62 protein-coding genes and 1 pseudogene (1 of these 63 running past the window's edge) are annotated in these 57671 nt (G+C 33.1%); 1 reads left to right on the top strand and 62 read right to left on the bottom strand.

Annotated features, from left to right (window positions below; translation table 11 throughout):
- The 61 genes from CDO51_RS04225 to asnB all read right to left on the bottom strand — a co-directional run.
- Positions 1 to 82 carry the 5' end (the start) of a ribosome maturation factor RimP gene (locus tag CDO51_RS04225; protein ID WP_089023057.1) on the bottom strand. Its footprint begins 374 nt before the window's first position, so 82 of the gene's 456 nt are visible here — the first part of the coding sequence; its start codon is at positions 80 to 82; its stop codon lies beyond the left edge, outside the window.
- Between the two features lie 118 nt (positions 83 to 200).
- A complete protein-coding gene (locus CDO51_RS04220) occupies positions 201 to 3815 on the bottom strand; it encodes a PolC-type DNA polymerase III (protein WP_089023056.1) in 3615 nt (1204 codons plus the stop codon).
- Positions 3816 to 3839: 24 nt separating this feature from the next.
- Positions 3840 to 4472, bottom strand: coding sequence for a glycosyltransferase family 2 protein (locus CDO51_RS04215; RefSeq protein ID WP_089023055.1), 633 nt, complete (start codon positions 4470 to 4472; stop codon positions 3840 to 3842).
- Positions 4473 to 4508: 36 nt separating this feature from the next.
- Positions 4509 to 5573: a flavodoxin-dependent (E)-4-hydroxy-3-methylbut-2-enyl-diphosphate synthase gene (gene ispG / locus CDO51_RS04210; RefSeq protein WP_089023054.1), complete on the bottom strand. Its 1065-nt coding sequence runs from the start codon at positions 5571 to 5573 to the stop codon at positions 4509 to 4511.
- Between the two features lie 20 nt (positions 5574 to 5593).
- Positions 5594 to 6610 (bottom strand): RIP metalloprotease RseP, encoded by a 1017-nt coding sequence (rseP, locus tag CDO51_RS04205; protein ID WP_158212313.1) that lies wholly within the window; start codon positions 6608 to 6610, stop codon positions 5594 to 5596.
- Positions 6611 to 6612: 2 nt separating this feature from the next.
- Positions 6613 to 7788, bottom strand: coding sequence for a 1-deoxy-D-xylulose-5-phosphate reductoisomerase (locus CDO51_RS04200; protein WP_089023052.1), 1176 nt, complete (start codon positions 7786 to 7788; stop codon positions 6613 to 6615).
- 32 nt (positions 7789 to 7820) lie between these two features.
- Entirely contained in the window at positions 7821 to 8606 is a 786-nt protein-coding gene (locus CDO51_RS04195; protein ID WP_089023051.1) for a phosphatidate cytidylyltransferase, read from the bottom strand.
- 11 nt (positions 8607 to 8617) lie between these two features.
- Positions 8618 to 9358 (bottom strand): isoprenyl transferase, encoded by a 741-nt coding sequence (locus tag CDO51_RS04190; protein ID WP_240503482.1) that lies wholly within the window; start codon positions 9356 to 9358, stop codon positions 8618 to 8620.
- A gap of 64 nt (positions 9359 to 9422) precedes the next feature.
- Positions 9423 to 9590, bottom strand: a complete 168-nt coding sequence (locus CDO51_RS04185) for a DUF362 domain-containing protein (RefSeq protein ID WP_089023049.1) — start codon at positions 9588 to 9590, stop codon at positions 9423 to 9425.
- 43 nt (positions 9591 to 9633) lie between these two features.
- Entirely contained in the window at positions 9634 to 9861 is a 228-nt protein-coding gene (locus CDO51_RS04180; RefSeq protein ID WP_089023048.1) for a hypothetical protein, read from the bottom strand.
- Positions 9861 to 10415: a ribosome recycling factor gene (frr, locus tag CDO51_RS04175; protein ID WP_089023047.1), complete on the bottom strand. Its 555-nt coding sequence runs from the start codon at positions 10413 to 10415 to the stop codon at positions 9861 to 9863. Before frr ends, CDO51_RS04180 begins: the two co-directional genes overlap by 1 nt.
- A gap of 11 nt (positions 10416 to 10426) precedes the next feature.
- Complete coding sequence (pyrH, locus tag CDO51_RS04170; RefSeq protein ID WP_089023046.1) at positions 10427 to 11146, bottom strand: UMP kinase; 720 nt, start codon at positions 11144 to 11146, stop codon at positions 10427 to 10429.
- A 119-nt stretch (positions 11147 to 11265) separates the two neighbouring features.
- The gene (gene tsf / locus CDO51_RS04165) at positions 11266 to 11910 is read right to left on the bottom strand and encodes a translation elongation factor Ts (protein ID WP_089023045.1); all 645 of its coding nucleotides are present in this window, start codon (positions 11908 to 11910) and stop codon (positions 11266 to 11268) included.
- Between the two features lie 89 nt (positions 11911 to 11999).
- On the bottom strand, positions 12000 to 12698 hold the full coding sequence (gene rpsB / locus CDO51_RS04160) for a 30S ribosomal protein S2 (RefSeq protein ID WP_089023044.1): 699 nt from the start codon (positions 12696 to 12698) through the stop codon (positions 12000 to 12002).
- 167 nt (positions 12699 to 12865) lie between these two features.
- Positions 12866 to 13312, bottom strand: a complete 447-nt coding sequence (locus tag CDO51_RS04155; protein ID WP_089023043.1) for an MltG/YceG/YrrL family protein — start codon at positions 13310 to 13312, stop codon at positions 12866 to 12868.
- On the bottom strand, positions 13293 to 13889 hold the full coding sequence (locus CDO51_RS04150; protein WP_089023042.1) for a DUF6115 domain-containing protein: 597 nt from the start codon (positions 13887 to 13889) through the stop codon (positions 13293 to 13295). Before CDO51_RS04150 ends, CDO51_RS04155 begins: the two co-directional genes overlap by 20 nt.
- A gap of 21 nt (positions 13890 to 13910) precedes the next feature.
- Complete coding sequence (locus CDO51_RS04145) at positions 13911 to 14195, bottom strand: hypothetical protein (RefSeq protein WP_089023041.1); 285 nt, start codon at positions 14193 to 14195, stop codon at positions 13911 to 13913.
- Positions 14196 to 14207: 12 nt separating this feature from the next.
- A complete protein-coding gene (locus CDO51_RS04140; RefSeq protein ID WP_089023040.1) occupies positions 14208 to 16013 on the bottom strand; it encodes a FapA family protein in 1806 nt (601 codons plus the stop codon).
- A gap of 18 nt (positions 16014 to 16031) precedes the next feature.
- Positions 16032 to 16784 (bottom strand): FliA/WhiG family RNA polymerase sigma factor, encoded by a 753-nt coding sequence (locus CDO51_RS04135; protein WP_089023039.1) that lies wholly within the window; start codon positions 16782 to 16784, stop codon positions 16032 to 16034.
- Between the two features lie 2 nt (positions 16785 to 16786).
- Positions 16787 to 17266 (bottom strand): chemotaxis protein CheD, encoded by a 480-nt coding sequence (locus CDO51_RS04130; protein WP_089023038.1) that lies wholly within the window; start codon positions 17264 to 17266, stop codon positions 16787 to 16789.
- Positions 17253 to 17882 carry a chemotaxis protein CheC gene (locus CDO51_RS04125; RefSeq protein WP_089023037.1) on the bottom strand — a complete coding sequence of 210 codons (630 nt, stop codon included), beginning with the start codon at positions 17880 to 17882 and terminating at the stop codon, positions 17253 to 17255. Before CDO51_RS04125 ends, CDO51_RS04130 begins: the two co-directional genes overlap by 14 nt.
- A gap of 14 nt (positions 17883 to 17896) precedes the next feature.
- On the bottom strand, positions 17897 to 18385 hold the full coding sequence (locus CDO51_RS04120; RefSeq protein WP_240503481.1) for a chemotaxis protein CheW: 489 nt from the start codon (positions 18383 to 18385) through the stop codon (positions 17897 to 17899).
- Between the two features lie 17 nt (positions 18386 to 18402).
- On the bottom strand, positions 18403 to 20481 hold the full coding sequence (locus CDO51_RS04115) for a chemotaxis protein CheA (RefSeq protein ID WP_089023036.1): 2079 nt from the start codon (positions 20479 to 20481) through the stop codon (positions 18403 to 18405).
- Positions 20482 to 20496: 15 nt separating this feature from the next.
- Positions 20497 to 21585 carry a protein-glutamate methylesterase/protein-glutamine glutaminase gene (locus CDO51_RS04110; RefSeq protein ID WP_089023035.1) on the bottom strand — a complete coding sequence of 363 codons (1089 nt, stop codon included), beginning with the start codon at positions 21583 to 21585 and terminating at the stop codon, positions 20497 to 20499.
- The gene (locus CDO51_RS04105) at positions 21569 to 22243 is read right to left on the bottom strand and encodes a flagellar brake protein (protein ID WP_089023034.1); all 675 of its coding nucleotides are present in this window, start codon (positions 22241 to 22243) and stop codon (positions 21569 to 21571) included. The genes CDO51_RS04110 and CDO51_RS04105 overlap by 17 nt, the downstream gene beginning before the upstream one ends.
- Positions 22244 to 22280: 37 nt before the next feature.
- Positions 22281 to 23066, bottom strand: a complete 786-nt coding sequence (locus CDO51_RS04100; RefSeq protein ID WP_089023033.1) for a P-loop NTPase — start codon at positions 23064 to 23066, stop codon at positions 22281 to 22283.
- The gene (gene flhF / locus CDO51_RS04095; RefSeq protein WP_089023032.1) at positions 23059 to 24354 is read right to left on the bottom strand and encodes a flagellar biosynthesis GTPase FlhF; all 1296 of its coding nucleotides are present in this window, start codon (positions 24352 to 24354) and stop codon (positions 23059 to 23061) included. The genes CDO51_RS04100 and flhF overlap by 8 nt, the downstream gene beginning before the upstream one ends.
- Position 24355: 1 nt before the next feature.
- Positions 24356 to 26410: a flagellar biosynthesis protein FlhA gene (flhA, locus tag CDO51_RS04090; RefSeq protein WP_089023031.1), complete on the bottom strand. Its 2055-nt coding sequence runs from the start codon at positions 26408 to 26410 to the stop codon at positions 24356 to 24358.
- 18 nt (positions 26411 to 26428) lie between these two features.
- Positions 26429 to 27508, bottom strand: a complete 1080-nt coding sequence (gene flhB / locus CDO51_RS04085; protein ID WP_158212312.1) for a flagellar biosynthesis protein FlhB — start codon at positions 27506 to 27508, stop codon at positions 26429 to 26431.
- 31 nt (positions 27509 to 27539) lie between these two features.
- A complete protein-coding gene (gene fliR, locus CDO51_RS04080) occupies positions 27540 to 28313 on the bottom strand; it encodes a flagellar biosynthetic protein FliR (RefSeq protein ID WP_158212311.1) in 774 nt (257 codons plus the stop codon).
- 22 nt (positions 28314 to 28335) lie between these two features.
- On the bottom strand, positions 28336 to 28602 hold the full coding sequence (gene fliQ / locus CDO51_RS04075) for a flagellar biosynthesis protein FliQ (RefSeq protein ID WP_089023028.1): 267 nt from the start codon (positions 28600 to 28602) through the stop codon (positions 28336 to 28338).
- Between the two features lie 12 nt (positions 28603 to 28614).
- The gene (gene fliP / locus CDO51_RS04070; RefSeq protein WP_089023027.1) at positions 28615 to 29379 is read right to left on the bottom strand and encodes a flagellar type III secretion system pore protein FliP; all 765 of its coding nucleotides are present in this window, start codon (positions 29377 to 29379) and stop codon (positions 28615 to 28617) included.
- On the bottom strand, positions 29363 to 29896 hold the full coding sequence (locus CDO51_RS04065; RefSeq protein ID WP_089023026.1) for a FliO/MopB family protein: 534 nt from the start codon (positions 29894 to 29896) through the stop codon (positions 29363 to 29365). The genes fliP and CDO51_RS04065 overlap by 17 nt, the downstream gene beginning before the upstream one ends.
- Positions 29897 to 29920: 24 nt before the next feature.
- Entirely contained in the window at positions 29921 to 30283 is a 363-nt protein-coding gene (locus CDO51_RS04060; RefSeq protein WP_089023025.1) for a response regulator, read from the bottom strand.
- A gap of 30 nt (positions 30284 to 30313) precedes the next feature.
- Positions 30314 to 31507: a flagellar motor switch phosphatase FliY gene (gene fliY / locus CDO51_RS04055; protein WP_089023024.1), complete on the bottom strand. Its 1194-nt coding sequence runs from the start codon at positions 31505 to 31507 to the stop codon at positions 30314 to 30316.
- Positions 31497 to 32498 (bottom strand): flagellar motor switch protein FliM, encoded by a 1002-nt coding sequence (gene fliM / locus CDO51_RS04050; protein WP_089023023.1) that lies wholly within the window; start codon positions 32496 to 32498, stop codon positions 31497 to 31499. Before fliM ends, fliY begins: the two co-directional genes overlap by 11 nt.
- 34 nt (positions 32499 to 32532) lie before the next feature.
- Positions 32533 to 32988 (bottom strand): flagellar basal body-associated FliL family protein, encoded by a 456-nt coding sequence (locus tag CDO51_RS04045; protein WP_158212310.1) that lies wholly within the window; start codon positions 32986 to 32988, stop codon positions 32533 to 32535.
- Positions 32978 to 33784 (bottom strand): flagellar motor protein MotB, encoded by an 807-nt coding sequence (locus tag CDO51_RS04040; RefSeq protein ID WP_089023021.1) that lies wholly within the window; start codon positions 33782 to 33784, stop codon positions 32978 to 32980. Before CDO51_RS04040 ends, CDO51_RS04045 begins: the two co-directional genes overlap by 11 nt.
- Positions 33771 to 34577 (bottom strand): flagellar motor protein, encoded by an 807-nt coding sequence (locus CDO51_RS04035; RefSeq protein WP_089023020.1) that lies wholly within the window; start codon positions 34575 to 34577, stop codon positions 33771 to 33773. Before CDO51_RS04035 ends, CDO51_RS04040 begins: the two co-directional genes overlap by 14 nt.
- Positions 34578 to 34587: 10 nt before the next feature.
- On the bottom strand, positions 34588 to 34824 hold the full coding sequence (locus tag CDO51_RS04030; protein WP_089023019.1) for a flagellar FlbD family protein: 237 nt from the start codon (positions 34822 to 34824) through the stop codon (positions 34588 to 34590).
- Between the two features lie 36 nt (positions 34825 to 34860).
- Complete coding sequence (locus tag CDO51_RS04025) at positions 34861 to 36093, bottom strand: flagellar hook protein FlgE (protein ID WP_089023018.1); 1233 nt, start codon at positions 36091 to 36093, stop codon at positions 34861 to 34863.
- A gap of 102 nt (positions 36094 to 36195) precedes the next feature.
- Complete coding sequence (locus tag CDO51_RS04020; RefSeq protein WP_089023017.1) at positions 36196 to 36591, bottom strand: TIGR02530 family flagellar biosynthesis protein; 396 nt, start codon at positions 36589 to 36591, stop codon at positions 36196 to 36198.
- Between the two features lie 78 nt (positions 36592 to 36669).
- Complete coding sequence (locus CDO51_RS04015; protein ID WP_089023016.1) at positions 36670 to 37101, bottom strand: flagellar hook capping FlgD N-terminal domain-containing protein; 432 nt, start codon at positions 37099 to 37101, stop codon at positions 36670 to 36672.
- Positions 37102 to 37127: 26 nt separating this feature from the next.
- Entirely contained in the window at positions 37128 to 38624 is a 1497-nt protein-coding gene (locus CDO51_RS04010) for a flagellar hook-length control protein FliK (RefSeq protein WP_089023015.1), read from the bottom strand.
- A gap of 32 nt (positions 38625 to 38656) precedes the next feature.
- On the bottom strand, positions 38657 to 39295 hold the full coding sequence (locus CDO51_RS04005) for a MotE family protein (RefSeq protein ID WP_089023014.1): 639 nt from the start codon (positions 39293 to 39295) through the stop codon (positions 38657 to 38659).
- 19 nt (positions 39296 to 39314) lie between these two features.
- Positions 39315 to 39755: a flagellar export protein FliJ gene (gene fliJ, locus CDO51_RS04000; protein WP_276206987.1), complete on the bottom strand. Its 441-nt coding sequence runs from the start codon at positions 39753 to 39755 to the stop codon at positions 39315 to 39317.
- Positions 39756 to 39781: 26 nt separating this feature from the next.
- A complete protein-coding gene (gene fliI, locus CDO51_RS03995) occupies positions 39782 to 41098 on the bottom strand; it encodes a flagellar protein export ATPase FliI (RefSeq protein WP_205842100.1) in 1317 nt (438 codons plus the stop codon).
- The gene (locus CDO51_RS03990; RefSeq protein WP_089023012.1) at positions 41091 to 41837 is read right to left on the bottom strand and encodes a FliH/SctL family protein; all 747 of its coding nucleotides are present in this window, start codon (positions 41835 to 41837) and stop codon (positions 41091 to 41093) included. Before CDO51_RS03990 ends, fliI begins: the two co-directional genes overlap by 8 nt.
- Positions 41830 to 42840 carry a flagellar motor switch protein FliG gene (fliG, locus tag CDO51_RS03985; protein WP_089023011.1) on the bottom strand — a complete coding sequence of 337 codons (1011 nt, stop codon included), beginning with the start codon at positions 42838 to 42840 and terminating at the stop codon, positions 41830 to 41832. Before fliG ends, CDO51_RS03990 begins: the two co-directional genes overlap by 8 nt.
- Before the next feature lie 14 nt (positions 42841 to 42854).
- Positions 42855 to 44402: a flagellar basal-body MS-ring/collar protein FliF gene (gene fliF / locus CDO51_RS03980; RefSeq protein WP_240503483.1), complete on the bottom strand. Its 1548-nt coding sequence runs from the start codon at positions 44400 to 44402 to the stop codon at positions 42855 to 42857.
- A 76-nt stretch (positions 44403 to 44478) separates the two neighbouring features.
- A complete protein-coding gene (gene fliE / locus CDO51_RS03975) occupies positions 44479 to 44790 on the bottom strand; it encodes a flagellar hook-basal body complex protein FliE (protein WP_089023009.1) in 312 nt (103 codons plus the stop codon).
- Positions 44791 to 44808: 18 nt separating this feature from the next.
- On the bottom strand, positions 44809 to 45261 hold the full coding sequence (flgC, locus tag CDO51_RS03970; RefSeq protein WP_089023008.1) for a flagellar basal body rod protein FlgC: 453 nt from the start codon (positions 45259 to 45261) through the stop codon (positions 44809 to 44811).
- Positions 45262 to 45263: 2 nt separating this feature from the next.
- Positions 45264 to 45671, bottom strand: a complete 408-nt coding sequence (flgB, locus tag CDO51_RS03965) for a flagellar basal body rod protein FlgB (protein ID WP_089023007.1) — start codon at positions 45669 to 45671, stop codon at positions 45264 to 45266.
- A gap of 239 nt (positions 45672 to 45910) precedes the next feature.
- Positions 45911 to 46699, bottom strand: a complete 789-nt coding sequence (gene codY, locus CDO51_RS03960; RefSeq protein WP_089023006.1) for a GTP-sensing pleiotropic transcriptional regulator CodY — start codon at positions 46697 to 46699, stop codon at positions 45911 to 45913.
- A 70-nt stretch (positions 46700 to 46769) separates the two neighbouring features.
- On the bottom strand, positions 46770 to 48182 hold the full coding sequence (gene hslU / locus CDO51_RS03955; RefSeq protein WP_143824678.1) for an ATP-dependent protease ATPase subunit HslU: 1413 nt from the start codon (positions 48180 to 48182) through the stop codon (positions 46770 to 46772).
- A 38-nt stretch (positions 48183 to 48220) separates the two neighbouring features.
- The gene (hslV, locus tag CDO51_RS03950; protein WP_089023004.1) at positions 48221 to 48754 is read right to left on the bottom strand and encodes an ATP-dependent protease subunit HslV; all 534 of its coding nucleotides are present in this window, start codon (positions 48752 to 48754) and stop codon (positions 48221 to 48223) included.
- Positions 48755 to 48766: 12 nt separating this feature from the next.
- Positions 48767 to 49675: a tyrosine recombinase XerC gene (gene xerC, locus CDO51_RS03945; protein ID WP_205842099.1), complete on the bottom strand. Its 909-nt coding sequence runs from the start codon at positions 49673 to 49675 to the stop codon at positions 48767 to 48769.
- Positions 49676 to 49737: 62 nt separating this feature from the next.
- Positions 49738 to 51060 (bottom strand): methylenetetrahydrofolate--tRNA-(uracil(54)-C(5))-methyltransferase (FADH(2)-oxidizing) TrmFO, encoded by a 1323-nt coding sequence (trmFO, locus tag CDO51_RS03940; RefSeq protein WP_240503479.1) that lies wholly within the window; start codon positions 51058 to 51060, stop codon positions 49738 to 49740.
- A gap of 3 nt (positions 51061 to 51063) precedes the next feature.
- A complete protein-coding gene (gene topA, locus CDO51_RS03935; RefSeq protein WP_089023001.1) occupies positions 51064 to 53172 on the bottom strand; it encodes a type I DNA topoisomerase in 2109 nt (702 codons plus the stop codon).
- Positions 53173 to 53272: 100 nt separating this feature from the next.
- Positions 53273 to 54106: a DNA-processing protein DprA gene (gene dprA / locus CDO51_RS03930; protein ID WP_089023000.1), complete on the bottom strand. Its 834-nt coding sequence runs from the start codon at positions 54104 to 54106 to the stop codon at positions 53273 to 53275.
- A 141-nt stretch (positions 54107 to 54247) separates the two neighbouring features.
- The gene (gene asnB, locus CDO51_RS03925) at positions 54248 to 56104 is read right to left on the bottom strand and encodes an asparagine synthase (glutamine-hydrolyzing) (protein WP_158212309.1); all 1857 of its coding nucleotides are present in this window, start codon (positions 56102 to 56104) and stop codon (positions 54248 to 54250) included.
- Positions 56105 to 56223: 119 nt separating this feature from the next.
- On the opposite strand from asnB, the gene CDO51_RS03920 reads away from it, so the two are divergent.
- Positions 56224 to 57309 (top strand): FUSC family protein, encoded by a 1086-nt coding sequence (locus CDO51_RS03920; RefSeq protein WP_158212308.1) that lies wholly within the window; start codon positions 56224 to 56226, stop codon positions 57307 to 57309.
- 226 nt (positions 57310 to 57535) lie between these two features.
- On the opposite strand, the pseudogene CDO51_RS13445 reads toward CDO51_RS03920, so the two are convergent.
- Positions 57536 to 57671: pseudogene (locus tag CDO51_RS13445) on the bottom strand (IS256 family transposase); the annotation flags it as partial.

Here is a 57671-nt window from a genome sequence, read left to right as displayed (position 1 = left end):
TTAACTCAACATCAACTAATTCATACCCAAGCTCATTTACAGCTGGTTCAATTAAACTTTCAAGTTTATCACCTGAGACCATTTTTCTCCCTCCTAAAATTTATACATAACAGGAAAGAGTGGGTAACACCCCACTCTTTCTGGTTTGAGTTAAACTTTTGTCTTTAAATATTTTATCACAATATCAACACTAGTGCAACTTAGAATAGGGTTAACTGATCTGTTTCAGGAAGATCAACAAGACACCCATGATTTCTTAACACCTCAAGTACTGACTTTGACACTTTCCCTCGTTTACGTAAATCCTCTACTGAAGTGAATTCTCTTTCTTCTCTAGCTTTAACAATCTGTTTAGCAACTGATAATCCGAGTCCAGCTAATGTAACTAGAGGTGGTCTTAAATTACCTTTTTCATCTAATTTAAACTTCTTACTATCGGATTCATATATACAAACAGGTAAAACTTTAACGCCTCTATGAAACATTTCACGAGCAACTTCTAGTACTACTAATTCGGATTTTTCTTTTGGTGGTGCTGAAACTCCTTTTTCATTAATGCTCTCTATCTTATTATTAACAACTTCAAGGCCTTTTACTATCAAATCTGCATTAAAATCATCTGTTTTGACAGAAAAGAAAGTTGCATAAAAAGCAGAGGGATAAAAAACTTTATAGTAAGCAATTCTAAATGACATCATTGTATATGCTACAGCATGCGCTTTTGGAAAAAGATATTTAATTTTCAAACATGATTCTAAATACCACTCTGGTACTTCTGCATCCTTCATCTTTTGTTTTAGTTCATCTGATAATCCTTTACCTTTTCTTACTTTTTCCATGATAGTAAAAGCATCTTTTCTGTCTACACCTTTATACATTAGATAGACCATTATATCATCACGTGTTGAAATAACATCACTCAATTCAGCAGTACCTTCAGCTATCATATCTTGAGCATTATTCAACCAAACATCAGTTCCGTGACTTAGTCCAGATATTCTAACTAATTCAGAAAAAGTTGCAGGCTTTGTATCCTCTAACATCTGCCTAACAAATCTTGTCCCAAATTCTGGTATACCTAATGTCCCCACCTGACAATCAATATCATCTTCACTTACCCCTAGTGGTTTCGCTGATGAGAAAATCTTTACAGTATCAGGGTCATCTAAAGAAATCTCTAGAGGATCAACTCCTGTCATACTCTCTAGCATATGAATTATTGTGGGAACATCATGGCCTAAAATATCTAGTTTTAGTAATCTATCACTAATAGCATTATAATCAAAATGAGTAGTTCGAACCTCTGTATTTGTATCATCAGCAGGTCTTTGAACAGGACAAAATTCATGGATGTCTCTATCACTTGGTACTATCATTAAACCACCTGGATGCTGACCTGTTGTTCTTTTTACACCAGTGCAACCAGAAACTAGTCTATTAACTTCTGCTTGTCTATAATGTAAATCATTATCACTTAGATAGCCTTTTACAAAACCATAAGCAGTTTTATCGGCGATAGTACCTATCGTTCCAGCTTTAAAAACACAGTCGCTTCCAAATAGTTCTTCTGTATATTCATGAGCTATTGGTTGGTATTCCCCTGAAAAGTTCAAATCAATATCAGGAACTTTTTCGCCATGAAAACCCATAAAAACTGCGAACGGAATATCATGTCCATCTTTTTCAAGATTGGTGCCACATTCAGAGCAATTTTGATCGGGAAGATCAACCCCAGAACCTGCTGAACCATCTTGGATAAATTTATTATATTTACAAGAAGGACAACGATAATGTGGTGGTAAGGGGTTAACCTCTGTTATATCTGTCATTGTTGCGACTAATGAAGATCCAACAGATCCCCGCGAACCAACCAAATAACCATCGTCAAGAGATTTTTTTACAAGTTTATGACTAATTAGGTAAATTACTGCATATCCTTGATCAACAATACTTTTCAATTCAGATTCTAATCTAGACTCCACTATTTCTGGTAATTCTTCTCCGTAAAGCTTTCTTGCCTTTTCATATGCCATATTTGTAATCTGCTCTTCAGATCCTGGAATATTCGGTGTAAACAGATCTTGAGGGACTGGAACTAATTTTTCTTCAACTTGTGCTTCTACATGATTTGGATTATCTATAACGGCTTTTCTAGCATCTTCTTCTAAATACTCAAATTCTTGCAACATTTCTTCAGTTGTTTTCATGTATAATGGTGGCTGAGTTAGATCATCGAACCCTTGACCTGCCATAAGTATTTTACGATAATTTTTATCCCAGGGATGTAAAAAATGAACATCCCCAGTAGCACAAAAAGGTTTATCTAGTTCTTTGGCTATTTCTACAACTTGTTTCATTAAATTCTCTAAATCTTCTTCACATGAAAAAGTTTCGTTTCTAATTAAAAATTCATTGTTTCCTTTAGGCTGGATTTCTAGATAATCATAAAAACTAGCTATATCTTTTACCTCTGACTCAGATTTCCCTGTTAATATTGCCTGTATTACTTCTCCACGCTCACAGGCCGATCCAATAATTAAGTTATCTCTTACTTCTTCTAAATATTTTTTTGGGATTCTTGGTTGTCTATAGAAAAACTCTAAATGTGATTTTGTTATAAGCCTATAAAGATCCTGTAATCCCTGATAATTTTTCACTAAAATAATACAATGATATGATTTACCCTTGTAGTTTTCTTCGTCATCAACTAAATATGCCTCTACACCATATAAAACTTTTATATCCCTATCTTTTGCAGCTTCAAAAGCTTCTGGAAAAGATTGAACAACACCATGGTCTGTTATTGCAATTGCTTTATGTCCCCATTCATATGCTAGATCTACTAATTCAGAAGCTGAACAGGTAGCATCTAAAGTACTCATACGAGTGTGACTGTGCAATTCTATTCGTTTCTCTTCACAATCATCTCCTCTTACTAACGGGTCAGATGAAAGTGAGATGTCATTTGCAAAAACTGTTAACTCCTGAGTGAAATTATCAGTCTTTACAGGTCCCCTAATTTTCACCCATTTTCCTTTCTCTAACAAATCCGGTGTAGTCTGGTCTTCATTTAGAAACACTTTAATACCTATTGAATCGGTATAATCAGTTATATTAAAAATTACAAGAGTTCTACCACTTCTTAATTCTCTACATTGAAGATCAAAAACCTTCCCTCGTAATGTTATAGACTTTTCTTCATCGTCAACTTCTTCAATTTGACTTTCTTCAGTTTTAATTTCTTTTCCTAATATAACTTGTCCTACTTTAGGCTTATGGGAAGCTTTAGCAGTATCATTGTAATCATTAATATCAGTTATATACTTAATATTTTCATTGTCTTGTTTTTCGTTTTCCTCTTTTATATTTAAATCATTCAATTGAATTGTAACTTTATTACTGTAACCAATTGCAAAGTAATCTTTTACTAACTTTTGAAAATCTTTCTTCCTAGCAATTTCCATATTAGTTTTATTCCTAAAATTAATATTAACAATATCTTCATCACTTGAAAAATCTATATCATGTATACAACTATAAGCTGAAGGATAATACTTCGAAAGATAATTCTCTAATAATGGCTTATTTAAGTTGAAAAATTCATCAAAGCTCTGTTGTTTTGTAACAAAAATAAAAGAGACTTCTTTTAGAGAGTTAATACTTTCTAAAAGTGTCTCATGAAGTTTAGATAAAAAATCTTGAGTGATTTTTTCATTAGGATTTATTAATAATACCCATCTATTTTTAGGGGGATCTACAATGCATTTAACAACATATTCCTTTAAAATATTTGGTATTAGCTGTTCAGCTGCCATTTACCTCTCCCCTTCTAAATAACTCTAATTTTTAGCAAAATATTTTACTATTTCCCAGTACATCTTCATACGTGCAGCAAATCCTCGAAATACTCCAAGCTTTTCTTCCTTCATTACATGGCTCACATCATTTAAAATTACTTCTTTAACGCGAATATTATTTTCCTCTATATGACGATTTAAGGCAACTTCAACACCAAATCGCGACATATCTAAATCAGATATGTCTGACAATACTTTCCTATTTACAGCTCTTTGCCCAGAGAGATATGGGGCAACTTTTTGAGCTAAATCTGTAGCTATACGTCCTTTTTCAAATATACCAACGGTCATATCTGCTTCATCTTCTAGTACAGGAATTAATAGATCACTTATATGATCAGGGGTTAATCCTATTAAATCAGCATCTAAAAATACAATTATATTAGAAGTTATTTGATCAAGGCCTGCTTTCATCGCTCCACCCTTACCTACATTGTGTTTAAGTTCAACAACTTGAGCATTAAATTGCTTTGAGACTTCTACTGTATTATCAGTAGAACCATCACTTACAACAACGGTTTGACCAATTAAATCTGATTCATTTAATGCTGATAAGACATTGCCAATTGTACCTTCTTCGTTATAAGCAGGTATAATAGCTACAATCTCACTCACAACTAAAACCCCCACGTCGACACATATTTAAAACAATTATTTTAGTTGAGCAGCTTGCTCAATTTCAGTCATCAAAATATCCATAAGTTCGTCTCTTGGTACTTTCTTAACTATTTTTCCTTTTTTAAAAAGAACACCATAATCTTTAGCTCCGGCTACACCCAAATCCGCTTCTTTAGCTTCACCAGGCCCATTTACAGCACATCCCATAACTGCAACTTTAATTGGTACTTGATAATTACTTAAAAGCTTTTCAACTTCTAAAGCTAATTGTTCTACATCGATATCTGTCCTACCGCAAGTAGGACAAGAAATAATTTCTACTCCCTTAGATAAACCTAAAGAAGATAATAGAGTTTTAGCAACTTCTACCTCATCAACTGGTGAGCCTGACAATGACACCCTGATAGTATCACCAATACCTTGGGCTAATAAACTTCCAATGCCTGCAGCGCTTTTAATAGTCCCCTGTTTAATAGTTCCAGCTTCAGTTATTCCTAAATGCAATGGATTTGACAGACGCTTTGCAAACTCTTGGTTGGCTCTAATTGTTGTCATAACATCTGAAGCTTTAATTGAAACTATAACATTATGAAAGTTCATTTTTGATAACATCATCACATTATTAACTGCACTCTCAACAAGAGCCATATGGGTAGGGCCACCATATTTATCTAAAAGACTCTTTTCTAAAGATCCTGAATTAATACCAATCCTAATGGGGACTTTGAATTCTTTAGCAACCGAAACAATATCAGATACTTTGTCAACTGAACCTATATTGCCAGGGTTAATTCTAATTTTAGATACACCAGACTTAATAGCATCAATAGCCAATTGATAGTTGAAATGGATATCTGCGACGAGGGGTACCGGAGATTTTGCAACTAATAAAGGTAAAGTTTGAATTGCTTGTTTATCAGGCACTGCAACTCGTACTACTTGACATCCTGCATTATAAAGTTCATTTATTTGTGCAAGAGTATTTTCTAGTTCATGAGTCCTAGTGTTAGTCATCGATTGTATAATAATTGGATTATTACCACCGATTTCTAAGTTTGATACATGTATAGGAAAAGTACGGTGTCTATTACCAGTCATATTTAATTTCCTCCCCTGAATCAAAATACATCTAACCGTAATAGATCATTATATAAAATGACAAACATCAATAAAAGTAAGAACGCAAATCCAATAAAATGGGCAAAATTTTCTTTATTGGGATCAATTGGTTTTCCTCTTACTAGTTCAATAACTGTAAATATAATACGACTTCCATCTAGTGCTGGGATAGGCAGTAAATTCAATACACCAAGGTTTATACTTAAAAAAGCAGTAAAAGGAAATAAATTAACAAATCCCGTCTCAGCAACTTCTCCAACCATATGAACTATTCCAACAGGTCCTGCTACATCAGGTTCTACCTGACCTGTTATCATTTGATATAGTCCTACAAACAGCATTTGTATAAAAAACACAGTCTGTTCAAACCCATGGGCTATAGCTTGTGGAAATGAAGCTGGTTGCAAATTAGTTACTCCAATTACACCTCTACCAGTTTCAGGCTCCTCTTCTGGTACAACACTAACCTCTAAAGGCTCACCATCCCTTATGATAGTTAACTCTAACTCATCACCGGGATTTTCATTAATTATAGATACCAGTTGTTCCCATTCAGTTATTTCAGTGTCATTAATTTCAACAATCTCATCACCTTGTTGTAGGCCAGCCTCTTCTGCAGCGCCGCCTTCTACTATTTCACCTATTTGATTAGGGTCTTCTCCGGGTATACCAACCATCCCGTGCAAAATAGATAGAAGTATAAAAGCTAATACAAAATTCATTATAGAACCAGCTGCTAATATACCAATTCTTTGTAAAGGTGAAGCCTTAAGAAAACTACCTGGTTCATCAGCTTCATCTGGGTCTTCACCTCTCATACGAACAAATCCTCCTAAAGGTACAACACGAAGAGAATAGTTAGTTTCACCTTTTTGGAAACTTACCAGTTTAGGACCAAACCCTAAAGCAAAATCCATCACTGATACTCCACTTAATTTTGCAAAAACAAAATGTCCAAGTTCATGGATGAATATTAATACTCCAAAAATTATAATTGAATATACAGCTGTTGTCATCATCATTCACCCTTTTTCCAGTATTTTATGGAATTAAGGCATTCCTCTCTTGCCCATCGGTCAGCCTCAATTAAGTTTTCAACCGAGGGGTTATCTATAACTTGATGTTTATTCATTACAAGCTTTATATAGTCGGGAATATCTAAAAAAGTAATATTCTCATTTAAAAATTCACTTACTGCTATTTCATTTGCGGCATTTAAGACACATGGCAAAGTGCCACCTGTTTTACCAGCCTCATAAGCTAACTTTAGTAGAGGGAAAGCATCATTATCTGGTTGAGTAAAACTTAAATCATGCTTTGTAAGATCGATTGATGATAGTTTATTTGGAAAACGTGAAGGATAACTTAAAGCGTATTGTATAGGTACCTTCATGTCCGGTAATCCAAGTTCTGCCTTTATAGCACCATCGACATATTCCACTAATGAATGAACTATTGATTGTGGATGTATTACAACATCAATATTATCATAATCAACTCCAAATAACCAGTGAGCTTCTATAACTTCTAACCCCTTATTCATAAGCGTAGCTGAATCAATACTGATTTTTTTACCCATATCCCAATTAGGATGTTTTAATGCATCTTTTGGCTTGATTTCAGTTAATTGATCTCTAGTCTTACCAAGAAACGGTCCTCCAGAAGCTGTCAAGATTAAACGTTCTATGTTTCTAGATTCTTCTCCTATTAATGACTGGAAAATGGCTGAGTGTTCGCTATCAATAGGTAGTAGTTTAACATTATTTTTCTCGACCTCATCAATTACTATATTACCAGCAGCAACTAAGGTCTCCTTATTAGCTAATGCGATATCTTTACCACTTTTAATTGCCGAAATAGTTGGAACAACACCACTAAAACCAACTACAGAAACGACAGCTACATCAATTTCTGATAATGTAGCAGCTTTAATTAACCCTTGTTTTCCAGAAGCTACTTCAATATTTTTTAAACTTGAATTATATAGACTATTCTTAAGATCCTCTTCTAAAGTCTGGTCACCTACAACTAATAATTCTGGTTGAAATTTACTAGCTTGTTTAACAAGTAAATCTATATTTTTATTAGTTGTTAAAGCTAATACTTCGAATCTATCACTCTGTTCTTCTATTATATCTAATGTTTGAGTTCCAATAGAACCAGTAGACCCTAAAATACTAATCCTTTTTGTCATACATTCCAGCCTCCATTTATAACACTTTTATTTTAAAGTAAATTTATTAATCTTAAGATAAAAAAATAAAATGGAACCGCAAAGAAAAAGCTATCAAACCTATCTAATATACCACCATGGCCTGGTAGTATATTACCAGAATCTTTTATTTGAGCAATTCGTTTAAATGAAGACTCAAAAAGATCACCAATTTGTGCTAAAACAGATATTAAAACACCTATGATCAGTGATGTTAAGATATTCACTCCAATAAGATTAAAAAAGATTAGTGAAAAAATAGCTGCTATCAAAATACCTCCAAAAGCGCCCTCTACAGATTTTTTAGGGCTGATATGCGGTACTAACTTATTTTTCCCAAACTTCAACCCAATAAAGTATGCACCAGAATCCGTCCCCCAAATAATTAGGAGTAAATATACTATCGCAAAAAAGCCACCATCCATGGTTCTTATCGCAAGAGTAAAACCAAAAATCCATGACAAATATATTATTGCAGTGATAGTGCCACCAAAAGTATTAAAATTATTTTGAGGATATGTAAAAAGTATATATATAGACAAACTTAACACAATCAATGAAATAATAAACAAAATCGCAATCCAATTAACAAAATGAAACCCTACTAACAAAAAAATCAAACCAGGTACAGCAATTGATTTGAGCACCGGATACTGTATTCTATAACTTATATCAGATATCTCAAATAAACCTAAAACACCAAAAATCATTGCTGTTATCAGTAACGGTAAATCACCATAGTGTATCAGAAATAAGCCAATTGGAATCCCTATAACTGCAGTAATTATTCTACTAAGCACATCAGATCCTCCTACTTTTCAACTTTACCGAACCTTCTTTTTCTATTTTGATAGTCTAATACTGCTTGTAATAAGCTTTCTTTTTGAAAGTCCGGCCATAATACATCATCAAACCAGAATTCACTATAAGCTAACTCCCAAAGCAAAAAGTTACTTATACGTAATTCCCCACTGGTACGCACAAGTAGATCTGGATCCGGAATATGAGGTGAGTATAAATAATTTGAAAAAAACTCTTCTGTTATATCAGAAACATCTATCTCTTTATCTGCAACTTTTTTTGCTAATTTTCTACAGGTATCAATTATTTCTTTTCTTCCACCATAATTCAAAGCAAAATTCATGTTTAAGGATGTATTATTTCTAGTTTCTTCAATCCCATTTTCTACTACCTCACGAGTTTTAGAGGGTAAAGAATGAAGGTCACCCATGACAGTTATCTTTATGTTATTTTTTTTTAAATTATTCAGCTCTCTTTTGAGATATTCTTGTGGTAAAGACATTAGAAAATCAACTTCACTCTTTGGTCTTTTCCAATTTTCTGTTGAAAAAGCAAATAAAGTTAGATATTGAACCCCTAGTTCTTGACAAATTTCAGATACTCTTTTAATTGCTTCTACTCCCTGCCTATGTCCTGCTACTCTCGGTAACCCTTTAGCCTTTGCCCATCTACCATTTCCATCCATAATAATAGCAATGTGCTTAGGGACTTTACTATAATCTATTTTTTCTAAATATTTCTTGATATTCACTATTCCCACCTCTGTACGGAAACAGACGCCCCCTCAATTATGAGGGGGCGTCTGTATATTTTAATTATTCTTCTACGATTGCGTCAGTAGGACATTCATCAACACATGAACCACACTCAGTGCAATCATTGTTAATAGTGAAGATATCTTCACCCTCCTCAATGGCATCTACTGGACATGCATCTAAACAAGATCCACAAGCGATGCACTCTTCAGTTATTTTAAAAGCCATTTTTCCCACCTCCTTTCCTCTCCCTTTATATGAATAATTATAATTAATTATCCTCTAGAACAGTTGTTAATAGAACAGCTTCATTATTTATACCAACATTTACTACTCTTAGCAAATCTTGATCAAGTTGATTGTTAGTATTATTTGGCTTCTTTTTAGGAGAAGACAACTTCTCAATCTGATAATTATAATTTTGTTCTGTCATCAAATTAATAGCTTTTTTTAAAGGTAAGCCCACTAATTGAAACTTAAGCTCGTTATACTCACTCATTAAAATGAAGTGATCTCTTCTTCCTTAGCTTTTAAAGCTTCATCAATCTTTTTTATATAATTATCAGTTATTTCTTGTATTTTTTCTTGGCCTCTTTTGCTATCATCCTCAGAAATTTCTTTCTCTTTTTCTAATTGCTTTAATTCATCATTAGATTCTCTTCTTATGTTACGGACTGCTACTTTAGAATCCTCACCTTTTTGTTTAACTAATTTAACTAACTCTTTACGTCTCTCTTCTGTTAATTGAGGAATAGAAAGTCGTACTTTTTCGCCGTCATTATTAGGGGTTAATCCCAAGTCACTCATTTGAATTGCTTTTTCAATATCTTGTATAGCACTTTTATCATAGGGTTGAATAACTAATAATCTTGGCTCTGGAGCAGAAATGTTAGCTAGCTGATTAAGTGGTGTAGCCATACCGTAATAATCTACCATTATTCCTTCAAGCAAGCTTGGATTTGCCCGACCTGCACGCAACGATGTCAATTCTTGCTTTAAGGAAGATAGCGCTTTTTCCATTTTCTTTTCTGTTTCTTTAAATATAGAGTCCAAAAAATCCCCTCCTAGTCAATATAAGTTCCGATTTTTTCTCCCATTATCGCTTTTTTGATATTACCCTCTTGCGATAATCCAAAAACAATAATAGGAATTGAATTATCCATACATAAACTTGCTGCAGTAGAATCCATAACACCTAAACTATTATTAAGTATGTCCAAATAATTTAAATGATCATATCTTGTAGCATTTTCGTTTTTTAGAGGATCTGAATCATAAACAGCATCTACTTTTCCTTTTGCAAGTAAAATAACTGATGCTTCAATCTCTGCAGCTCGTAAGGCAGCCGTAGTATCAGTAGAGAAAAAGGGATTGCCAGTACCGCCAGAAAAAATTACTACCCGACCCTTTTCTAAATGTCTTATCGCTCTTCTTCGTATATATGGTTCAGCAACTTGTTGCATTTCAATAGCTGTTTGTACCCTAGTGTCTACTTCATACTTTTCTAACATATCTTGTAGAGCTAATGCGTTCATAACAGTAGCTAACATCCCCATGTAATCAGCTGAAGCTCTATCCATGCCTTGGTTACTTGCAACAGCACCTCGCCAAATATTGCCTCCCCCAACTACAATACTAACTTGAGCACCTAGATCAACTATTTCTTTAATTTGGTGTGAAATAGAATCAATTATATTTGTGTCTATTCCGTAGCCAACATCACCAGCTAAAGCCTCTCCGCTGAGTTTTAGTACGACACGTTTCAACTTTGGTCTCTCGGTCATTTCTTAACCCCCTAATTCTCTAACTATGTTCTACAGTAATTACAAAATTCCTTTTAATAATCTAAAAAATTTCACAAAAGGGAACACCGATTAGTGTTCCCTGAATTCTTCCTTTATCACTACTTCATCATTTTTTCTACTTCTTCAGCAAAATTTTCCTCTTTTTTCTCAATGCCTTCTCCCATTTCATATCTTACAAATCGTCTGATTGAAATATTTTCTCCAATTTTAGCTATTTTTTCTTTCTTAACTTCCCCTACTGACTTATCTGGATCTTTAACAAAAGGTTGATCTAATAGACAAATTTCTTCAAAATATTTGTCTAAACGCCCTTCAACCATTTTGTCAACAATATGTTCAGGTTTTCCTTCATTTAAAGCTTCTTGTTTAAGTCTTTCTTTTTCTGCTTCGACTTCCTTCTCTGGAACCTCATCACGTGATACGTACTTAGGATCAGAAGCTGCCACATGCATAGCTATATCTTTAGCAAATGCTTTAAATTCATCATTATTGGCAACAAAGTCAGTCTCACAATTTACTTCTAATATAACTCCAATTTTTCCGCCTAAATGTATGTAAGATTCAACTCTTCCTTCAGCAGCGATACGGTCAGCTTTCTTTGCCGCCTTAGATATTCCTTTCTCTTTTAAGTATTCCATTGCTTTATCCATATCTCCATCGGTTTCTGTAAGAGCTTTCTTACAATCCATCATTCCTGCACCAGTTTTTTCTCTAAGCTCTTTTACTTGAGCTGCTTTTACCATAATTTCATCCTCCCTTACCGATATTTTCGTACACATTTATTTTTATTGATAAGTTGAAGCTGTCAGTAATACTAACAGCTTCAACAATTTTATTCAGCTAACTGAACTCCTTGTTTTCCTTCTAAAACAGCGTCTGCCATTTTTTCAGTGATTAATTTTACAGCTCTGATAGCATCATCGTTACCAGGGATTACATAATCAACTTCATCTGGGTCACAATTAGTATCTACAATGGCAACAATAGGTATACCAAGATTCTTTGCTTCAGCTACAGCGATTTTTTCTTTCTTCGGATCAATCACAAATAAAGCCCCTGGTAAATCTTTCATGTTTCTTATTCCGCCTAAAAACTTCTCTAATCTTTCGTGTTCTTTTTTAAGGTTCTGCACTTCTTTTTTAGGTAGAACTTCAAAAGTTCCGTCTTCTTCCATTTTTTCAATTTGATGTAACCTTGCTAACCTTTTACTAATAGTTTGGAAATTTGTCAACATTCCACCAAGCCATCTTTGGTTTACAAAGTACATTTCAGATCTTTCTGCTTCTTTAGCAACTGCATCCTGTGCTTGCTTTTTAGTACCTACAAACATAATTTTTTCTCCATTAGCAGCTAAATCTTTAATGAACTCATACGCTTCATTTAATTTCTTGACTGTTTTTTGTAGGTCTACAATGTAAATACCATTTCTTTCTGTGAAAATGTAACGATCCATCTTAGGATTCCATCTTCTTGTTTGGTGTCCAAAATGGACTCCTGCCTCTAATAATTGTTTCATACTTACTACGCTCAAAATATACACCTCCTGTTGGTTTTCCCTCCGCTTTCGTCTCATCCTTTCAGAACTGTCTTTATGACAAGCACCACCAAAAGGATCCGAAAGCGTGTGTTTTTACACCACACGTAGTATACCACAATCATAGTTTGGTTTCAATCAGAAAATAAAAAATGGCCCTAAATTTATGGGCCAGAAGTCAATTTATCAATTAACAATTCTTTATCAGGATTTTCTGGGAGTTCATAGACTCCTGGTCGTAAGCTTGTAACTTTACCCTCAGACAGTAAAGTATTAACAAATTTCTTTGCATCAGAAATTATCTCATGTTCCTCTAATAAGAGAGAAATTTCATCTGCTGTAAGACCCCTAGGTATTTCTATTTTAAATGTCTGATCACTACTTTCATAACAATTATCAATATCATCATATCCTTCTACATCATTGTTAGTTTGTTCATTAGCAAATAATTGTTGTACTTCCTTAGATGTCTCATTTAATGCAACTTCTCTTTCAAACAATTGATTATCTACATCTACATTGAAATTTGGCTGGACAATAATAAAAGTTAACGAAGATAACATGAAACCTATTCCAATACCTAGAGTTATTTTAGGATCTATTTTGAACATAATTGTCACCACTTTGTTTATAAAGATTAATAATCAATTGAACTTCGCCTTTTCCTTTTTGTGCCCTACGTGCTATTTCCGTAAAATCATGCCCGTCATTGTACATATCTACAATGTATTGGTGTTTCTCTAAATACTTAGGTATAAATTCTACTGTAGAAGAATTGGTTTGTAATTCTTTGTTAGATTTTTTAGATTTATTTTTATTGATAGCTTCTCCTGGAGTGTAAAGATTTAAAGTCTTATAAAAATCTTTTTTACTAAACTCATTCGAACCTAATTGTAGATCTGAAGCTACTTTAAGCAAATCGTGGTCTTTTTGAACTAAATTGTTTAACTCAGAAATTCTGTTGTCAGCCCGTCCTAATAATCCCTCAAGTTCCACTTCTTTTGAACTGATTTTTTCTATTAATTTGTCAGTACTTGACTCTAACTCATCTAAAACCTCAGATGCTAAAAAATGTGTCTTTTCTTGTTTATTATTTATTTTTTTTGTAGAGTTAACTTTCGAAAGGCTAAATAAAGATATGATAAAAATAATAAATCCAACTAACAATGTAATAATGTATAATAACATATTAATTCACCTCATCTACCTTTATAAGGTAATATCAACAAACCTACCACTATCATGTCTATTTCGCTTATTATCCTTAAGTTGTTTAGTTTCTTTTTTTAACGAATCATCACTTTTCGTTCTAATATCATCATTTGTTTCTAAAGTCTCTGTAACTACTTTTGTATTATTATCCTTTTCTTTTAAAAAAGAAAATTTCATTGAGTGATAGTGCCACACAGATATCTGTTGATCTAAAAAGTTAATTTTAGATACTTCTGGCATCTTGCTATAAATTATTTTTAGCTCCCCAGGGAAAAGTGACATAATTTCACCTCTTTACTTAACAGGACCTGAAGTAATCTCCCCTTCTTCAGATAATTTGTAACAGATCGCACGCTGTTCATCTTTAATATTGGTACTAATTTCACCAATTACTATTTTAACCCCTGGGTGAATTGTTTTTAGAACTTTAACTACACCTTTTTTACTCTCTTTAACTAAATCTGTTAATGCATCATTTTCATTATTTAAACTTTCTTGAGCTGTTATTAGGTGAGATCTAGTTCTTTGTAATCTAATTAACATATTCTCTTTTTCTTGTGGCAATTGGCCTAACTTTTGTTTAGTTTTTTGCAAAATTGCTATGGCTTTATCAGTTTTTTCTATATTATCTTTTGTATTTTTAAGGTCCTCATATATCTTCGCTTTCTTTTCTCGCGTTTTTGGATCTAAACCAACTTCTATTTCTGTATTAGTTGCAAAGTTAGATCCCATTATCTTGCTAATTACTTCTTCATTAGCAGATATTTCTCCTCCTACTATTAGACCTTTTCTTCCTTCAAATGCATAAATACTATTACCTTTTACATGGCTATGTAAAATCCCTTCTACTACTCTAACATCTCCACCTGCTTCAACAGTTGCATTTTCGATAAACTTACAAGTGACTGAACCTTCAGCTTTAATTTTCCCTTTATTCCTACCCTGCATTCCACCTTTTATGTCAACATTTCCTCCTGCTTCTATGTAACAACTATCAATACTTTCTTTAATTAGGATATCTCCTGCAGCTTTTACTTCCAAACCACTTGTTACTTGTCCTTTTACTATTACATTACCAACAAAATCTATATTTCCTGTAGAAACACCAACATCACCACTCACCTCATAAACAGGAAATACATTAATAAGTCCATCAGCATTCATACTCACCTGGCCATCGATCTCAGCTTGTAAACTCATTTCATCTTCACTTAAAACAGTATGTTTACCTGCTTTTATTCTTTTATCTTTTCCTTGTTTAGGTGGTAGAGTCTTATTAAAAATATCTTTACCTGGTGTTCCTTCACTTGGTGGTTCTTTAGTAGCTAGAACATCTCCAGATTTTACATTTATAATATTATCTATATTATAATAATCAACACTACCGTCTTCCTTCAATACAGGTTTTCTTTCTTTTTTTTCAAAGTGAATTTGTATTTTTGCATCTTCACCATCTACGGGTTCTTTGCCTTGAGCTATGACCTTATACTCACTATATGTACCATTCTCTACATAACGGTTTATAGCTTCAAAGTCTACATTGTAGGTGATATTACGCTTATTCAATTCTTGGTAAATTTCGTCTCTAGAAATTTTTTTCCCTCTACCTTGTGGAAGCGCTACATTTAAAAGTGCTTTCATATTTTGATCTTTTACTTCTAAATCAAAACTACCATCGATTATATGCTCTGAAACATATTCCAACACATTTTCTTTAACTCCATCAGCACGACGAACGATTTCTTTTAATTCCGGTTCACTTGTAATTTCATATCCTTGAGATTCAAGGTACTCCTTAACTTCCTTCCAAGTAATATATTTACCTCGATTTTCTGGAGGATAAACCGATAAATAAATCCCTTCGTTTTCTTCATAAAGTTTAAAATATCCACCAATACTGGTATCAATTTCTAAATTGGTGTTAACAACATTTGTAACTTCTATAGCATGGCATTGTGAGCCAATTCCAAAAAACCCTTTCTTCTCTTTTCCTAAATCATTATACTCTAAAGAATCTATATCACATTTTAATGATTCAGCTGCAATGGAGAGTGCTTCTTTTAAGTCTTTCCCTTTAAATTTTTTGGGTAGTTCTCTCATTTAACCACTCCAAACTTTTTAAATATCCCACTTCTTATTGGTTAATTTCCCACGAAGCCTCATAATACCTTTTGAATGTAATTGACTTATACGTGACTCGGAAAGATCCATAACTTGAGATATTTCTTTCAAAGTTAATTCTTCATAATAATATAGTGATAAAACCAATTTTTCTTTTTCAGGTAAAGAATCAATTACTTTACCAAGTTGGTCTCTAATATCTACTTGATTTAAACACTTTTCAGGGTTAGGGCTATTTTCATTAGGATATACATCTTGTATTCTAAGCTGTTTATCTTGGTTAGAAATGAAATCACTAAGATAAGTAGGTACTATCCAGGAAGCTTCTTTCCATAACCTTTCAATCTCTTCAATTGGCTTAGATAGTTGTTCTGATATCTCTTGATTAGTTGGTGCTCGTCCCAATAATTTTTCAAGTTCTTGACATTTATTATATAATGTTCTCACTTCATCTCTAATTCTTCTAGGAACAAAATCGAACTCTCTTAGCCCATCAAGTATTGCACCACGGATTCTAATACGAGCATATGCAGCAAACGGCACACCACGAGTAAGGTCAAATTTATTTATTGAATCTATTAATCCAATCACTCCAAAAGAAATCAAATCATCTCGACTAATCCCTGGTGGCGTACCGTAACTCATTTTATCCACTTGTTTTTTTATGAGGTATGTATAATCTTCGACTAGCTTTTCAAGAATTTTTCGATCGTTTTTTTCTTGATACTTTTCAATTAGGTTATGGTCCACTTTTACACCTCTTTAACCCCTTGATTAACTGTTTTAATTAATAGTCTGCCAGTATTACAATATAGATCTATTGTCCTTCCATAATTCCCACCCACATCTTCAGCTAACAATTCAATATTTAAATCATTCAATATAGTTTTAACAGCTTTGATGTTTCGTTCCCCTATCTTCAAAAGCTCACTACCTCCTGAAAATTTGAACATCTGAGCCCCACCTGCTATTTTAGAAACTAACTTTCTCTTTTTTCCACCTTTCTTTTCTATTTCTTCAATCAAGTCAATTATACCTGTATCAGCATATTTAGCCCTTTTAAAAGTTCTTTTATTAGGACTTTCAGGAAGCATTATATGAACCATTCCTCCAACATTAACTGTTACATCATATAACGTTATTCCTACACATGAACCAAGTCCTGAAGTTCTTATTATGCTATCATTTGTACTGACCCTCATATCTGCAATTCCTACTTTAAGAATCTCCATAGCTAATCCCCAAAGAATTCAAGATTTTTGGAAAAGATTCATTATCAGGTATAAGAAAGAAATGCCCGCGAATTTTATCGCCCTCATAAAGGAATTCAGTACCAATTAATATTACATGTTCACTGATATCCTCATCAACCTGAAATAGAATCACTTCAAGTATTGCTCCAGCCATATCTACTGAAATAGCAGGAATAGAAGGAACAACCTTCAAATTTGTCATATTACCAAGAGCATTTAAATAAGAGCTAGATACAATATTACCAGTTTCCATCAAAGCAGATTGTGCCATTTCATCTAATTGATCTTTTTCATCACTAAATTGTTGGCCCATCAAAATTTCAATTAGTTTTTTCGCATCATCATGTTTAAGTAGTAACATTAAAGAGCCAGGAGCTTCCCCTACGATATTAAGATAAACTCCTGCAACTAATTCTTCTGGCCCTCCAACAACTTCAGGAACTTGGGTAAATGGGAGGATTTTAACTTCTGGTACAGTCATGTTTATTGATCTTCCTAGAAACTCAGAAAGTGCAGTTGTAGCATTACCCGCACCTATATTACCTATTTCTTTTAGAACATCGATATGAATATCCTCTAACTTAGTATCGGACATATTAACTGCACCTCTCACGCATTGATTTTTTTAATTTGATTAACTTCATCTTTGTTCAGTACTTCGGATAACTTAAGTAAAATTAATAGTCTATCATCCATTTTCGCAACTCCATCCAAATATGTACTCTCAACACCACCAATAATTGAAGGAGCTGGTTCTATAGCATCTTCCGGTACTTTAACAACATCAGAAGCAGAGTCAACTATCATACCAACCATTACTTCTTCTATCTTGACAGTAATAATTCTTGTTTCATCAGTTGCTTCTATTTCTGGTAAATTAAGTCGCTTTCTAAGATCAATTATCGGAACAACCATACCACGTAAATTAGTTACACCTTCAACAAAGTCCGGTGCATGAGGTACACGAGTAATATCTAGCATACGCTCTATAGTCTGTACTTGTAAAATTTCTACTCCATATTCTTCATCACCTAAATTAAACACTATAAATTGATGTTCAGTATTTTGTGACACTTTAGCATTCTTTTCTTTAGACAAATTAGACTACCTCCTTTTTAAAATAACATAGAGTTAATATCGATAATAAGCGCAACTTTACCATCACCTAAAATAGTTGCCCCTGTAAAGCCTTTTACATCAGCTAAAAAACTACCTAAAGATTTAATAACAACTTCTTGTTGCCCTATTAATTCATCAACAATAAGCCCAGCTTTTTTATCGCCCTTTCTTACAATAATCGCAAATTTTTCATCACCTTCATGCTTATCGGTTTTATTTGGAACATCTAATACGTCCTGTAAATTAATTAATGGTACTAAGCTATCTCGTAACTTAATTACTTCATGTTCTCTTACCTTTTTAATATCATCTTTTGTTAAGATTGTAGTTTCTTCAATTGATGCTAAAGGTAAGGCATACTGCTCATCACCTACATTAACCATTAAAGCTTGGATGATTGCTAATGTTAAAGGTAATTGCATAGTAAATTTAGATCCCTTATTAACTTCACTGTCAAGCTCTACTCTACCTCCAAGGTTTTCTATTTTACTTTTAACCACATCTAAACCAACTCCACGTCCAGATACTTCTGAAACTTCATCTGCTGTACTAAATCCTGGGGAAAAAAGATAATTAATAACATCCGAGTCAGGTATCTGTGAGCTTTTTTGACTATCTAATAGTCCTTTAGCAATTGCTTTTTCTCTGATCTTATCAGGATTAACCCCTTTACCATCATCACCTACTTCGATTACAACATTATTTTCATTATGGTAAGCTTTGATATAAACAGTTCCCTTATCAGGTTTATCTAACTTTTTACGTGTTTCTGAATCTTCTAATCCATGATCTATAGCATTTCTAATCAAATGCATTAATAAATCACCAATTTCATCTATTAAAGAACGATCAAGTTCAGTTTCTTTACCTTCAATTATTAAATTTACATCTTTATCAAGTGTTCGTGACAGATCTCTAACCATTCTAGGAAATCTATTAAAAACTTGCTCTAAAGGTACCATTCTAACTTTCATTACTACATTTTGGATTTCACTTGTAATTCTACTAAACTGTTCACTTGTTTTTACTAGCTCCGAAGTTTCTTTATTGTGGGCGACCTGTTCTAATCGTGTTTTATTAATAACTAATTCACTAACTAAATTCATGAGCTTGTCTAAACGCTCAATATCAACTCTGACGGTTTTACCTGTTTTAATACTCTGGGAATCTTTTTGTTCAGTTGGTTCGTGATGATTATTTTCTTGGATTTCATCATTATTTTTTTCTTCTTCAGTCTCATGATTCGAATTAACTTCTTTTTCAGAAGAATTTTCAGCTTTTAAATAAGCTACTTCAACATCTTCAATTTCAGATATTTGTGTGATTTCTTCTATCAACTTTTCTTGTGATTCTTTTGTTACAACTACTAGTTCAATTTGATTTTTAAAATCTTCATCTTCAATAGCTTCAACTTCAGGCTGAGATTTAATGATTTCACCATTAGACTCTACTTTTTGAAATACCATAAAAGCTCTTGCACCTTTTAAAAGAACGGATTCATCAAAAGTAACTCTTATATAAAATGGAGTATATCCACCTTCTTTAGCTGAAGTTATTAAATTTGATTCATATTCATTTAAATCTATTTCTTTTGATTTGATTTCTCCTGTAGTTTTGACATTTGAGTTATCGCTTGAAGCAGCTATTTCTACATTGTGTAAGTCTTGTTTGTCATTATTACTTTCTTCATTTCCAACATCATTAAAAGCATGTTCAAGTTTTTCTTGCATACTTGAAAAGTCAAGTTCTATCTGATCTCCCTGTGACAATTTGTTAACAAATTCTTCTAACGCATCAGCACCTTCTAATAACAAGTCTATGATATTAGAGGTGATTTTTTTTTCACCTTGTCTAAAGCTATCTAGTATATTTTCTAATTTATGTGTATAATCTGCTAAAGCTTGATATCCCATAGTTGCAGCCATACCTTTTAATGTATGCGCCGATCTAAAAAGACTATCAAGAGTGACATGATTCTCTGGATTTTGTTCTAAATCAATTAAGTTTTGATTCATCGCCTGTAAATGTTCCCTAGCTTCGTCTATGAAGACATTTAAGTATTGGTTATTATCCATCAATACACCCCCTAATTAAATGAGTAATTTTAGAATTCGTGGAGCTATATCTGGCAAAGGTATGATTTCGTCTACGACCCCTGTATTAATAGCAGCCTTGGGCATTCCGAAAACGATACAACTTGACTCATCCTCAACAATAATGTATGCTCCATTTCTTTTTAATCTTTTCACACCACGAGCACCATCATTTCCCATCCCTGTAAGGATTACTCCAAACAAGTCTACTTTTTGCATTTTTGAAACTGACTCAAATAATGTATCTACACAAGGTCTAAGCCCTTTCACTGGTGGGCTATCATCAATTTTAATTTGCCATCTACTCAAACTAGAATTATCAGTGAAGGCTGTTCTTTCACTAACAGACATATGGTAATCACCAGGAGCTATATATACTCTTCCTCTCATTAAAGGTTCACCATCTTGAGCTTCTTTAACAGTCAGGGATGATAATTTATCAAGCCTTTCACCCATTAGTTTGGTAAAACCAACAGGCATATGTTGAACAACTAAAACACAACCAGGAATATCCTTTGGTAATTTAGGAATAACTTCTTGTAAGGCTCTCGGTCCACCAGTAGATGACCCTATTACTAAAACAAACTCATTACCCCCAACTTTTTTATTAGAAACATCAGTTATAGTATCAAGTTTCTGTTCATTTGCCGTTTTGTAAGTATTTTCTGTTTTGGCATGATAAGCAGCTCTTATTTTATCAGTTAATCCATTTTGGACAGATTTAATATCTAATGATATCGGGCCAGAAGGTTTACTTATAAAGTCAACAGCTCCAAGTTCAAGGGCTTTTAAAGTCTCTTGAGATCCTTTTTGCGTAAAAGAACTAAGCATTATCACAGTAGGTGGCCTTGAAAGAAATTTTATCCTTTTCAAAGTTTCTATTCCATCTAAAATTGGCATTTCAATATCTAGTGTAACAACATCAGGCGCATATTTTTCTATATATTCTAGAGCTTGTTCACCATTCCTAGCTACTTTAACAACCTCTAAATCTTCTTCGTTATGGATCATGTCAGAAATGACTCTTCGCATAAAAGCAGAGTCATCAACTACAAGTACATTAATTATATTATTCTTGCTTTTCATTAGAAAACCTGCCTTTTGATCGTAGTTTCATTTGTTCACTAAAAATAAATCTTACTATTTTGTCTTGTTTATCTTGAGGTAGTGAAAGAAACTCAACACCATAATGATATATTCTCACCTTTGTTGTTTCAATTTTCTTTGTATGTACTATTCTTCCAAAACACGTTATTTCTTCAGTGGATCGTTTAGATCCCTCTTCGATATCTAACTTCAAGTTTAATTCTAAATATGATTCTACTGGTATTATTTCTTCTGTAGCAAGTTTAAGTCCTCCACCACTAATATCTAATGCATGAGCTAATTTAGTTTGGCTTATTTCTTCCTTACAATTATCATCTAGTATTTTAAATTCTACTTCCTGTTTTTTCTCAAGTCTAAAAAATTGACGCCTTTGTATTTTATGTAGCTTTTCAGGCCTTTTAACCTTAAATAATGGGGTCGGTGTTGTTGTTACTTCTAATACCTCTCCTCCAAAATTATAAACAGCTCCTTTATGTGTGATATATATATTAACGTTTTTTCCTTCAAATAAATATATTATTCGCCCTTTCTCTATTGGAGTAGCAAAATAAATAACATCAGAGTTCAAATCCTCGATATGACTTGAATAATCTTTACCATCAATATGTATTTTTGCTGATAAACCAACTTTAAACATATTAATATTCCCCTTTTCTATAAATCAAATTGCATGATTACATATATCTAGACACTAATTTTCTAGCTAAACTTCTGATAGATATACCTGATGGTGTAAATGGTTTAAGTAAAAGTGCAGGCTGTTGTTTTCTTATGCTTTCAGTGATTATCTGATCCTCATGTATGTAACCAAATAAGTTGATTTCACTACCAACAAAGTGTTGTAAAACTTTGTTTATTTTTTTCCATGTAAATTGTGCTTCATTTTCAGTTTCGCATTTATTCACTACTAAATGCAGATCACTTAAGGTTCTTTCATATATCAATGATTTTATAAGTGCATAAGTGTCAGTTATAGCAGTTAGTTCAGGTGTAGTTAGAACTAGTGATATATTACTAAGATTTATTAATTTAAAACCCAATTCACTAACCCCTGCACCTGTGTCTATTATGATGAAATCATAATTTTCTTCTTCACATATATTTTCTATAAAATCAAAATTGATAGTTTCTGTATTTATATGATTTTTTCCACCACATAATAAACTAATTCCAGGTGACACTTCAGTGACAGCTTGTTTCCACTCTATCTCTTTCTTTAATAGATTTTCAAATTGGTTGTTTGCCTTTATTCCAAATAAAATATCCAAATTATATAAACCAAAGTTACCATCAACTAACATCACTTTTTTTCCTAGATCTTTTAGTGCTAGTGCGAGGTTAACAGTAAATGAACTTTTACCTACTCCACCTTTACCGCTTGCAACTGTTACTACGGTCGTTTTAGATATTTTATTATTTTTTTTAACTAATTTTCGTAAATTCTCAGCTTGATCACTCATAATATTCACCTAGTATTTGTTTGATTATCGTATTAGTTTGATACACTTCTAAGTCATCAGGAACATTTTGCCCTGTTGTTATATAAGAACATCCTACCTCATACTCAGATAATAAGTTGATTAAATTTCCCCAATGATCAGTTTCATCAACTTTAGTTAAAATAAAACTACTAAAGTTAATATTACGATACTTTTCAACTATGTTGACAATATCTTTATATCTAGTCCCCATGCTAAGAACTAAATAAAGTTCTTCTGGGTTACAATTTTCTATAAACCCCTTTAGTTCTGTCATTTGCATTTCATTTTTATGGCTTCTACCTGCAGTATCAACCAAAATCACATCTTTATCACTAAATTTATCTAATCCTCTTTGTAATTCTTGCGGAGTTAACACAACTTCAACAGGTAAACCTAAAATATCTCCATAAGTTTTTAACTGCTCAACAGCTGCTATTCGGTAGGTATCAATAGTTATAAGACCTACTTGTAGTTTATCAACTAATGTATATTGAGCAGCTAATTTAGCTACTGTTGTGGTTTTACCAACACCAGTCGGACCGATAAGTGTAATTACTTTGGGTCGTTTTTTGGAGTTTGTCTCAATTAAATCTGATTCCAGTAATGCTCTAAGTTGAGTCTTTAATTGAGCTTTAAACGCACTTGAATCATCCACCTGTTCTTGTGACAATTTGTTCATAGTTTGTTTTATTAACTTTTGAGCTAGCTCTTCTACAATTTCTTGTTCTAGTAATAATTCATAAAATGCATTGGCAACTTTAGGTAGACTTGATTGAAAAGAAGTCATTTTAAATTCAGTCATCATATTACTAATCATATCTTTCGTTTGGCTTAATTCTGTTTTGATTTCATTGATCGATTCATTATCACTAGATTTTTCATCTATCTTGTTTTCATTACTGTTATCTTTTTTTACATTTACTAAACTATTAGTTTCTAAAGGTTTGAAACTATCTTCATTGACTTGTTTTATCGCTCTATTATTTCCTTTTTTGGTGTCAATTTCTTTCTGTCTTTTTTCAATAATTTGTTGTAATTCAAACTGCTTGTCTTTAGAACTCCCTACTTTATCAAAAGAGCGCTCATTCTTTGGTTGCTGTGTATCAAAACCTACAGTAACTTCTAGCATTTTTTTCCCAAAAAAACCAAATATGCCGCCTTTTTTTACTTTTTTTGTTCCTAAGATAATTGCATCATTACCTAAATCATTTTTGATTTGATCAATAGCTTCTTTTTCAGTATTTGCGAAATATTTTTTTACTCTCATTTTATATACTCACCACCCCAACAGATTGAGCTTCAACCTGTGGCTCTAGCTCATGATAGGAAACTACAGTTAAATTTGTAAAAACGCCTTCCGTAAGCCGTTTAAAATACAGCCTTACCATAGGAGATGTTATAACGATCGGATGTATTCCTTGCTCATTTAGTTGTTCATAATAGTTTTGTAATTGTTTTTGAATTTTTTGAGTTATCTGTGGTTCAATTGAAAGATAGTTACCATGATCAGTCTGTTTAATAGATTCCGAAAGTTTTTGCTCAAGTTCAGGACTTAGTGTGATCACTTTTAGAGAATCACCTTGTAGCTCTTTTAATTTATTTGTTATCTCTCTACTTAAATTTTGTCTTACATATTCAGTTAACATATCTGTATCCTTTGTTATTGCTCCATAATCTGTTAGTGTTTCGGCAATTGTTAACAGATTTCTTATCGAAACACCTTCTTTTAATAAGTTAGACAATACATTTCTAACCTCACCTAAACTTAGTACATTATCGACTAGTTCCTCAACTACAGCCGGATAACTCTCTTTTAGGTTTTCAACAAGCTCTTTGACTTCTTGACGTCCTAATAATTCATGAGCGTGCCTTTTTATAATCTCTGTTAGATGAGTTGCAAGAACTGAAGGTGGATCAACTACAGTATACCCACTCATTTCCGTGTGTTCACGCTGGTCCTCATCAATCCACATAGCAGGTAAATTAAATACTGGCTCCTTTGTCTGTGTACCTACAATATCTAAATCTTCTGGTTTCTCATCCCCAGGTATCATTACCAAATAATGATTAGGTAAAACTTCTTCACGAGCTACCTCAACCCCTTTTATTTTAATACAATATTCATTAGATGAAAGCTGGATATTATCTCGTACTCTAATTACTGGGACAACTATACCAAGTTCTAAAGCAACCTGTCTCCTTATCATAGTAACTCGATCAAGTAAATCTCCACCCTGATCAGGATCTGCTAGTGGTAATAAACCATAACCAAATTCAAATTCAATAGGATCTATCTGAAGTAAAGACATTACATTTTCAGGACTTCTATATCCTTCAGCTTCTTCTTCCTTAGCGGCTACTTCTTCCTCTTCAGGAGACGGCACTTTTTCAATCACAGTAGTTTTAATGTGATAAGCTAATATTGCCATTATTAAACCTAATAATAAAAATGGAAGTGGTGGCATTCCTGGTAATATTCCTACCATAGCAAGAACTCCTGCAACTATAAAAAGTACTTTTGGATGAGCTAATATTTGACTTATAACATCTTCACCCAAATTAGAGTCAGATGCAGCACGAGTAACCACAATCCCAGTTGAGGTTGAAATTAATAATGCAGGAATTTGGGTCACCAATCCATCTCCTACTGTAAGGAGAGTGAATGTTTGTAACGATTCTTGAAAGGTTAATCCTTGCTGGGCCATACCAATTACAAAACCACCTAGGACATTTATGACTGTTATAACTATTCCTGCGATTGCATCACCTTTAACAAATTTACTTGCACCATCCATAGCACCATAAAAATCTGCTTCTTGTTCAACTGCTTTACGTCTCTCTCTTGCTTGTTCTTCATTTATTAAGCCTGAGTTAAGATCAGCATCAATTGCCATCTGTTTTCCTGGCATTGCATCTAATGTAAATCTTGCTGTAACTTCAGAAACACGTTCAGCACCTTTTGTTATAACTATAAACTGAATCGCAACCAAAATTAAAAAAATGACAAAGCCTACAAGGGCGTTTCCACCTACAACAAATTCACCAAATTGTTGGATAACTTCCCCTGCATCTGCATTTAATAAAATTAGCCTTGTAGATGAGACATTTAAAGCAAGTCTATATATCGTTATTAATAACAGCAGTGTCGGAAAAATTGAAAACTGTAAAGGCTCTAATGTATACATTGAAACCAATAAAATAGTTAAGGCCAATGTTATATTAACTACTAATAATATATTTAATAATTCCGGTGGCACAGGCAAAATTAGCATCAATACTATTGCTATTACTGCCAGTACAAATATTAAGTCTCCGTGGCGCATAATTATGATCACTCCATACTACGATCTTTTTAAACGATAGACAAAGGCCAATACTTCAGCTACCGCTTTATACAAGTCTTCAGGAATTAATTCTCCTAATTCAACAGAAAAATATAAACTCCTTGCTAATTCCTTGTTTTCAACTACTACAACATCATTATCTTTTGCTATTTCTTTAATTTTACCAGCAATATATCCTTGCCCTTTTGCTGTCACAATAGGTGCCGTGCAATTTTCATCATACTTCAAAGCTACTGCTAAATGTATTGGGTTTGTTATAACAACATCTGCCTCAGGTACTTCGTTCATCATCCTATTTTTAGATATTTCCCGTTGTTTCTCTTTCATTTTAGATTTTACTTGTGGGTCTCCTTCAGTTTGTTTATGCTCATCCTTTACCTGTTGTTTTGTCATCTTAAGGTTTTGTTCATGATCCCACACTTGATAGACATAGTCTAGTATGCTTAACCCAACCAAAGCAAGGCTAACACGAAAGATAAAAGTCCAAGTCAGGGAACCAACTTCTCTAGCTATTTGTATTACAGGCATATTAAAAAAATATGGAAAATGATCCATCTGATTAGTAAACAGAACATACGCAATAAATCCAATTACAACCATTTTAAAAATCGACTTAGCTAGTTCTACTATAGCTCTTTTACTAAAAATCTTTTGAAAGCCCTGAATAGGGTCAAGTTTTTCTAGCTTAGGCTTCAAAGGTTCACCCGTCAACATTGCCCCGACTTGCATAATATTTGTTATTACACCTATTAGAATCGCAACAAATAAGATAGGTAAAACAAGAATCAAACCTTCTATAATCATTTCGATAATTAGAGAATGAATCTCATTAATTGTAAAATCTACTGAATTAATGTTAGACCAAAATTCAGAAGTGAAATTCATAAGTCTATCAAAAGTATAAGGTATAATAACATAAAAAGTAGCAAAAGTTGCTATCAAAAGTAAAGCCGATGTTAGTTCAGTACTTTTTGCAACTTGTCCTTTTTCACGTGCTTGTTTTCTATGTTTAGGAGTGGGTTTTTCTGTTTTTTCTTGATTAAAAAGTTGTAAATCAAATCTTCTATAATGTTTCATATATTCATCCCACACCTCTATCCTAAAAAGCTTATAAACTATCAAGAAAGTTATAAATACCATCCCAGATATGTTCGAATATAGTTTCCAAAATCATATTATAAAAGGGTAACATTAACATCATAGCCAAAATCCCAATAAAAATTTTCACAGGAAATCCAATTATGAAAACATTCATTTGAGGAACAGTTCTAGCTAAAACACCTAAGGCTATATTGGTCAAAAACAATGTCCCCAGAGCTGGTGCACTTACCTGTACTGCTAATACAAATACCGTTGATATTAGTTCATTCATTACAAGCGCACCTGAATCTAACTGGGCTATTTCACCCATTGGGAAAAATTCATAACTTTGATAAATTGTACGAATCAATAAATGGTGTCCGTTAATTGATAAAAATATAAGTATAGCTAAGATATATTTAAAATGCCCTGTCAAAGGAACCTGCGTTTCATATTGGGGATCCATAACATTAGCCATAGCAAATCCCATTTGCATATCAATTATTTGTCCCGCAATATGTACTGCTGAAAAAAATATATTTGCAATTAACCCTATACCAATCCCAACCATTAGCTCCATGAAAATAGCTAACACTATATTCATCAAATCTAGTTGTGGTACAGTTTCAGACCCAAAAAGAGGTACAAAAACCAAAGTAATAACTATACTAAAAGCCACTTTGATTTGACTTGGGAGATAATTACTGCCAAATATTGGGGCGGACATAATCACACCAGTTATTCTAGTTAAAAGAAGAAAAAATAAAATAATTTGTTGTACTAGTACAAAAGATAGTTCCAATTCAATTTACCTCCATCTCTAGTTAGATGAATTGATGTATATTAGAAAAAAGATCGCGTGCAAATTCAGTGAGTAATGTATACATCCAAGGACCAAAAAAGATTATTGCAGTCAAGACTGCTACAATCTTTGGTACAAACGCTAACGTTTGCTCCTGAATTTGAGTTGTAGCCTGAAAAATACTAACTAACAACCCCACCAACAATGCAGAAGCTAGCATAGGTCCGGCGGCTAATAGTACTGTGACTAGTGCTTCTCTACCTAAATGTAGTACAAATTCTTCTGTCAATTTTTTCACCTCTTATCCAAAACTTATCAAAAGCGATCTTGTAATTAAATACCATCCATCAACCAGTACAAACAATAATATTTTAAATGGTAATGAAATCATAACTGGTGGTAACATAAGCATACCCATGGACATCAATGTACTTGCTATAATCATATCTATAATGAGAAATGGTATAAAGATTAAAAACCCAATCTGAAAAGCGGTTTTTAACTCACTTATTACAAACGCCGGTATAATTATATGAGTTGGCACTTCGTCAATCGTTTGTGGATTATCAACCTCAGCATAATCAATAAACAAAGCCAAATCATCTTCCCTAGTTTGCGTATACATAAATTCTCTTATAGGTTCTAAAGCATTTTCAACTGCTTCATCTTGACTGATTTCCTCTTCTTGATATGGAACCCAGGCTTCTTCATAGACTTGTCCCCAAATAGGACTCATAATGAAAAATGTCAAAAACAAGGCTAGTCCAATTAACACCTGATTTGGCGGCATTTGTTGAGTTGCCAAAGCGTTTCGAACAAAAGACAAGACAATTACAACCCTGGTAAATGATGTTGTTAAAATCAAAAGAGATGGTGCCAAACTTAGTATTGATAATAAAATAATAATTTGTAATGTAAGTGCTAAATCATCAGGGCTATCCCCTTCACCCATCTCAAATTCAAAACTAGGAATAGGAAATGGCTGAGCCAAAACTTGCGACGGGACAAAAACAATTGCTAGTAAAACAATTAAACATACCAAAGACCTTTTATTTATCTTCTCCATTGCCATCTCCACCCCTGTTCTTCGTCCGTCGCAGTTTATTAAGTTCCTCTTGTAGTTGTTGTTCAAATATTTCTGTATCAGCACTATCGTCATTTTTATTAAATTGGTTTCGAAATTTAGTTTGTATCTTTTGCCAAACTGAAGCAAGGGATCCTTTTGAAATTTGGCTTGAAGATTCTTTAATTAATTGCAATTCATCTTGGTCTAATTCTACATTAGTCAATAAATTTAATTCTTTACCTGCTCCAATTAAGAGAATCTTGTCCCCTACCTCTACTAATACCAGTTTTTTTTCATTATCTAAGGGGAGGCTATCTAGTACCCTCATATGTTTACCTTCATTTAAATTAAATGAATACCACTTTAAAAGTTTCAAAACTAAAAAAAGTAGACCGATCACTACTATAAATCCAACAAGATACGTCAATAAATAGGTGAACTGTTCAGTATTACCACCTAAAGTATTAGCATCTTCTGCTTTTAGATTGCTTGACAATAAGTTGAACGTATCAATCATTCTAAAGCCTCCCTATCTTCCAAATTATCCTAAAGCTTTGTTGATAGCTTCCATTACTCGATCTGGCTGAAAAGGTTTTACAATAAAATCTTTAGCTCCTGCCTGTATGGCTTCTATAACCATTGATTGTTGTCCCATAGCAGAACACATAATAATATTAGCAGCTGAATCTTTTTCTTTTATTTCTTTGAGAGCTTCAATTCCATCCTTTTCTGGCATAGTAATATCCATTGTAACTAAATCCGGTGAAACTTCATCATATTTTTCAACAGCTTCTTGTCCATTTACAGCTTCTCCAACTACCTCGAAACCATTCTTTGTAAGGATATCTTTGATCATCATACGCATAAATGCAGCATCATCTACGATTAATACTTTTTGACTCATAGTAAAGCCCTCCCTTTTAATTTATAATTACTATTGAAGCTTATTTATTCTTTCTTCAGGACTGATAATTTCGGTTATTCTTATTCCAAAGTTTTCATCAATCACTACTACTTCTCCTTTAGCAATCAATTTTCCATTAACTTTAATGTCTACTGGTTCTCCAGCAATTTTATCGAGCTCAACTATTGAACCCGGAACCAATTCAAGTATTTCTTGTATCTTTTTCTTAGTTCTTCCTAATTCAACTGAAACTTCTAAAGGCACGTCCATTATTAACCCAATATTCGAAGATTCAGTTTGATTAGTATTATTAGCTGTACTTAAAGGAGCAAATTCCACTGGTTGATAATCTTTTTTAGGTTGTTCTTCTTGTTCTGCAGTTGATTGGGTTTGTCTCGTAACTTCTCCTTGAGTAGTATATTTTCCCTCTAACTGGTCAATATTTTTGTTGCGAGGTTGTTCTTCTTTTTTAGGTACATTTTCTTGTTTTTTTGAATTAGCATCTTGACTACTAGAATTATTATCAGTCGAAGTCAAAGATTCTACCATACTTTTTGCTAGCTTTAATGGTATCAACGACATTATTTCGCTATCAATTTGATTACCAACTTTTAAATCAAAAGCAACTTTAATTAAAGGTTCTTCGGGTAAGTCTTCTTCTGCTTCTTCAGTACCTAAATCTAGCATTTTTGTATCAGGAGGTGAAATGTTAATAGCTTCACCAAACATATCAGACATTGAAGTTGCAGCTGAACCCATCATTTGATTCATAGCCTCACTAACTGCACTCAAGTGAAACTCTTCAATTTCATCAGCTGTAATGTTTGTCCCATCTCCTCCCATCATTAAATCAGCTATAATTTTAGCATCTTCTTGTTTTAATATGAGAACATTGTCTCCTTCAAGACCTTCTAAGTATTCTACCTCTACAGCTACATGCGGTTTTGGGAATTGTTCTTGTAGTGTTTTATAATCACTTACTGTAACTTTCGGAGTAGTAATAGAAACTTTTTGATTTAAAATTACTGATAAGGTTGTCGCGGCAGTACCCATGGAAATATTTCCGATTTCACCTATGGTATCCTTTTGGGTATCTGTTATTTTAGATTGTCTACCACCGTCTGTATTACTACTATCATTTGTTTCTGATTTTGAATCATCAGAATCTCCTTTTAAAAGAGCATCAATTTCTTCTTGTGATAAAATATCCTTGTTATTTTCCAAGGGAATCCTCTCCTTCCCTGACAATATCGGTTATCTGGACAGCTAATTTTTTCTTAAGTGAACCAGGTTTCCCTTTAAATTTAGTTTCTCTTCCAACTATGATATCTATTTCTTCTTCATACTGTCGATCCAATGAAATCACATCACCTTCTTGAAGATTCAAAAAGTCCTTAACAGTTATATTAGTACTACCAAGTTCGGCAATTACAGGTATTTCTGTTTTTTGTAACCTGTCCTTTAAAGCTTGCGATTCTTCATCTGTAATCTTTTTGGGGTGACCTGTAGCAAACCAAAATCGAGCTGACAACTTATCTATAACAGGTTCTAAAAAAATATAAGGTAAACATATATTAAAAAGCCCTTCTGAATCCCCTATCTTTACAGAAAAAGCTACAACTGAAACTATTTCATTAGGAGATACAACTTGGGTGAATTGAGGGTTGTTCTCTATTCTTTCAAACTGTATTTCAACATCCCCTACATTTTTCCATGCTTCTTTCATAGAGGATAGCATACGGTCAAAGATTTTTTTAACAACTACTTCCTCAATTTCAGTAAGTTCTCCTGTACTTTCAAAAGAATCTCCAGGACCTCCTAATAACCTATCAATAATTGCAAAAGCAATGTTAGGATTCAATTCCAATAACGAATTACCTTCCATTGGTGGGGCAGAGAAAACACCCATAATCGTTGGACTCGCTAATGATCTCATAAATTCATCATAGGTTACTTGATCCACTGATGCCAACTCAATCTCAACGTAAGTCCTTAGATAGGCTGATAGGTATGTACTAAGTAACCTAGCAAAATTTTCGTTTATCATTTGTATGGTCCTAATTTGATCTTTGGAGAATTTTGCTGGTCGTCTAAAATCGTAAGGTTTTACTTTTTTAGTGGATTCTTCTTTTTTTGCTTGTTCCATCTCTAAGTCCCCTGTAGAAATGGCCGACAATAAATCATCTATTTCAGATTGTGACAATACCTCTGACATATATTTTATCCCCCCTAACGACTAGGGCTTTAACTTAAGTAATTAGCGGTCTGTTAAAGTAGACATTGACTACTTCGCCCTCTCTAATGTGTTTATTAACAGTATCTTGAATTTGTTGACGTAGTTCTTGCATTCCGTCTTGTTCATTCAGTTCTTCTGATGTTTTACTCCTAATAGAAGTATATATATTATCTTCAATCTGGGGTTTTCTCTCTTCAATTTCTGATTTAATGTTTGAATTAGATAATTCTAGAATTATTTCTAATTGAAATATTCTTCTAGCCCCATCATCAGCTAAATTAGTTGTAAACTCACCTAAAGAAAATGTCACTCCAGTAAATTGAACTATTTCATCATCAGATTGGGCTTCTGTGCTTTCTTCTACTACTTGAGTCGCAATTAGATAAGCTATACCACCTGCTGCAATGATCAAAAATAAGCCAATTAGTGCTGCAATACCAATTTTAATTAATAGATTTTTAGAGTTCAATATCATCCTCTCCCTCATCAATCATTTCTGTGGTATCTCTGTCATAAAACTCTCCTTTTTCCCATATAGACCACAATACTGTGATATCAACCCTTCGATTAAGCTGTCTATTTTCTGGACTATCATTTGGTACCATTGGTCTATATTCACCGTAACCAGTAGCTGATAATCGTTCAGGATCTAATTCACCTGTTTCAGTAAGATTTCTTAAAACTGTGGTAGCCCTACCGGTAGACAGTTCCCAATTTGATGGAAATTCAGGTGTATTTTGTGGTACATCATCAGTAAAACCTTCTACTTTAATTTCATTAGGAACTTCCTTTAAAATACTAGCAATTTCATTTAGAATATCAACACCTTCTCGTTTTAAGTTAGCACTACCCGGATCAAAAAGAACTTTATCTTGAAACCGCAGGACTACTCCATGTTCTTCTTTATCTAACAGTACCACATCAGCCAGATCAGCTTCATCAATATATTCTTTTAGCTGATCGTAAATATTTTCCATCATTCTTTCTTCTTTCTCAGGTATATTTCGATCAGGAGATGGCAAAGTAATATCCGGGTCTTCTTTTGGAATCTGAGCTTGGTGTTCTGATAAAACCCCTGAAAAACTTTCATGTAAAGAAACAAGAACTCTATCAAATTTTTCTGCATCAATAGTAGACATGGAATATAACAGAACAAAAAATGCTAATAGAAGAGTGATTGTATCAGCATAAGTTTGTAACCAGTTACCACCACTACTATCAAAATCTTGTTCTCGGTTTCGCCTTTGCCTATTAAACTTCGGCATTGGCGTCCACCACCTGCTCTTGAGAGGCATCACTATCTACTTCATCTCGTGCTTTTGGAGCTAAAAATGCCTTTAATTTTTCTTCTACAATTCTTGGATTTTCACCAGCTTGTATACTAAGCATCCCTTCTAACATAACTTCCTTTAAAAGAATCTCATCATTACTTTTAACTTCTAACTTATTTGCTATTGGCAAAAAGACTAGGTTTGCTATAACTACACCATAAAGAGTTGTTAATAAAGCCAAGGCTAGTCCAGGTCCAATAGTATCTGGGTCATCGAGTTCATCTAACATACTTATAAGACCGATCAAAGTCCCTGTCATACCAAAAGCAGGTGAATAAGTCCCCATAGTTTTGAATATTTTCTGTCCTATTTTATGTCGCTCTTCTTGAAAGGATAGTTCTGTTTCTAAAATACTTCTAACTAATTCTGGATCAGTTCCATCAACTACTAATTGTACTCCTTTTTGTAAAAAATCATCACCCATCTCTTGTACATCATCTTCTAGAGCTAAAAGCCCTTCTTTTCTGGCCTTTTCAGCTAAATTAACTAAAAGATTAATAGTATTTCCTGGATCCATTGTTTTTGTTTTAAAAGCATTTCTAACTGTTTTCGTAATCGAAAAAAACTGATCTAGTGGATAGCTTACCAACGTCGCTGCTAAAGTACCACCAATCACTATTAGTACAGAGGGGAGACTTATAAAAGCTACCACATTTCCTTCAAGAAACACAGCAATAATTAATAACAAAACACCAGCTATAAGTCCTATAATTGTAGATATATCCAAGTTTCCCACCTCATTTCTTACCATCGTTTGCTTTTTCGCCTTCTTTTAAGATTACCGTCGAAGGGTGACACCCAACCCTACGACGATAGTCAACAACTAAATTTACAACCTGATCAGAGGATTCCTTAACTAAGACTTTACGTCCTGTCACTAAGCTAATAACAGTATCTGGAGTTTCTTCAATGAACTCAATTAAATCTGAGTTTATTGTATATACTTTACCATTAAGTCTTGTAACTTTAATCAAAAAAACTCACCTCATCTAAAAAGCCTTAAGTACTTATTATTTTAAGTTTACAAGCTCTTGCAAGACTTCATCCCCTGTACTAATAGTACGAGAATTAGCTTGAAAACCTCTTTGAGTTACGATCATATCAGTAAACTCTTGACTCATATCTACATTTGACATTTCAAGAGCTCCAGGTCTTATTTCACCTCTACCACCTGAACCTGCTATACCAAATCTTGGCTCTCCTGAGTTTTGACTAGGTGTATATAAACCACTTCCTTCTTTATTTAATCCTGCAGGATTACTAAAGTCAGCCATAGTAATTTGACCTAACTCTCTAGTTTCACCATTAGAGTAAATACCAGTTACTACACCAGCAGCATTTATTCCAAAATCTTCAAGGTCCCCTTGTTGTCTTCCATCTTCAACAGTCCCTTCTACTGTTGAGTTTCCATCACCATCAGAGTATTGAGTAATGTTTGAGAGATCAAATTCAATTTCCAGGTCTTCAACATCATCGCCTAGATCGAGGTTTAGATTTGCAATTTCACCATCTTTTATTTCTCCATTATTGTCAAAGGTTAAATTGTCATCTGCTTCCACTGTTTCTTGATTTCCATTTTCATCCTCATAGCTAAATTCAACTTCCCATTCATTACCTTCCTGTTTAGTAAAAGTAACATCAATTGTATGTTTTCCACCTAGCGCATCGTATACATCAACTGTTGTAGTAACACTGTCCTCTTCTTCAGTTTTTGAGTCTAAATTCCCCCGATAGCTCACATTTTCTGTTGCTTTCGGTGAGACAACATCACCTAAAGGAACTTCAATATCTCCCATTTCATCTGTATCAATACCACCATCTTCATCAACTTGATAACCTTGAACTTTATAACCTGTGCTTTGCGAAACTAGATTACCATCACTATCTACACCAAAATTACCTACTCTAGTAAAGTAATCTGACTCTCCATCATTAACAGTAAAAAACCCATCACCTTCAATAGCTAGGTCTGTTCTTCTTCCTGTGTTTTCAAGACTACCTTGAGTATGGATAGTATCCATACTACCTATATTCATTCCTAACCCGATTTGTTGTGGGTTAGTTCCGCCTCTATCATTCGGAGCCGTAGCAGACTCTAAAGTTTGATTAAAAGCTTCTTCAAATGTTACCCTATCTGCTTTAAAACCAGCAGTGTTTACGTTAGCTATATTATTTCCAATGGTATCTAACCGTTCTTGATGATTCCTAAGTCCAGCAACACCTGAATTTAATGATCTTAACATAATTTAACCTCCTTATTTGTAAGGGTTTAATCTGAACTTACACAGTCTCTGTAAGTCCTTGGGCTCCCTCATTAGAGGTCCGGCCCATTTTTAAGTACCCTTTTATAAAATTACAGCACTATCAATATTAGTAAAAACATTTTCTTTTAATTGAGATTCATCAGCAGCTGTTATAACAGTTCTATTTTCAACACTAACGACAAAAGCTGTTTTATCTAGTAACACAAGTGATTCTTTAGCCCCTTTTTCTTTAGCTTTTTCAATCGCTTCATTAAGCTTGTCTAACTTTGTCTTATCCATATCAATATTTCTAGACTCAATTCTGTTTTGCGCATGTTTAGAAAAGCTAATCGTTTCAAGTTTGTCTTCTAATACATTAGAAAAGTCTTGTTTGTTTAAATCCTGTGAAGATTTTTTGTAAGTAGTTTTAGATACTTTTCCTGCTTTACCAGCTGGCATCATTGGCCTTAACTGTCTAGTTTCAATAAAATTATTCATTGTTAAGCAACTCCTTTTAAGGCAGTATTATACCCCCCTTGTACTCAAGCATTATACAAATTTAGGATAATTCGGATTTTATTTATTGTCTTGAGTATTTTGTTCTAGCATTGGTTCTTTAATATCTTGTATATTGGATAATTCAATTTCCTCACCATCAATCTCTAATGTCGGGGAATCACCAAAGTTTTTTACTGCAGTGACTAATCCTTGTTTTGTATCACCAGCTTCTGTGTGTGCAACGACATCTTTTCCTAACATACTCATCATATTATTACGTTCATTGTTTTGATTTAGGTTGTTAAGTTGTTCAAGTTGACTAAATTGTGTTATTTGAACAATAAATTCACGGTCATCCATTGGATCTAAAGGATCCTGATTTTGTAGTTGTGTTACTAATATTTCAGTAAATTCTTCTTGACCTAATTCTTGATCATCTTCTATCTGAGGTAGTGCTCTACTACCTGCTCTTTGAGTAGCAGCCCCCCCCATCATACCTCCTACATCCATTTTTCCACCCCCAAATTAGGTTGACATTAAACTTTAAGATCAAGTGAACTAGAAGGTGACACCATATAACTATTATTCTCATAATTAGTTGAAGTCATTTGGTTATTTTCGATAATAGTTTCAGACTCATCTTCTAAATCACTTAACCCTGTAAAATTATACTTATGAAAATCTAAGTCTTCTTTCTGTGAATCTCCTTGTTCTACATCTACATCAAGTTCACTAAACTCTAAGCCTTCTTCTCCAAGTTGATTTTTTAAATCAATTAAATTTGTTTCAATGACTTCTCTTATTTGATGATTTTGAGCAAAAATTTGTCCTTTTAATTCACCATCTTGATAAGAAAATTGCATCCGTAATTGTCCTAAATGTTCTGGTTTAAGTTGTAATCTCATAGTAAAATCTTCATCGTGTTGTTCAGTTTTAACCTGTTGGATCATTAGGTCCCTAATTTGATCTATTAGCTCTTGACTCTTATCTAAGTTCACCAGTTGAAATGAATCACTACCTTTACTTTCTAAAATATTAGTAACTTCTATGTTGTTTAAAAAATTGTTTTGATTTGAGTTTCTAAATAGAAGATCATTTAAGTTTGAATTATCATTACTACTTTCGTTTAATAATTGTAGTATCTTTTTAGATAAAAGACTATCCTTATATCCATCCTCACTGGAGTTGATAATGTTAGCTACTTCTTCTCTGATTTTTTTAATTTCTTGCATCTCTTTTTCATAAGTAGGTTTCTTTAGTTTACTAAGATCTTGAATGAGCTCTAGCTTTTCACTCTCTTTTGCATCAAACTGTGTTAAGTTTGCTTTAATTTCATCGCTTATCACCTTTTTTATGAAAGAAAGTTGTTCATCACTTAGCTTGTCCTTTATTTCAGATAGCTGTTTTGATTCGTTGTTTAGTGTATCTAACTTTTTAAGCATTTCAACAATGTTTTTCATTTCTTTTTGTTCTAAGTTATCTAATTCAAAAGATTCTTCATTAGCCATAGATTTTAGTAGTTCAGTTACTTCTTGTTTTTCAATTTGATTTGAATCATTTGCTTCTAAAGTATTTTTAAACTCTAATAGTTTCATTGTTAGCATTAGATCATCTAAATCTAAATCTTCAAGTTGAAATTCAACTCCATTAGTCTTTAAATTGGCTTCAAATTGATTTATTAATGAATCTAAATCACCTTTGATAGATTCTAATAAGTCTTTTATGTCTAGAGAATTTGTTAGCATATCTTTTTCTTCTAAAAAATCATTAGAATCACTATTAAACCCAAGCAGTTCTAAAAAGTCATTTTCTTTTAATAATGAGGATAATTCTTTAATTTCTTCAAATATTTCATCAGTTTTTTCTGCATCCTTAAATACTTTTACTAAATCATCTTTAGTGATATCTTCATTTTTTTCAACAAGTGTATTGATTACATCTTCAAAACTTGAATTATCTGCATTATTATTGCTTACTTTTTTCATTCTATCTTTAGGTGGATTTGAGATTATATCAAATATAGCTTCTGCCACTCTTTTCACCTCCTTTCAAAAATATACTGAATTTAATGAGATGATAATTGTTGTGTAATCTCTTTTGCTCTATCAGGATCCATCTCTGTTAAAATATCAGCTTTATGATCAGTAGGTAACTCTCGTAAAATATCTATATGTAGTTGTTGATAAGCTAGATCACTATCATCTTTTGCTAATTCCTCTAAAATTTCAGCTGCATCTCCAGCTCTCATCTCTTTATATGTATTAGCAAGTGTTTCTAATCGTTCATTTTCATCTTTTAACAGTGTGAGTTCTTTTTCTCTATTTTCAACTTCAACTTTACTTTTTTCAAGCTCCTTTACCTTTTCTTCAAGCTGCTTTTCCTTTTCTTCAAGCTTCTCTTCTCTTATTGATAGATCTTCCTTTTTTGATTCTAGATCATCTAATTTTTCTTTTTCCTCTTTTGTTATAGTTATTTTATCTTCGTCATCGCTATTTTTATCTTCATCATCTTCTTCATCTTGATTATCTTCTTCTGTTTCTGGAAAAACTTCCCCGATAACCGGTACATCATTTGCATATGAAATAATATCTATTAAACCAAATACTTGCGCTAAAACTCCACCCATAATTACCATAAAAAACAGAATCGATATCGCAATTAGTAGTAAAGTTTGTGTTGTTAATCCCGAACTATTTTGACTCAAAATTTCTCTCTCCTTTTTTTTACCGAGAGTAGACCGATTGAACAGTCATTTCATCTAATACTTTTTGTTCTTGTTTTAAAGATTCCTTTCTAAACTCCTGGTAATGTCGCTCTTTAAGCTTTTCTAGTACTCTTTTTTCTTGCTTTGCATCAATCCACTCTTGTCTCACATGTTTTAGTTCTTTTTCTGCAATTTGTAGCTTATAACTTTGATTAGTAATTTGCTCATCTAAGCTTGATAAATAGTTATGATAGGTTTTTAAATACTGAATTTGAACTGGGTTTTTTTGAGTATCGTTAAGTTCTTTAATAATAGATTCCTTTGATTGTTTTAATTCATTTAACTGCTTTTCTATTTGGTCTTTGTATTTTTGTGCTCTTTGAAATTCATCTTTTTTCTTATCTTCATTAATCTCTTTTACCCGTAAAACTCTATCTAACGAGAAATGGAACTTTTTAATAATATCACCTACTTAGATGAGTTATTTTATTCTTTCAAGAATTTCTTTAACTTTTTAACCGTCTTATCAAAATCACTCTTTTCATGAATTTGTTGTTGTAAAAAGTCATTTAACTCATTTATTAATTTCAACGCCCAATCTACTTTAGGATTACTTCCTTCTTGATAAGCACCTATTTCAATCAAGTCTCTGGCTTCTTCATATGCTGCTAAAGCTGAATTTAATTTATGGGCAGCTTGTTGATGTTTTTCATCAACTATATCTACCATTACCCTTGAAATACTTTGTAATATATCAATTGCAGGGTAATGATTTTGCATTGCTAGTTTCCTGCTTAAAATAATATGCCCGTCTAGAACCCCGCGTACAGTATCTGACACTGGCTCGTCCATATCATCTCCATCAACTAAAACAGTGTATAAACCTGTAATGGTTCCTTTTTCAGAAGTACCAGACCTTTCTAATAATTTAGGTAAAATTGCAAACACTGATGGTGGATACCCACGAGTAGCAGGGGGTTCCCCAGTAGCTAATCCCACCTCTCTCTTAGCTGTAGCAAATCTTGTTAATGAGTCCATCATTAACATCACATCATTACCACAATCCCTGAAATATTCAGCTACAGCTGTTGTTGTTAGAGCTCCTTTTAACCTAAGTAAAGCCGGTTGATCTGAGGTGGCAACTATAACAACACTATTTTTCAGTCCTTCTTCACCTAAGTCTTTCTCTATAAACTCCCGAACCTCTCTTCCCCTTTCACCTATCAAACCAATCACATTGACAGATGCAGAGGTATTCTGAGCTATCATACCTAGTAAAGTACTCTTACCAACACCTGAACCTGCAAAGATACCCATTCGTTGTCCTTTTCCTAAGGTTAAAACTCCATCAATAGCTTTAACCCCTGTTTGAATGGGTTCTTTTATCCTGCTCCTCTGCATTGGAGCAGGCGGGGATTTTTCCATATCATACTTTGTATCTATATTTTTTAAAGGACCTTTCCCATCAATTGGTCTTCCTAGTCCATCAATAACTCTACCAATCAAACCAGGTCCTACTGAAACAGACATAGACTTTCCTGATGTAACGACCTTATCACCAGGAGCAACATATGTAAGTTCACCTAAAGGCATTAATAATATTTTATCTTCATTAAATCCAACTACTTCACATTCAATTTCATGATTTTTGCTTCTAATTATGCAGAGATCCCCTATTTTTGCTGATGGACCACAAGCTTCTACTGTAAGCCCTACAACACGAGAAACTTCACCTTGTAATGGCTTAGTATCACACTCATCTACAGCTCGAAAAATCTTTGATAGATCAATATTATTAGCCAAGTTGTACCACCTGCTTCAGTGAACGGTGAAGCTCTTCAAGCTGGTTTTCGATATCAAGGTCAATATGACCATTTTCACCAAGCAATACAGGAGAACCAATTTGTAAGTTGAGATCTTCAACCAATTCAATTTTAATTTCCTTAAAATTGCATTTTAATTGTGTGACATTTTCAGAAAGTAGAGTATAGTCTTCGGGGTTAGCTCTAATCGTAACTCTTTTTTGATCATTAAGCTTCTCTATACCATTTTTTACCAGATTGATAATTGACTCTTTATCTTCTTCTAACTTAGTTGATATAACTTTTCTAGCAATATTTAAAATTAGCTGCACTATTTGAGGTTCAGTTTCTGATAAGAGTCTACAGTAATCATCTTCAGCAGCTTGTACTACTTTTTTTGCTTTTTGTAATAACTCTTCTTGTTTTTCTTCTATTACCTGTAATCCTTCATTTTTTCCTGCTTCATACCCAGCCTGATAACCTTCTTTTTTAGCGTTTTCAAAAATTTGTTCCTTTTCTTTTTCAGCTTGTTCTTTGATAGCATTTGCTTCTTCATAGGCTCTTTTCTTTGCGTTTTTTATGATTTCTTCAGCATCTTTCATTGCGTTACTTGTCATACTTTGAGCGTTAGATTTATTAACTCCATTCCCGTCATTTTTATTAGTTGATTGCTTCATTTTACATTCCCAAACAAAAGGAGAACTAGGTGTTAAACTATCAGACTTATATACTTTAGACAATTACCTCATCCTCCTTACCACGTGCTACTACAATCTCTCCACTTTCTTCGAGACTTCTAATTAAATTAACAATTTTTTGTTGTGCTTCTTCAACATCTTTTAATCGGACAGGACCCATGTAATCCATCTCTTCTTTAACAAGTTCTGCCATTCTATTTGACATATTTTTAAATACTCTATCTTTAACTTCATCTCCAGCAACTTTTAGCGCCATAGTTAAGTCTTTTTGTTCAACTTCTCGTATCACTCTTTGTATTGACCTATCATCAAGTAGAACAATATCATCAAATACAAATAATCTTTTCTTTATTTCTTCCGTTAAATCCGGATCTTGAGTTTCTAGGTTTTCTAGAATTGTTTTTTCTGTTGCTCTATCAACATTATTTAAAACATCAACTATAGATGAAATACCTCCAGCTGATGTGTAGTCTTGACTCATAACAGAAGATAATTTTCTTTCTAGTATCTGTTCTACTTCTTTGATAATCTCAGGTGAAGTTCGCTCCATTACTGCTATACGTCTTGATACATCAACTTGTTTATCAGATGGCAATGAAGATAAGATCATTGATGCTTGCTCAGCTTCTAAATATGCTAATATAAGGGCAATAGTCTGCGGATGTTCATTCTGGATAAAGTTAATAATTTGACTAGGTTCGGTCTTTCTCATAAATTCAAAAGGTCTCACTTGAAGAGAAGATGTTAACCTATCAATTATGCTCATAGCTTTTTGTGACCCTAGTGCTCGTTCTAAAACATCTTTTGCATAATTAATTCCACCCTGTGATATGTAATCTTGTGCTACAGCCATCTGATGAAACTCATTAAAAACTTCTTCTTTTTGCTCACTATCCACCTTTTGTACATTAGCTATTTCTAATGTTAGTTGTTCAATTTCTTCTTCAGATAAATGTTTCATTACCTCGGCAGAAGCATCACTACCTAAAGAGATCATTAGTATTGCCGCTTTATGTTTTGGTGAAATTTCATTCGGTGGATTCAATATACTCACCCTTTCTAATCATCAGCTAACCAGGCTTTCAAGACCTTTGCAAATTCTTCTGGATTTTTCTCTGCAAAGTTTGTTATTTGCTTTTGTGTTTCAGGAACTTCAGCTTCTACATCAGCTGCAGCTTCATCTTGAGCTTGTGCTTGTTGTTGCATTGCTCTTTCTTTTTCAAGCCTTTCTTGCATTTCCATTTCTCTCTTTTGTTGAACACTCTTATAAACTAATCTAGCAATATAGATTGCAGTCAACAAACAAGCAGTAATAGCTGCAATAGCAAGCCAGTTTGTTTCGTCATCCCCGTTTCCATCTGGGTCTCCATCAGAATCTAGATCATGAAATTCTATCTCTTCAACAGAAATTTCCCCGTTGTCAGGAAAATCTAAGCCAATAGCACTTGTAACTAAATTTTCTATTGATTCATCGTCAATATCTAATTCCTCATCTTGATTTACAGCAACAGAAACAGAAAGATTTTCTAAAGCGCCAGGTGCCACTCTATGCTTTGTTTCAGTTCTATTAACTTCATAATTAGTCGTTTCATTGAAGCTTTCATATTCATATTCACCGCCATCAAAGTCTTCTTGTTGATATAGTGGTGTGTCATCCCCAAGGGACTCATCCCCTGGCGGTCCTCCTGCTCCCATGTCTTCTCCAGAATAAAACTCTTCTTCAACATGATTACTTACAATTATTCCACCCTCTTGATCTTCAACTGGTTTAAACTCTTCTTCAAGCCTTGTAACTTCATCAAAGTCTAATGTCGCATTCACTCGAACCGTTGCATTACCTGGACCTACAATATCATGTAGCATCGATTGAACACTGTTTTGTAATGACGTTTGAAACTTTTCTTGGATTGCTAGGTTTTGTTCTACTTCACTTCCTATACTTGCATCACTGTTACCGGAATTTTGATTTAAAACTTCTTGTCCTGAGGTTAAAGTAACATTTCTAGACTCTAGACCTTCTACTGAATGTGCCACTAAATTTTCGATACTATGTATTTGTTGTTCATCTAAATCTTGATTTAACTCTAAGTAGATTGCAGCTTTAGAGCTTTCTTCTTGTGCATTAAATAAAGATCTCTCAGGTAAAACTAAATGTACACGGGCATCATCTACTTCAGGATACCTGCGTATTGTACGGATCAATTCGCCCTCTAAAGCGATTTTTTGCCTCATCTCTCTTTCAGACTCAGTCATCCCTAGTTGAGTAGAGTCAAGTCCCTCATAACCTAAGACCCCACCTTTAGGTAAACCCGCACTTGCTAGTTCAAGCCGTGCATTATCATGATCATTTTCGGGGACCAAAATGGTAGTACCTCCACCTTCAATTTTATATGATATATTCATATCATCTAACACTTCAGTCATTTCATTTGCATCCTTAGGATCTAGATCTCTTGCAATCACAGTATAATCCGTGTTTAAAAGTGAGAAAGTAAAAACTGCTGATCCTAAGAAAAATAATACTAAAGCGATTGAAAAGGTCAGCTGTTGACGTCTAGTAAGATTACTCCAAAATTGCTTCATTTGATTATTTAAATTACTTAACATTTCTCTCAAGAATTATCACCACGCCTTCAAAGATCCATTCATTATATAGTATCGAAAATAATATGATATGTACTTTCTAAATTTGCATTCTCATAATCTCTTTATGAGCCTCAACTAACTGGTTTCGCACTTCCATTGTTAAATTTAAAGCAAGATCAGCTTTTTCAGAAGCAATTACTACATCATGTAAATTATCGACTTTACCCATAGCTAAGGCTTCGCTTAACCCTTCACTCTCTTTTTGTATTTCATTTACATCATTAATAGCATTAGTTAAGATTTCGCTAAACTCTGTGTCATTAGATTTCTTAGATTTATTATCACTTTTTAGTTGAATGTCACTACCTATAGCAGAATTTACGTTAGTACCAATCCCTTCAATACCCATCTAACTCTCCTCCTCATTTTATCTTCCGATTTCAAGAGTTCTCATTGCCATATTTTTCGCATTATCAATTGCAGTAGAATTTGCTTCATATGCCCTAGATGCTGTTATCATATCAACCATTTCATTCACTATTTCTACATTAGGTTTTTCTACATAACCAGTTTCAGGATCTGCATCAGGATGGTTAGGTTTATATACTTCTTTTAACGGTGCATCATCTTCAATGATTTCTGTTACTCTTACTCCACCTTTATTATTACTAGAGGACGTACCATCTTGTAAAAATCTTTGTAAATGGTTTGAAAAATCATTTGATCTAGGCTCAAAAACAGGAGTTTGTCTTCTATAAGCTCCACCGTCTTCCGTTCTAGTTGTATTAGCATTAGCTATATTATTAGATATGGTGTCCATACGAAGTCTCTCAGCTGTTAAACCAGAACCACTTATATCAAATGTGTTAAAAAAAGACATTTTTAGTTACCTCCCTGAATAGCTGTTCTTAGTTTATTTAACTCACCACTTAACTGTCTTGTTAGAGTCTGGTGTTTTATAGTATTTTTACTTAATCGAGCCATTTCTGTATCAATATCAACATTGTTTTCATCATTTCTCATAGATGTTGTATTTTCAGTTATCACCTTTGGTTCAACATCTGTAGCGTTATTTGGTGAACCTATAGGTAAATGTTTGTCACTTGTAGTCTTCCCTCGTATTTGTGAGTCAAAATTAATCTTATCTTGAAGTATACTTTCAAACTCTACACTTTGCTTTTTATAACCTGGTGTATTAACATTAGCTATATTATTTGAAATCACTTCATGTCTTTTTGTAGTAGTATTTAAAGAGTTACCTAATAAGTTTATAGGTGTATCTCCAAACATCCTTTCCCCTCCTTAGGTTATAATCCGGATTATTTACCTTCACTTATAATTCGACAAAAAACGCCTAGTATCCTACCAAATATCTAATTTTTACTAAATAAACTGATAAACATACAGCAACAACAATTTAATACATTATTTGACAAAATAATAGGACCCTTACGCACTATATCTCATTCACATCTAGTGCACAGGTCCTAATTAATACATAAAAAAATAAGTGCGGTATATAACCGCACTTATACACTACTTCTTTTTTTCAATTCATTTATTAATTGTTCATTAAGAACTTTGATATAAGTTCCTTTCATACCTAGAGATCTAGATTCAATTACTCCAGCACTTTCAAACTTTCTTAATGCATTTACTATTACTGATCTTGTAATTCCAACTCTATCAGCAATTTTACTTGCAACAAGCAGACCTTCGTTTCCATCTAATTCCTCAAAGATATGGTCTACAGCTTCGAGCTCAGAGTATGAAAGTGTACCTAAAGCAAGCTGAACTATAGCCTTATTTCTAGCTTCTTCCTCTATTTCTTCAGCCTTTGATCTTAATATCTCCATTCCTACAACTGTTGCTCCATTTTCTGCAAGAATTAAATCCTCATCTTGGAACTTTTCATTAAATCTAGCTAAAATGAGAGAGCCTAATCTCTTTCCACCTCCAATAATCGGAACAACTGTGGTAAGTTTATTAGAAAATAGACAGTCGACATTATATTGATAAACACACTCATTTTTCTTCTGTGTTAAATTATAACTTGTCTCATTTAAGCTAAGTAAATAATCATTGTAATCTTCAGGAAATCTTTCTTGAGTTAACACCTGTTCTTTCATAATCTCACATTCAAATTCATCAACTAAGGCACTTCCTAGAATTTTGCCTTTTTTACTCGCAATATAAATATTCGCATTAATCACGTCTCTAAGTACCTCTGCAACTTCAGAAAAATCTACTGGTTGGCCAGCAGCTTTTTGAAGTATTCTGTTAATACGACGAGTTTTGTCCAACAAAGTACTACTCATTAAAGTTCATCCTTTCTTTTTTAATTATATAGTTACTAATTCTGCAATTAATTTTATGACTAATTATTATTTACAGTATAAATCTACTTACATCCTTTTCCTCAACAATGTCTTCTAAACGTTCCCTAACATACTTTGCATTTATATCAACTGTCTGACCTCTCATATCCGAAGCATAAAAAGAAAGCTCTTCTAAAAGCTTTTCAAGTAACGTATGAAGACGCCTAGCTCCTATATCTTCTGTTTCGTTGTTTACTTGTTCTGCCATACTAGCTAATTCCTCGATAGCATCTTCAGTGAAATTCACTTTCACCTCTTCTGTTTCTAATAACGCTTTGTATTGATCTAACAATGCATTATGTGGCTCTGTTAAGATACGATAAAAATCTTGTTTTGTCAAGCTTTCAAGTTTGACTCTAATAGGAAACCTCCCTTGTAGTTCGGGTATTAGATCAGAAGGTTTACTATCATGAAAAGCACCAGCCCCTATGAACATTATATGATCTGTTTTAATTCTACCGTACTTAGTATTTACTGAAGAGCCTTCTACAATAGGTAAAATATCTCGTTGAACACCTTCTCTAGAAACATCCTGTCCTCCACTTTGCTTACCACTTGAAACTGCTATTTTATCAAATTCATCTAAGAATATAATACCATAATTTTCTGCTCTTTCAACAGCTTCTTGAGTCACTTGCTCATTATCAATTAATTTTTGAGCCTCTTGTCTTCCTAAAATTTTTCTAGCATCTTTTACTTTGACCCGCTTCTGTTTAGTTTTCTTAGGTAAAAATTGCCCAAATAGATCTTGAAAATTGATTCCCATTTCCTCAAACTCTTGACCCATATTTGATCCATCGGGAATAGACTGTTCTTCAATTTCAACATTTACATATTCATGTTCTAATAAGCCTTGGGCAAGTTTGCTTTTTATATCACGCCTTTGTTTCTTTTTGTTTTCTTGTTTATCCTCATCCAATTGTTCTTGACTTGTTTGTGTATTAGATTGGGTCAATAAAGCTTCGAATGGGTTGTCAGGTTTATGGTTAGACTTTGTATTTGTATTTTCTGATACTAATAAGTCAACAATCCTATTTTCCGCTTGTCTCTTAGCTTGTTCTGATACTTCTACTAACTTTTCCTCTTCTACCATCCTAATAGCCTCTGAAACCAAGTCTTTAACCATTGATTCTACATTTCTTCCAACGTAACCGACTTCTGTAAATTTTGTTGCTTCTATTTTAACAAAAGGCGCTTTAATTAATTTTGCTAATCTACGAGCAATTTCGGTTTTACCCACACCTGTTGGTCCAATCATAAGAATGTTTTTCGGAATCACTTCATCCTTAAAATTATCATCAAGTTTTTGCCTTCTATATCTATTTCTAATAGCAACAGATACAGATTTTTTTGCTTTACTTTGACCTATAATAAATTTATCTAATCTATTTACTAATTCTTGTGGTGTTAATTCTTTAGAAATAAATATCACCTACCTTTTACATTAATCTGATAATATATTTACATAAGCTTTTCAACAGTTATGTGAGAATTTGTATAAACACATATCTCTGATGCAGCTATTAAAGATTCATATGCCATATCTTCAGGTTCTAAATCAGTATGCTTTGCAAGCATTTTTAAAGCAGCGAAAGCGTATGAACCACCTGAACCGATTGCAATAACATTATCATCAGGTTCTATTACTTCACCACTACCAGAAATGATCAAAATACTCTCTTGATCTGCGACTAATAATAAAGCTTCTAGTCGCCTTAAAACTTTGTCTGATCTCCATTCTTTAGCAAGTTCTACACTAGCTCTTAATAAGTTTCCCTGATGTTGTTCTAACTTTTTTTCAAATCTTTCAAATAAAGTGATTGCATCAGCGACAGAGCCAGCAAAACCTGCTAAAACATTGCCATGGTGAAGTTTTCTAATCTTAGAAGCTGTTTGCTTAAAAATAGTACTTTGGCCAAATGTTACCTGTCCATCACCAGCTATAGCCGTACCACGTTCTGTTTTACAAGCAGCAATAGTTGTTCCTTCAAACATAAAACCACCTACCTACGCTCTAGGATGAAATTTATTATACACTTCGGTCATACGTTCTTGACTAACATGTGTGTAGATCTGTGTTGTAGAAATGTTTACATGCCCTAATAATTCTTGAACCGCTCTCAAGTCAGCTCCTCCATCTAGCAAATGGGTAGCAAAGCTATGTCTTAAACTATGGGGTGATATATGACCTAAGTTTGCGGCTTCTTTCACATATTTATCTACTCGTCTTCGAATACTTCTAACAGATATTCGGTTACCGAATTTATTTAAAAAAAGAGCTTTAGATTCATAGCCATTATTGTTCTTTTTAAGTAAATAAGGGCGTGAGTTTTTAAGATAATTACGTAATGACATACGAGCAAACTTACCAAAAGGCACAAGCCGTTCGACTTTTCCTTTCCCCGATACTTTTAAATATGAATTAGTAAAATCAATATCGGATATATCTAATCCCCAGAGCTCGCTTATTCTAACTCCAGATGAATAAAATATTTCTAAAATCACTTTATCTCTAATCCCGTAAATACTATCATCTGGGGCATTTAATATAAGTTCAATATCTTGATTAGACAAAAATGTTGGTAACTTTCTTTCTTTTTTAGGGCTTTTAAGCAAAGCACTTGTATTGTTAGCTAGTTTTTCTTCTCTTGTTAAGTATTTAAACAATGATCTTATAGCAGATAATTTTCTCGCAGTAGTACTTTTATTATAACTTTGATTTTTCAAAAAAGCGAGAAAATGCCTGATATGTTTATGAGTTATTTGAGACCATCCTTGCAAATCAAATTCAGAAGAAAAAAAGTCAATAGCTTGAGATAGATCACTCCGATAATCTTTAATTGTATACTGTGAAGCGTTTTTTTCACTTTTTAGATAATTGATGAAATCTTGCAACTCTTTTTGCAATTTTGTCATTTTCTCCTTTCTAAAAGATCATAACACACTTATCAGACATTTTTCAACTGACTCTAATAGCCTTACAACTGATAGTTTTTAATAAAAGTTTCTAGTTCACTTAAAGCCCTTTCCGCTTGTTTTTTCTTTCTTTCTTTTTTCGGATATTTCTTCTCTAATTTAGGCATCAAACCAAAATTAACATTCATAGGTTGAAAATTATTAGTAGAAGCTTCTACTATATAATGTGATAACGCCCCTAAAGCAGTTTCCCTAGGAAAGACAACAGGATCTCCATCATCTAATAACCTTGCAGCATTGATTCCTGCTACTAATCCAGAAGATGTGGATTCAACATAACCTTCAACTCCTGTTATTTGTCCAGCAAAAAAAATATTACGATTACCTCTCATTTGATATGTTGGTAATAAAACTTCTGGAGAGTTGATAAAAGTATTACGATGCATAACTCCTAACCTAACAAATTCTGCATTCTCTAACCCTGGTATCATTCTAAAAACCCGCTTTTGTTCTGGCCATCTAAGTTGAGTTTGAAATCCTACCATATTATAGAGTGTACCTTCAAGGTTATCCTTACGTAATTGAACAACTGCATAAGGTCGTTTCCCTGTCCTAGGATCTTCTAGTCCCACAGGTTTCATAGGACCAAAAGTTAATGTATCTTTACCTCGGCTTGCCATTTCTTCAATAGGCATGCATCCTTCAAAAACCACTTGTTTTTCAAATGATTTCAAAGGTACCTTCTTAGCGGTAATTAATGCCTCATAAAACTGCTCATACTCTTCTTTTGTCATAGGACAATTTAAATAATCCGGTGTCCCCTTATCATATCTACTAGCTAAAAAAGCTTTGTCCAAATCAATAGATTCATAACTAACAATTGGAGCAGCAGCATCATAAAAATACAAAAAGTCTGTACTTGTAAGCGATTTGATTTTTTGTGCCAATACATCTGAAGTCAATGGACCTGTTGCTAGAACAGTAGGTTTATTCGGATCTATATCACTAATTTCTCTATTATATAATGTGATATTTTGATGGTTTATAATTTCATTAGTTACTTCTTTACTGAAAGCTTCACGGTCTACAGCTAAAGCACCACCAGCAGGAACATAAGTTCTGTCAGCAACTCTCATTATTAAGCTATCTAATTTTCTCATCTCTTCTTTTAAAAGTCCTGCAGCATTTTCTAAAGATGCAGCTCGTAGACTATTACTACATACAAGCTCAGCTAAATTTGACGTATTATGTGCTTCAGTCATCTTAGTTGGGCGCATTTCAAATAAATTAACTTTAATGCCGCGTTTAGCAGCCTGATAAGCTGCTTCTGTACCAGCTAGTCCTCCTCCTATTACATTTAGCTCCATATCATATCTTCCTTTCATTCTCTAATTCTTAGTATTTTTACTAGAGTTTTTTTCTTTAGAATTTTCATCTAAAACTTCATCTATTGTATAGTCACAATCGGGGTGACTACACTGATAATACTTATTTTTTCGGCCTCGTTGTACTAAAAAAGAATTACACTTGGGACAACTCTCATTTTCTATAGGTTTATACCATGTTAAAAAATCACAATCGGGATAATTATCACACCCTAGGAACTTTCGTCCCTTTTTGCTTTTTCTTTCAACGACTTTACCTTGACATTTAGGACAAGTTACATCTAATTCTTTAACAAATGGTTTTGTGTTTTTACAATCAGGAAAACTTGGGCAGGCTAGAAACTTACCATACCTACCGTGCTTAACAACCATATATGAACCACACTTATCACATTCAACATCAGTTTTCTCTTCCTCAATCTCAATTTTTTTCATTTCTTCTTCTGCTTTATTTAGTTGTTTTTCAAAAGGTTCATAGAATTCTTTCAAAAATTCTTGCCAATCTTTATCCCCTTCTTCAATTCTATCTAGTCCTTCCTCCACTTTTGCTGTAAAATCCACATCAACTATATTTGGGAAAAATTCTTCTAACTGTTCAACAACAATTTTTCCTAGTTGGGTTGGATATAATTTCTTTTCTTCTTGTACAACATAAGTCTTAGACTGTATATTCTCAATTATAGAAGCATAGGTACTAGGTCTTCCTACCCCTTCTTTTTCTAAAGTTTTTACTAAAGAAGCTTCACTATACCTAGGTGGTGGTTGCGTAAAGTGTTGATTTGGTTTTAATTCCTTAAGGTCTAGTTCTTCTCCTTTTTTTAGTTCCGGTAATAATTCGTCTTTATCTTGATCATCTTTATATAATGTTAGAAAGCCAGCGAATTTTAATTGTGATCCCCGTGCTCTAAATTCCATTTTACCAGCTGATATATCTGCTGAAATAGTATCAAATTTAGCTGGGGTCATCTGACTAGCTATAAATCTATTCCATATTAACTTGTATAACCTAAGTTGATCTTTTTCTAATGCATCCTGCATTTTAGAAGGTGATAGATCAAACCTAGTAGGTCTAATAGCTTCATGAGCATCTTGAGCGCTTTTCTTACCCTTATAAGGACGAGGTTTACCTGGATGATACTCTTTACCAAACTCACTCTCTATATACTCTTTAGCTGCCTGAAGCGCTGTCTGACTAATTCTAGTTGAGTCAGTTCTTAAATAAGTTATTAGTCCTACATGACCTTCTCCACTAACCTTTACACCTTCATATAATTGCTGTGCTACTCTCATGGTTTTTCTAGCAGAAAAACCAAGGCGACGATAGGCATCTTGTTGTAAAGTACTAGTTATAAAAGGGGGATTAGGATTTCTTAACCTTTCTTTTTTCTCAACCTTTTTTACTATATAAGAAACATTCTTTAGTTCTTTTAAAATCTCGTTCATGTTTTCTTCACTTGATATTTTAGCTTTTTCGCCTTCTATTTTCTGTAACTTTGCTTCAAAGTCCATTCCGTCTTTTTGTAAATCAGCAATTAAAGACCAATATTCTTCTGGCTCAAATTTTTCAATTTCTTTTTCTCTATCACATATTAATTTAACAGCTACGGATTGAACACGTCCTGCACTTAACCCTTTTCTAACCTTTTTCCATAAGATCGGACTAATATTATATCCAACAAGTCTATCTAGTACTCTACGAGCTTGTTGTGCATTTACTAAGTCATATGCGATTTCTCTTGGTTCTTTAAATGCTGACTTAACTGCTTCTTTGGTAATCTCATTAAATATAACTCGACAGTTTTCTTGATCTTCTACATTTAATGCTCTTCGAAGATGCCAACAGATAGCTTCTCCCTCTCTATCAGGGTCAGCTGCAAGATATACTTTCTCTGCTTTTTTAGCTTCTTTTTTAAGCTCTGCTAAAGTTTTACCCTTACCTCTAATAGTTATATATTTAGGTTTAAATTCTTCATCAATTTCTATGCCCATTTGACTTCTAGGTAAATCTATTAAATGCCCCATAGAAGCCTTAACCTTATAATTTTTCCCTAAATACCGTTTGATTGTTTGAGCTTTGGCAGGGGACTCTACAATCACTAAGTTCTTAGCCAATACTGCCACCTCCACATAGAACAATTGTTTATTACTTTATAAATATACCTTAAATTTTAAAATAGATGATGTTTTATACATACTAATAACGTCTTTATACTTAGTATTCATTCAAAATATCTTCTGTACACGTTACTAATTTAGCACCTTCTGAAATCAGCATATTACACCCCTCACTATACGGGTTTGTAATATTTCCTGGTACTGAAAAAACATCACGATTATCCTCAAGGGCCAATTGTGCTGTTATAATAGCTCCGCTCTTTTTAGGCGCTTCTATAACTACAACTCCTTTAGAAAGACCACTTATTATCCTATTCCTAAGGGGGAAATGATGTTTTTTAGGTCTTGTACCTGGAGGAAATTCTGATATTAAAAGTCCTTTTTCTTGTATATTATTTGCTAAATCATTATGTTCTTTTGGATAAATTATGTCAATGCTACTACCTAATACTGCTATAGTTTTACCCTCATTTTCTAGACAAAGCTTATGAGCTTTTCCATCAGTACCTCTTGCTAAACCACTTACTATTACTACATTAGCTCCTACTAGAGAGGGGATAATCTTGTTTAATACACCAATTCCATATCCGGTTATTTTTCTAGTACCTACTACTGCTAATTTAAACCCTTGTAGTAGTTCAAGATTTCCTTTTGTATATAACAATAATGGCGGGTTATGGATTTCTTGAAGAAGCTTAGGAAAATTATTATAAGTTAATACATTTAGATTATATTTAAGAACTTTCTCCACTTCTAATTCTAAATTAATCTTATTCTTATTTATAATTATTTTTTCAACAACATCTTTTCTAATACCAACAGATTTTAAGTCTAGATAATCTGCCTCCCAAACTTTCTTAGCATCCCCAAAATGATCAATTAATTTAGTAATTCCTTTAGCTCCTAAACCAGGAATAAGCGTAAGTCCCATAAGAAAAGTTCATTTCAAATTAACCAGCTCCCACCATATTTTTTTCATCATAAAAGTAGTCAAACTAACTTTGAACAAGACGTAATTTGTAAATAGTATACACTAATATTATCTAAACAGTCAATTACTGCCAGAATACTATTATCTTTTTAAGACAAAATGATTCCACAGAATAAAGGTTAAAATAGTCCATAATTTACGTCCATTTAATTTAGTTTTAGATTCGTGCTCTGATATCAAACGTTCTATTTCTGTTATTTTGAAGAACTGTTCGCTCTCTTTCGATAATAAAATCTCCTTTGTCCATTTAAGAAATTCTCCATCAAACCAATAATCAGTTGGGACAGGAAAGCCAAGCTTTTTTCTACTCGAACTCTCTTTTGGAAGTGTTGTGTTCATTGCTTTTCTTAAGGCTATCTTTGTTTCTTTATTAGAGACACGCCATTGTCGTGGTAAATTAACTGCCCATTCACATAAATCTTGATTTAAAAATGGTGCACAAAGTTTTAAAGAGTTCGCACTTAACATCCTATCTGCTTTGACCATGATATCTCCTGCCATCCAAGTTTTCATATCAATATATTGCATTGCGCTCACTTCATCATATGAGCTGATTTCATCATATATTGGTGTAAATTTGTTATTAAGAGCATCTGATTTTCTGTAGTTAGAAACTAAAAGTTTATCTTTTTCTTCAGGAGAAAAAATATAAGCATTTCCATAATATCTTTTAGATAGAGGTGTAAGAGCTCGTTTCAAAAAGTTTTTTCCCTTAATATGTTTTGGAAATAGGTTTAATACTTTCATAGTATTATTTAAGAATGGCCTTGGTACTCGTTTAACCTTATTTAATGCAAGAGGTTCTTGATATATATTATATCCTCCAAAGAACTCATCTGCACCTTCACCAGAGAAAACTGTATCAACATGATCTTTAGCTAAACTTGCCACCATATACAACCCAAATGCAGATGGATCTGCTACAGGCTCATCTAAATACCAGAAGAATTTATCATGATTTTGTTTTATTGTGTTTGTTGAAATAATTAATTGATAATTTAATATCCCCAAATCTGAGACAAACTTTTTAATAAATTCCAGCTCATCGAATCTAGGTGAATGAAATCCAGCAGAAAAAGTTGGAATATCTGGTTCATAGAGATTTTTAATATTAGCAACTACAGATGCAGAATCTATCCCACTAGATAAAAATGCCCCTGGCCGATTTGAAGTCTTTAATTGATCTTCAATACTTTTTATAAATAGCTCTCTTGTTTTTTCTGGTATTTCTTCTTTTATTAACTTATTACTTTTTAATCCAAATTCAAAATTTTTGAATTGTGATACTTTACTCACTTTACCATCATACACTATACAATGACCTCCTGGAAGCCTATAAACATTTTCAACCATACTTTCTGGCTCAGGGGGGTACTGTAATACTAAAAATAAGTTTAACGTGTTTATATTTACATTTTTTTTAACTAAACCTGAAGCTAATAAGCCTTTTAGTTCAGAGGAAAAAATCATATCATTTTCGTTAAAATGATAATAAAAAGGTTTAACTCCAAAAGGATCTCTAGCACCAATAATATAATCACTGTTACTATCATAAATTACAAAACTGTAATATCCATTTATCATTTCTAGAGAATCAACGCCACCTTCTTCAAATAAATGTAATATAATTTCTTCATCATCCCAAGTCATTAAATCATGACCTCTATCATTTAAATATTTTCTTAATTCTTGAATATTAAATATACTAACATCACCTACTAATAACAAGTTTTTCCTCTCATTAACATAAGGCCGAAGATTTTGCTCAAAGCTTTTTAGTTTATTATTAAATGGATTAATTCCCATGGTGATATTTTTAAAAGACGTTATCATTTCTTTATTTTCACCACGATATTCTAATACATTAAGCATTTTCATAACTTTATTTTTTCTAATCTCGGATGGTATTTCACCCAAAATTCCAGCAAAACCACTCATAATCATCCTCCTTTTTTGAAAAGTTTATTAGGACTCTTGAGTTTTAATGTTCTCCATGTTAGTATATTTAGGAATCATCGGGAATGTTAATAAATAAAAAATTAATGGGGAGAGTTACATTGGTAATTGGACCGAGAGTATGGAAAACAGGTTTAGCTGTTACTATAACTTTATGGATAGCAGAATTATTTAGTCTTGAATATCCTTACCTTGCAGTAATAGCTACTATAATTTCGTTACAGCCTACTATAACTGATTCACTAAAAAAAGGTTGGGAACGCATTCAGGCAACAGCTATTGGAGTAATAATTGCTTTAGCTATAATGTTTGTTTTAGAAAGTACTCCCATTTTCGTGGGGATAGCAGTAATACTTACAATTTTGATTTGTCTAAGATATGGATGGACAGAATCTATAACACTTGCAAGTGTTACAGTAGTTATTATCATGGCTGGTTCACGAGATGATACTTTTGGATACGCACTTCAACGAAGTACTGTTTTACCGTTTGTAGGCATTATCATAGCAGTAGCTATAAATTTACTGTTTTCACCACCACAGTACTTAGAAATGGTTAAAAAGAGTCTTCGGGATTTGAACGAAGGAATAGAATTATTAATGATGAGAGTCATAAATAGCTTCTTAACATGCGAAAATTATAGCCCTGAACATATACAACAATTAGTCGACAAAATTTACGTCTTGTATGAAGATGCGAAAGAAAAATTTAATATGTACCAAAATGAACGAGGCTACAAAAAGTACTTTAATGGAAAAAAAGCTGCAGAACTTAGTAATTTAGAACGTGTATTAGAAATTATGTGGTTAATTGCACAACGTGTTATAGATATACAAAACGTCACTGATGAACGTTGTGGTCGGATATCAAAAATAGAAAATCCTAGTACTCAGTACAATGACTTATTAAACTCTGTCCAAGAATTCTTATTTCAAACTACAGCATTGGAGAAAAATCTGATAGAAAATTATCTAGAACCAAATGAAAATAGAAAAGATATAATTGAAAGGCAAATTGAAGAAATTACTACATTAAGAGAAAGTTTAAGAGAACGTATTAATGATTGGCAAGAAAGTCATTTAGGACCTACGCACATTCGCTCTTTAATTGAAATAGCAACCCTTGTCTATGACTTAGATCAAATATGTAATCTGTTATTCAAATTAAAGGAATTACAAGATAAATAAGACACCTTAAAGGTGTCTTATTTAGTATAATTGAGTCTGTCAAGTAATTGGTGTAAACATTCCGATACTGACATATAAGAATAACTTAATTACAGTATAAAATGCTGGGTAAATTGAGGGAGTTACCTTAGATAAGGGACTTCTCCCTCGATTTATCATTTTTGTTTTTATATGGTAACTAGTTAGTAAAGAACTCCTAGTATGCAACTACCAAAGAAAAATTTTCTCATATTCGTCCTTCGAAATAAATGCTTAGTTGTCCCAGTATCTGAGCCCAATTTTTTGTTCTCATAGTCCATTTTTTAGTGATATCCATAATCGCAAGATAAAGCATTTTTAATAATGATTCATCTGTTGGGAAG

The organism is Natranaerobius trueperi (assembly GCF_002216005.1).
GTDB lineage: Bacteria > Bacillota > Natranaerobiia > Natranaerobiales > Natranaerobiaceae > Natranaerobius_A > Natranaerobius_A trueperi.
The sequence above is the reverse complement of the archived record's forward strand: the minus strand, read 5'-3'. Positions and strand labels throughout refer to the sequence as shown.

What these genes read in the sequence shown, in the direction of transcription:
- CDO51_RS04220 (WP_089023056.1), bottom strand. Translation starts at nt 3,815, where the DNA reads ATGGCAGCTGAACAGCTAATACCAAATATTTTAAAGGAATATGTTGTT.
- ispG (WP_089023054.1), bottom strand. Translation starts at nt 5,573, where the DNA reads ATGACTGGTAATAGACACCGTACTTTTCCTATACATGTATCAAACTTA.
- rseP (WP_158212313.1), bottom strand. Translation starts at nt 6,610, where the DNA reads ATGACAACAGCTGTATATTCAATTATAATTTTTGGAGTATTAATATTC.
- CDO51_RS04200 (WP_089023052.1), bottom strand. Translation starts at nt 7,788, where the DNA reads ATGACAAAAAGGATTAGTATTTTAGGGTCTACTGGTTCTATTGGAACT.
- CDO51_RS04185 (WP_089023049.1), bottom strand. Translation starts at nt 9,590, where the DNA reads ATGGCTTTTAAAATAACTGAAGAGTGCATCGCTTGTGGATCTTGTTTA.
- CDO51_RS04180 (WP_089023048.1), bottom strand. Translation starts at nt 9,861, where the DNA reads ATGAGTGAGTATAACGAGCTTAAGTTTCAATTAGTGGGCTTACCTTTA.
- pyrH (WP_089023046.1), bottom strand. Translation starts at nt 11,146, where the DNA reads ATGACCGAGAGACCAAAGTTGAAACGTGTCGTACTAAAACTCAGCGGA.
- tsf (WP_089023045.1), bottom strand. Translation starts at nt 11,910, where the DNA reads ATGGTAAAAGCAGCTCAAGTAAAAGAGCTTAGAGAAAAAACTGGTGCA.
- CDO51_RS04155 (WP_089023043.1), bottom strand. Translation starts at nt 13,312, where the DNA reads ATGTTCAAAATAGATCCTAAAATAACTCTAGGTATTGGAATAGGTTTC.
- CDO51_RS04150 (WP_089023042.1), bottom strand. Translation starts at nt 13,889, where the DNA reads ATGTTATTATACATTATTACATTGTTAGTTGGATTTATTATTTTTATC.
- CDO51_RS04145 (WP_089023041.1), bottom strand. Translation starts at nt 14,195, where the DNA reads ATGTCACTTTTCCCTGGGGAGCTAAAAATAATTTATAGCAAGATGCCA.
- CDO51_RS04140 (WP_089023040.1), bottom strand. Translation starts at nt 16,013, where the DNA reads ATGAGAGAACTACCCAAAAAATTTAAAGGGAAAGACTTAAAAGAAGCA.
- CDO51_RS04130 (WP_089023038.1), bottom strand. Translation starts at nt 17,266, where the DNA reads ATGGAGATTCTTAAAGTAGGAATTGCAGATATGAGGGTCAGTACAAAT.
- CDO51_RS04125 (WP_089023037.1), bottom strand. Translation starts at nt 17,882, where the DNA reads ATGTCCGATACTAAGTTAGAGGATATTCATATCGATGTTCTAAAAGAA.
- CDO51_RS04115 (WP_089023036.1), bottom strand. Translation starts at nt 20,481, where the DNA reads ATGGATAATAACCAATACTTAAATGTCTTCATAGACGAAGCTAGGGAA.
- CDO51_RS04110 (WP_089023035.1), bottom strand. Translation starts at nt 21,585, where the DNA reads ATGAAAAGCAAGAATAATATAATTAATGTACTTGTAGTTGATGACTCT.
- CDO51_RS04105 (WP_089023034.1), bottom strand. Translation starts at nt 22,243, where the DNA reads ATGTTTAAAGTTGGTTTATCAGCAAAAATACATATTGATGGTAAAGAT.
- CDO51_RS04100 (WP_089023033.1), bottom strand. Translation starts at nt 23,066, where the DNA reads ATGAGTGATCAAGCTGAGAATTTACGAAAATTAGTTAAAAAAAATAAT.
- flhF (WP_089023032.1), bottom strand. Translation starts at nt 24,354, where the DNA reads ATGAGAGTAAAAAAATATTTCGCAAATACTGAAAAAGAAGCTATTGAT.
- flhA (WP_089023031.1), bottom strand. Translation starts at nt 26,410, where the DNA reads ATGCGCCACGGAGACTTAATATTTGTACTGGCAGTAATAGCAATAGTA.
- flhB (WP_158212312.1), bottom strand. Translation starts at nt 27,508, where the DNA reads ATGAAACATTATAGAAGATTTGATTTACAACTTTTTAATCAAGAAAAA.
- fliP (WP_089023027.1), bottom strand. Translation starts at nt 29,379, where the DNA reads ATGGAGAAGATAAATAAAAGGTCTTTGGTATGTTTAATTGTTTTACTA.
- CDO51_RS04065 (WP_089023026.1), bottom strand. Translation starts at nt 29,896, where the DNA reads ATGATTGATACGTTCAACTTATTGTCAAGCAATCTAAAAGCAGAAGAT.
- CDO51_RS04060 (WP_089023025.1), bottom strand. Translation starts at nt 30,283, where the DNA reads ATGAGTCAAAAAGTATTAATCGTAGATGATGCTGCATTTATGCGTATG.
- fliM (WP_089023023.1), bottom strand. Translation starts at nt 32,498, where the DNA reads ATGTCAGAGGTATTGTCACAATCTGAAATAGATGATTTATTGTCGGCC.
- CDO51_RS04040 (WP_089023021.1), bottom strand. Translation starts at nt 33,784, where the DNA reads ATGCCGAAGTTTAATAGGCAAAGGCGAAACCGAGAACAAGATTTTGAT.
- CDO51_RS04025 (WP_089023018.1), bottom strand. Translation starts at nt 36,093, where the DNA reads ATGTTAAGATCATTAAATTCAGGTGTTGCTGGACTTAGGAATCATCAA.
- CDO51_RS04020 (WP_089023017.1), bottom strand. Translation starts at nt 36,591, where the DNA reads ATGAATAATTTTATTGAAACTAGACAGTTAAGGCCAATGATGCCAGCT.
- CDO51_RS04015 (WP_089023016.1), bottom strand. Translation starts at nt 37,101, where the DNA reads ATGGATGTAGGAGGTATGATGGGGGGGGCTGCTACTCAAAGAGCAGGT.
- fliF (WP_240503483.1), bottom strand. Translation starts at nt 44,402, where the DNA reads ATGTTAAGTAATTTAAATAATCAAATGAAGCAATTTTGGAGTAATCTT.
- fliE (WP_089023009.1), bottom strand. Translation starts at nt 44,790, where the DNA reads ATGGGTATTGAAGGGATTGGTACTAACGTAAATTCTGCTATAGGTAGT.
- flgC (WP_089023008.1), bottom strand. Translation starts at nt 45,261, where the DNA reads ATGTCTTTTTTTAACACATTTGATATAAGTGGTTCTGGTTTAACAGCT.
- flgB (WP_089023007.1), bottom strand. Translation starts at nt 45,671, where the DNA reads ATGTTTGGAGATACACCTATAAACTTATTAGGTAACTCTTTAAATACT.
- codY (WP_089023006.1), bottom strand. Translation starts at nt 46,699, where the DNA reads ATGAGTAGTACTTTGTTGGACAAAACTCGTCGTATTAACAGAATACTT.
- hslV (WP_089023004.1), bottom strand. Translation starts at nt 48,754, where the DNA reads ATGTTTGAAGGAACAACTATTGCTGCTTGTAAAACAGAACGTGGTACG.
- xerC (WP_205842099.1), bottom strand. Translation starts at nt 49,675, where the DNA reads ATGACAAAATTGCAAAAAGAGTTGCAAGATTTCATCAATTATCTAAAA.
- trmFO (WP_240503479.1), bottom strand. Translation starts at nt 51,060, where the DNA reads ATGAAAGGAAGATATGATATGGAGCTAAATGTAATAGGAGGAGGACTA.
- dprA (WP_089023000.1), bottom strand. Translation starts at nt 54,106, where the DNA reads ATGGGACTTACGCTTATTCCTGGTTTAGGAGCTAAAGGAATTACTAAA.
- asnB (WP_158212309.1), bottom strand. Translation starts at nt 56,104, where the DNA reads ATGAGTGGTTTTGCTGGAATTTTGGGTGAAATACCATCCGAGATTAGA.